Here is a 56245-nt window from a genome sequence, read left to right on the forward strand (position 1 = left end):
GCGAAGCTCGCCGCGGTGTTGCTGTGGCAGTTCGAGCACTGCAGCGTCCCGGTCGGGATGTGCGGCGGCGTCGTCATCCCCATCGCGGTCTTGCCGTTGTGGCAGGTCGCGCAGTTGGTGTCGGTGGCGGCATGCTTGAACGCCGCGCCACCGAAGCTGGCCGTGCTGGTGTGACAGGACTCGCACGGCAGATTGGTCTGGAGATGATTGCTGGACTTGCCGCGCGCCGTCGTCCCGTTGTGGCAGTTGGCGCAACCGGCGACGATGCCGGCGTGGTCCATCTTCATTCTGATGCGGAAACTCGCCGTCGACCTGTGGCACACATCGCATGGCGCCGCCGTCGTGATGTGGTTCTTCGACTTGCCCCGTGCCATCACGCCGTTGTGGCAGGTCGTACACGACGCTTTCGCCTGGGTATGATCGATCGCCCGAACGTCCTTCCATGTCGAAGTCTGATGGCAGCTCTCACAGCGCCTCGTGGTCATCGGATGGTTGACCGACATGCCGGCCGTCTGAGCGCCGTTGTGGCAACTGGCGCACTGCGTCTGCGTGCCCTTGAACCGCCCACCGACGTGGCAGGACGAGCACTCCACTCCAACGTGGCTTCCGGTCAGCGGAAACCCGGTCGAGACATGATCGAATGAACTCTGCGCAGCAGCGTGCCCTGCCAGCGCCAGAGCGAGCAGCATACCGGCAAGCAACCACCGCACTACGTAGTGCGATGCTTGCGCCAACAGCCCCCGCTTGCTGTAGCAGCTGCTCAACTCAAACTCCGATCTTCACTCTCGACTCGATCGCCATCCGAATATTCAACGGAGACCGGTCGCCCCGAATCCAGCCGAAACCCTTGAGCGGCCCGCTGCTCGCCGGTCGCCCCAACAAACCCAAGACACTCCTGCGGATTTCCTCCCCAAACGGCCCGGCAGCATGCCTTCCCTGCTACCGAACACTCGGAACGCCCCCGGCCCCTTCAATCGAAGCGCTACGTTGATCGGCGGCGACCAAGTCATCAGCCAGATCACGCAGCGTCACGCCCAACACAGGGCTTCATAGACCGGCAAAGCTGGCCCAAAACTGGGCCAAGCTGAACTCAAGCTGAATGGGCGGTAATGTTTCTGGCGTCCTTCGCTCACGAGGTTCTCGCAAGCGCATCGCGCAAACCGTTGATCTGCAGGCGAACTGATAGCTGCTGCGAGCTGATGTCAGCTCGACACGATGTCGGACGACCGATGCGCCAGCGCAGCCGTCCGAATCAGTTCCTGATCTGAACGTTGCGCCATCCCGTTGCGACATGGCAGCGCTCGCACGTCTGACCGAAGGTGCCATTGTGCACGTCCGAGCTGCGATGACAGCTGAAGCAATCCATCGGCAACTTCAGATCCGGCGGCGACTTGGCCTTGTGGCAGGCCTCGCATGTGATCTTCTGGTGGACACCAACCAGCGGGAATCGTGTCTGCCGCGCGTGATCAAAGCGCCACAGCCGCCACCCATTCGGATTGTGACAACTGGCGCACCGTCCTCCGAGCTTCCCCTGGTGGAAATCCTTGTGGCAGCTCTCACAGGCCATCGGCGTATTCTTGTAGGTCGGCGTCCGGTGGCACTCCTCGCAAGGCACCGACTTGTGCAGACCTATCAACGGAAAACGCGTAATCTCGTGATCGAAGGAGAGCCTCTTCCGCCAGCCCGCATCGCTATGGCAGGTCTCGCAACGTTCGCCGAGCTTACCCTGATGCGGGTCCTGCTTGCGGTGACAGGACACGCATGACGTCGCGAGCTTGTCCCGATAGAGATCACCCGTATGGCAGCTCTCACACTTCACCTTGGCATGCGCATTTCGCAACGGGAAGCGGGTCTTGTCGTGATTGAAGCGGACCGTCTTCCACTTCTCCTGATCGTGACACGTCTCGCACTTGTCGCCGAAGCGGCCGGCATGGACGTCCTGAAGACGGTGGCATGAGCCGCACGACGTCTGCAGATCCTTGTATTGCTGGCCGGAGTGGCACGTTGCACAAGCGACCGACTTGTGGGCGCCCACGAGGGGAAACCTGGTCTTCGTGTGATCGAATTCCTTGGTCGCGCGCCACTTCACCGCCGTGTGGCAGTTCTCGCAGCGCTCACCGAGCCGGCCGCGATGAGGATCGAGCGCCTTGTGACACTCGAAGCAGGTCGAGGGCGTGTTGCGGAACTTCACCTTCGCGACATGACATCCAGCACAAGGAACGTTCTTGTGCGCATCGACCAGCCTGTAGTTCGTCATGTCGTGGTTGAATGTTTCCTTGTCGAGCTGGACGATGTCGGTTCCACGCCCCTTGTGGTCGGTGTGACACTGCCTGCATTCCTGGGTCAGCGCCGCCTGCTCGCGTCCATGCAGGCGCTCATGCTGCCTGCGATCGACTGCAATCTCCTTGTGGCAATCGAGGCAGAGGCCCGACTGCGCCTTCCGCGTGAAGGCTTCGTGGCACTTTCCGCATTCGCTTTCGAGCTTGGCATGCTTCTCGGCCAGCGGGCCCGGCATAACCAATTTTTCAAGCAACGTCTGCGCTCGAAGCCCGGCCGACAGCAGCGCAACACCGACCATGACAGCGACAACCGCCGCTAGGCGCCACCTCATCACGAAACTCCGTCAATAGTGATGGACGGCCCAGACATGAACGAAACCCGCCAGCAGCATGAGAAAAAACAGCGGCAGATGCAGAACGTGCCACAGCGAAAATAGCCGTTCGAAAAATGTCAGTTCTGCGGCCTTCCGCACCGCAGCGGTGTACCTCCGCACGACTTCTTCGATTCGCTTCTCGCGCCGTCGCCGCTCGAACCACGACCATCGCGCACGCTTGGCTTCGGCGCGAATGAGCCGGCGCGCTTCCGCAACCACGTTGGCACGCAGCCGCCTCGTCCGCGCCGCGATGATCGCCCCCGTCCGCAGGCTCCCCAGCGCAGTTCGCGGCACCCTGTTGTCGAGCCCCTTGCTGAAGGCAGCCAACTCCCGCGACACGAATGACGCTGCCTGCATCTCCTGACCGAGCTCCATCCTCATCGCCTCGGCTTCCGCAAGCAGCTCCTTGATGCGCGCCCTTCCACCATGAAGACCCATGTGGATCTTGCCGTAGATATACCGGCCGATCACGCCGCTGATCGCAACGATCAACATGGCAAAGAATGCCACGTTGCTGTTGAGTGCTCCCAGCTTGAAGTTGGCATGAAACAGGATCAGCACGGGGCCAACGACGCCCAGCAGCATGTGCGTTTTGAACCAGAATGGCACCGAGCCGATCCCGCGGAGCGACTTGAAGCGCTTGCGCATCGAATAGGCCAGCAACGATAGCATCGCGACGCTGCCGTATATTCCGAGCCAGTAGCCGGTCCCCGATCCCGGCGTAATATATTCCTCCTCCTTCTGCAGCCATCCGATGCCGATCGCTGCGACAACGAGAAGTGTGACGATGACCGGGATGGTTCCTCGAAGAGGATCGCCGTTCGCGCGAACGACTGCTGTTCTGCTCATGTTCTCGACGCTTCCTGTGAAACCCAAATGCCGGATGGGCGAATGTCCGGCTTGCCTGCGGATCTCCGGATCTCAGTCGAGAGATTCCTTCCTGATAACCACTTGCAAATAACTGTTGCGTCCTCCGGCACTGACATCATTCGTGTGAGATCAGTGCGAGCCATATTTCCGCCGACGGCATCTGTTCAACGAATGAACTACTCCTTGTCCGCAAAACTACAAATCATTCTGGAATTTCTATGTCGGCATCTGTTGAGACGAATTTGCATCTAGCGATGCGGCCGACCTTTCCGGGCGGCCACCACAGCCGGCACCTGCTGCCGCCTACTGTCAGGACTTAAGAAGGGGAAAGAGAGGACATGGCGCTCGATCTCCTGATCGTCTACGCCGCGCCGATGCTCGGCGTCTGGGCCACCTACATGGCCGTGCGCAAGCGTAAAGAAATAAAGAGCGTCGCGAAGCTCTCGGCCGCCAAGGACGCCGGTCTTCTCGAACCGGCATCGCTCCACCCCATCATCGATCCTTCCTTGTGCATCGGCTGTGGCTCATGCGTCAGGGCGTGTCCGGAGGGCGACATTCTCGGCCTGATCGGCGGCAAGGCGGCGCTCGTCGAGCCTTCGCATTGCATCGGACACGGCGCCTGCAAGGCGGTGTGTCCCGTGAATGCCATCACGCTGGTGTTTGGCACCGAAACGCGCGGCATTGACATTCCAAACGTGGACGAGGCGTTTCAGACCAATGTGCCCGGCATCTTCATCGCGGGGGAGCTCGGCGGGATGGGGCTGGTCCGGAACGCCATCGAGCAGGGACGCCAGGCGATCGACTCCGTCCGCAAGATCAAGAACATCGGCAAGTCGGACATGCTCGACGTCGTGATCGTCGGCTGCGGTCCGGCCGGACTCTCCGCCAGTCTCGCCTGCCTGCAGCATCGGCTGCGCTTCGTCACCCTCGAACAGGACTCGCTCGGCGGCACCGTCGCGCACTTCCCCCGCGGCAAGCTGGTGATGACCGCTCCCTTCACGCTGCCGCTCGCAGGTAAATTCAACTTCAGAGAGCTCAGCAAGGAGCAGCTGATCGAGTTCTTCATGAGCATCGTGCACAAGTCCCGCCTCAAGGTGAACGTCGGCGAGCGCGTCGAAGCGGTCGCCCGCGTCGGCGATGGCTTCGACGTCAAGACGAACTGCAGCAGCTACAGAACGCATGCGGTGCTCTTGGCAATCGGACGACGCGGAACACCGCGCAAGCTGGACGTCCCAGGCGAAGAGCAGACCAAGGTCGTCTATCGACTGATCGACCCCGAACAGTATCGCGGCCAGCACGTGCTCGTCGTCGGTGGCGGCGACGCCGCGCTGGAAGCCGCCTGCTCCATCGCCGACGAGCCCGGAACGACGGTGACTCTCTCCCATCGCAGCGACTCGTTCAGTCGCGCCAAACTGAAGAACCGTCAACGGACGGAAGCAGCCGCCCAATCGGGACGGCTCCACGTCATGTACAATTCGTCAGTCAAACGAGTTGGCGGTGACGACGTCGAGATCGATGCCGATGGTAGGACGAGCACGATCCGAAACGATGCCGTCATCGTGTGCGTCGGCGGCATTCTGCCGACGGCGTTCCTGAAGAGCATGGGTATCGAGGTCGAGACGAAGTATGGCACGGCATAAATCCTCTCCTGTCATCCTCCCGCTGATCTGTCTCGTCAGCTTGACCGTACCATCGGTCGCCCTGGCCGGCGACACGGCGGTGCTGGGCGGCAATCCAGCGGGCGCGAGCTCCGAAGTCCCCGGCACGAGCCAGGCTGCGGACGCGGCAATCCGGGCCGGACGTCCCGAGGAAGCACTGAAGCTGCTCGAGCGCGCGGCCATCGCCGGGGATCCAGAGGCGCAGTACCGCCTTGCATCACTCTACCGCGCCGGCCTCGGCACCAAATCAGACGACGCGCTGGCGTTCAAATGGATGGAGGCAAGTGCAAGGAAAGGACACGTCAAGGCACAGTACAATGTCGCAGCGATGTGGCTCGCAGGACGCGGAACGCCCGCCGATCCCGACCGGGCGCGGGATTGGCTGCGTAAATCGGCTGCGGCCGGTTATCAGCCCGCCGAGCAGTTGCTGGCCGATACGGCCAATCGAAACGCGCGCCCGCGCGCCAGGGAGCCGGAGCGGGAAACTGCACGCAGGCCCGCGCCGACGCTCGATGCGCAGGCCGCCATGCGAAACGGCCATCCGGCCATCATCGACGCCGCCCTGCGCGGCCAGCTCGATCCGATGCGCCAGCTCATCGCTGCGAAGGCCGACGTCAACGCGGTCAACCAGGACGGCGATACGCCTCTGGCGATCGCCGCGGCCGCCGGGCATCTTCGGCTGGTGGAGCTCCTGCTCGCCTCGGGAGCCAACCCGAACACCGGCAACCGGCGCGGCGACACGCCGTTGATGCTGGCAGCGGACAAGGATCATGGAGACATCATCAAATTGCTGCTTACAAAGGCGGCCGACCCATCTGCAGCGCGTGCGGATGGCGCGACCGCACTACTGATGGCACTCAGCCGCTGCAATGGTGCCGCTATCGCCGCGCTCCTCGACGGCGCTTCCGGCGGTCTGCCCCCGTTGGCAGACGGCCGGACCCCACTCATGATCGCGGTCGCGTCGTGCACCAATGGCCCGCTCGATCGGCAACTCGTTCAGAGATCCGACCTCAACGCCGCCGATGGGCAGGGCCGCACCGCACTCTGGCACGCGGCCGGCAATGGCAATACGCAAGCGATCGGGCAACTGATCCGCGCAGGTGCGGACATCAACCGCGCTGACGCCGACGACAAGACGCCGTTGCTGAATGCAATCGAAGGCCGCAGCGCCGCGGCCTCGCTGCTTCTGTTGGACCACGGCGCCGATCCGAAACGCGCGACAAGAGGCGGAAACACCGCTCTCATCCTCGCTGCGCGCGCCGGCCTTGCCGATGTCGTCGGTGAACTTCTCAGGCGCAAGGCCGATCCGAACGCGCGCAACGGCCAGGGCATGAGCGCGTTGATGATGGCGGCCCATGAGGGAGACATCGGCATTGCGCAGAGCCTTCTCGCCGCCGGCGCCGAAAAGCAATTGAGGAACAAGCGGCGCGAACGTGCCACGGACATCGCCGCCGCCAGCGGTCACAGCGATATTGCCAAGCTTCTGGAATAGCAGCCGATCTCGTTTCACCTTCCTGCCCATCATGCGGTCGACGCAGCGTTCGCTGTTCCATGGCGCCGCGGACGATTCGACCGCTATTTACCAACGAACACAACGCTCCGTGCCGAGACGACCGGTGATACCGATCTCCGGCAGTGAGTGAGAATGAGTTGCAATTTCACGACGATGCGCGTCGATGGATCATCATCATTCCGTACGAATGATGCCTCATTCGGCGCATTGATTGTCGACGCATCACAGACACTTGATAGTTAGCTGCAGGAATATCCGCTGCAGTCGGAGATACTACATGACAGCGGAGGCCGGATCGTTTGCGCTCATTCTCGCGCTCATCGTGTCGCTGGTACAGTCGATCGTTCCGTTCGCAGCGCTGCGTCGCCAATCCGCGATGATCGCCGGCTTCGTTCGTCACGCTGCCCTGACTCAGTTTCTCTTCGTCGCGATCGCATTCGCGTGCCTGACGTCGCTGTTCGTCCACTCCGACTTTTCAGTCCAGGTCGTCGCAGCGAACTCGCACACGCTGAAGCCGCTGCTCTACAAGGTCTCCGGAGTCTGGGGAAACCATGAGGGATCCATGCTGCTGTGGGTCCTGATCCTCTCCTTGTTCGGCGCGGCAGTTGCATTGTTCGGAACGAACCTTCCCGAGCGGCTGCAGAGCAACGTTCTCGGCGTGCACGGCATGATCGGCCTCGGCTTTCTGGCGTTCATCGTCTCGACCTCGAATCCGTTCGCGCGGCTGGTCGATGCTCCCCTCGAAGGCAACGGACTGAATCCGATTCTGCAGGATCCCGGCCTCGCCTTTCATCCACCATTTCTGTACCTGGGTTACGTCGGCTTCTCGATGGCGTTCTCGTTCTCGGTCGCCGCGCTGATCGAGGGAAAGGTCGATGCCGGCTGGGCCCGCTGGGTTCGACCGTGGGTGCTCGCCGCCTGGTGCTTTCTCACGATTGGAATCACGCTGGGCAGCGCATGGGCGTACTACACGCTCGGCTGGGGCGGCTGGTGGTTCTGGGACCCCGTCGAGAACGCCTCCTTCATGCCGTGGCTTGCGGGGACTGCGCTGCTGCATTCCGCCCTGGTGGTCGAGCGTCGGAGCGCCCTCCAGAGCTGGACGATCCTGCTGGGGATCGTGACCTTCTCATTGAGCCTGATCGGGACTTTCCTGGTGAGGTCCGGCGTGCTCACCAGCGTTCATGCCTTCGCACAGGACCCGTCGCGTGGCGCATTCATCCTAGCGCTGATCCTGGTGGCGACCGGCGGGGCATTGACGCTGTATGCGATCCGGGCGCCAAGCCTGAAGCACGGCGCGCTGTTTGCAGCGGTCAGCCGCGAGAGCGGCCTCGTCCTCAACAATGTGCTGCTCACGGCAGCCGTGGCCACCGTGTTTCTCGGCACGTTCTACCCGCTCCTCGTCGACATGCTCGGGAACGACAAGATCTCGGTCGGCCCTCCCTACTACAACTTGACGTTCGTTCCGATCATGGTTCCGCTGCTGCTTGCCATGGTGATCGGCCCGGCTCTGAAATGGAAGCGCGATCTCCTCGTTGCGGCGCTGCAACGGCTCCGTCTGGCCGGGGGGCTTGCGGCATTCGTCGCCGTCGCAATCCTCGTCGCGACGTTCGGACAGCGTTTCCTGGTCGCATTCTTCTTCGGCATCGCCGTCTGGCTCGTGATCGGCTCGTTGATGGTGCTGGCTCATCGCGTGCGCCTGGGCACGACGACTCCCTTGGCGACCTCGCTCAACCTCGCGCGCACCACCCCGCTCGCGGTCTACGGCCTGGTGCTGGCCCATGCGGGAATGGGCGTCACCGTCGCAGGCATTACCGGAATGACCGCGTGGGCCTCCGAGAAGGTGCAGATGCTGCGGCCGGGCCAGAGCCTGCAGCTCGCGGGCTATGACATCAAGTTGCGCTCGATCGGAAAATTTCCGGGCCCCAACTACGAAGCCGAGCGTGGCTCGTTCGACATCACGCGGAACGGAAAGCCGTTCACGCAGCTTTCCAGCGAGCGCCGCTTCTATCCCGTCAGACAGCAGCAGACGACCGCCGCCGGCATTCGAACCAACCTGATCTGGAACCTCTACGTGACGCTCGGCGACCCCGACGACAAAGGCGCGTGGGCGGTGCGCTGCTACTATCACCCTCTGGTGCCGCTGGTCTGGATCGGCGCACTGATGATGGCTTGCGGCGGCTTCATCTCGCTGGCCGACCGGAGATTTCGTGTCGGTGCTCCGCGACGGGCGATGCGGGCCGTACCGACTGCCGTTCCTGCTGAATAGGACGAGATATGCCGCGCCTACCCTATCTCATACCTCTCGTGGCCTTCGCCGCACTGGCCGCTGGATTGGCTTTCAGCCTGACCAACGATCCGCGGCGAATGCCCTCGACCCTGATCGACAAGCCGACGCCGCGCTTCCAGCTCGCGTCGCTCGACGGCAAGGGCGGCGGTCTTGCCAGTACCGATCTGCAGGGCGATGTGGTCCTGCTCAACGTGTTCGCATCCTGGTGTCCCGGATGCCGCGTCGAGCACCCGATGCTGCTCAAGCTCGCGGAGAGCTCCGCCATCCCGATCTACGGACTGAACTGGAAGGACGATCGGAACGACGGCAAACGCTGGCTTGCCAAGCATGGCAGTCCCTATGCCCGTGTCGGCTCCGATGAGTCCGGCCGGGCCGGCATCGACCTCGGCGTGACCGGCGTTCCCGAAACCTTCGTGATCGATCGGGCCGGCCGCATCCGCTACCGCTATCCCGGCCCGCTGACCGAAGATGTATGGCGTGACGATTTCGAACCTCTGCTGAAGGCACTCAGGAGCGAGTCATGAGCTGCCGGCGGATGAAGGGATTAACCGGAGCGCTACTCGTCAGCTCGCTCGTGCTGACGGCGACCTTGTCGCCGTCCCGTGCGGTGCTTCCGGACGAAATGCTACGGGATGAGGGGCTGGAGGCCCGTGCGCGCGCGCTGGGCCAGGAGTTGCGCTGCGTCGTTTGTCAGAATCAAAGCATCGACGATTCGAACGCTCCATTGGCGCATGATCTGAGGGTTCTGTTGCGCGACCGCCTGCAGGCCGGCGACAGCGACCGGCAGGCGGTGGACTTCCTGGTCGCACGCTACGGCAACTTCGTCCTGCTCAAGCCTCCCTTGCAGTGGAATACGATCCCGCTGTGGATCGGCCCGCTCCTGGCGCTGCTGGCGGCCATCGTCGGCTTCGGCCGCTACGTGCGCCGCGCGACAGCCAATGCGACCGCGCTCGGAGCGGAGCACGTCGCTCCGCTCAGCGCCGACGAACTCAAAGCCATCGAGGCGATCCTCGATCGACGGAGCCTTTCATGATGCTATGGCTGATCCTGACGGCGATGATTTCCGTGGCCGCCGTGCTGATATCGACGCCCTTCATTCGCAACTACGAGCGGAGACGGTTGGCTTCGGCTCAGGGACTCGCCGTCCACCACGACCAGCTCCGCGAGATCGAGAACGAAACCGCACGGGGCCTGATCGACAAGTCGGATGGCGAGAACGCGGCCAGCGAGATCAAGCGGCGCATTCTCGCCGCAGCCGCCGCCGAACAGCCGCCGGCGCCCTCCCTCACCAGCTCCGAACGAAAGTTTGCGCTCGCCGTCGTCACGATGACGGTGGTGTTCGGCTCCGTCATCCTGTACGCGGTCATCGGAAATCCGGATGTCCCCGCAGCCGCGCCGGGCCAGACCGCCAGCAGCACGACGGCAAGGTCGGTTGGCGAGGCGCGATCCGACGCCGGCACCCGGGCCATCGCGTCATTGGAGCAGATGGCCAGCCAGGACGGTCGCGACCGACCGCAGCAGGGCAGCGGACTGCCGCCGGTCGAAGAGATGATCCAGCGCGTGCAGACCAGACTGGAGCGGAATCCCAAGGACGCCGACGGATGGCGGCTGCTGGGCTGGTCGCTGTTCAACATCGAGCGCTTTGCCGAGGCGGCGCAGGCCTATGCGCGCGCAATGGAGCTGCGGCCGGGCTCGGCCGAATACCGCAGCGCGCGCGGCGAAGCGCTGGTGCGGGCCGCGGACGGCACCGTCACGTCCGAAGCCCGCGCGGATTTCGACGAAGCACTCAAACTGGATCCCAAGGACGCGCGCGCCCGCTTCTTCATCGGCGTCGTGAAAGAGCAAGAGGGCGACAAACGGGGTGCGATGGCCGACTGGACGGCGATCGTATCGGAGGCCGATCCGAACGAGCCGTGGCTGCCCGATCTCAAGCAGCGACTCGGCGCGCTTCGTCGCGAGCTCGGGGAGGATGACGGCTCGCCATCGCCTGCCCGGCCGAACCTGTCCGCCGAGCGCATGCAGGAGCTCCTGCGCTCCGGCAAGACGGCGGCGACCGAGCCGGCGGAGCCGCGCGGCCCCCGCGCCGAGGACATCCGAAAGGCCGAAAGCATGTCCACACAGGACCGCAACCTCATGATCCGCGGCATGGTGGATGGCCTTGCGAGCCGCCTCGAACAATCACCGCGCGATGTAGAAGGCTGGATCAAGTTGATCCGCTCGCGGGTCGTGCTGGGCGAGGTCGAAGCGGCGAAACAGTCGCTGCAACGCGCACTGTCGGTCTTCGCGGAGGACGTCCCGGAGCGCACGCGCATAGCTGACGCAGCCAGAGAGCTCGGAATCAATCCATAACGTTCGAGGGCCCGATCCGCGTGTCATCATCGTCGGAACCCGTTCGGCAACCGGAGGAATGGCAATGCGCATTCTGCTCATAGAGGACGAGCCCGTCTACGCGGAGCGCATCAGGGAAAGCTTGGCCGATGCCGGTTTCGAGGCGGATCTCGCCACCGATGGCAAGCAGGGCTGGATGCTGGGCAACAGCCAGCCCTATGATGCCGCGGTCCTCGACCTCGGCCTGCCGTGCATTTCGGGCCTCGACGTGCTGCAACGCTGGCGTCATACCGGGCACACGCTGCCGGTGCTGATCCTGTCGGCCCGCAGCGGCTGGGCCGAGCGTGTCAACGGCCTGAACGCTGGCGCGGACGACTATCTCGAAAAGCCCTTCAAGGCGCAGGAGCTGGTCGCGCGGGTCAAATCGCTGCTCCGTCGGGTCTCCAGCAGACCGGAGGCCGTGCTCCGCCTCCGGCAGATCGAATTCAACGCGGCGGCTGGCCTGGTCAAGAAGGACGGGCAGATCGTCGACCTGACTGCACTCGAGTTGCGCGTCCTCGAGCTCCTCATGCGCCGCGCCGATCATATCGTGTCGCAGACCGAGCTACTGGAGCACATCTATCCGAGCAGCGACCATCGCGACTCCAATACGGTCGAAGTCTACATTGCCCGGCTCAGGAGAAAGCTGGGGCGTGATTGCATTCGCACCGTCAGAGGCATGGGATATCGCTTCGGATAGAGCAATGTTCAGCCGCAACTTCCGAGCCCGCATGATCGTGGTCGCCGCGATCTGGATTTCCATCGTCTTGTTCGCCAGCGGGCTCGGACTCTCGATCGTCATTCGCCGTGTCGTCGTGGCCCACTTCGATCATGACCTCCTGGATCACGCCCGCGAGCTCGCCGACCTCGTGGAAATCGACGCAACGCAGCGGCTATTCATCGCCCGCAATCTGAGCGATCCGCGTTTCTCCCCTGCCAGGTCCGGAATGTATTGGCAGGTCATCCTGCAGAACGGCGAAACCGCGCGTTCGCCGTCGCTACAGGATGACCTTTCTCTTTCATTCACGCCCGATCAGACTCGCGAGGGTTCCCTGCCTCCCTCCACGGCGCTTACGAATGTGGAGGGACCGACTGGGCCGATGCGCATGGTCCGAAACATCAGCGAGCCGTCTCGGCTCGGGCAACCCGTCGAAATCCGTGTCGGTGCCGACGAGCGACTGATCAGTGACGAGATGCAGCACCTCAATCTGACGCTGATCGCGACGCTGGGTATCATGGCCCTCGCCATGGTTGGCACCGCCTACGCTCAAGTCGTTTACGGCCTGCGGCCACTCCAGCGCATGAGTCGCGCCATCGTGGACGTGCGCAGCGGCAAGACCACGCGGCTGCCCGAGGACCTGCCGGAGGAAATCATGCCGCTCGTCACCGAGTTGAACGGAATGATTGCGGCAAATCTCATCATGGTCGATCGCGCTCGCGTGCTCGCAGGAAGTTTTGCACACGCGCTGAAGACGCCTCTGGCAATTCTCGACGAGGAGGCAGCACGGCTGAAAGCATCCGGCCAGGAGAGCCACGCTCAGATTCTGTCGGAGCAGTGCTCGCGAATGGCGCTGCTCATCAACTACCAGACGGCGCGCGCAAAGGCCTCCACGATCGCGAATGCAGGTGCGTTTGCGGTCGTCGCAGACGTCTTGAGGAGCGTCATCAATACCTACTCGCGATTCAGCCCGGGGCACGACCGGCGGTTCGAAGTCGAAGGAGCAGCCGACGTCGTCGTTGCCTGCGATACGAACGATCTGACCGAACTCATCGGCAACCTGCTCGACAATGCGGCAAAATGGGCACATGACCGCGTCGTGATTTCGATCGAGGATCTCGACAGCACCGTCTTGATCACGGTGGAGGACGACGGGCCCGGCATTCCAGTCGAAGAGCGAATGCGCGTATTCGACGTGGGCACGAGACTTGACGACGCGAAGCCGGGCACTGGGCTCGGTCTGGCGATTGCCCGCGACCTGACCAGTCTCTATGATGGCCGACTATGGATCGAGGATTCGAGAATTGGGGGCGTCGCCCTGAAGCTCGCACTTCGAAAGAAGGGTGATCCAAGCTCATCGTGACATGACTTGTGCCCGCAGCGCCACACGAAGCCGCCCTGGTCGATGCGTTTGGTGAACAGACGCCCCCCATTGCCGTCACAGAACCGGACCTTCAGCACCAACGCCTTCTTGCCGCGGAAAGCAAACGGGTAGCCGAAGAACGGCCCTTCGTCGGCGCGTCGTGTACCAGCATCGAGACCCCGAAATGCCGGCTCACGACATCGCCCAAGCCAACCGTGAGAAGCCTGGCATCAGCGGAATGGACGAGGTGGTCGCGTTCGACCAGAGCCTGTCATCGGAGGATTTTCTCAAGCCCGTCGCAGAAAACAGGACAGCAACGCCCCGCGGGAACGATCGGCAACATTCCCGAGCAACAGACAGAAAAAAGTTCAAGGATTTCAAGGATTAAACGAGGATTTATGGTGCGCTCGGAGGGACTCGAACCCCCACGGTGTTACCCACTGCCACCTCAAGGCAGCGCGTCTACCAATTCCGCCACGAGCGCGAAGAAGATGCCGGGGCCAGAGGAAGGGCGGCACCGGATCAGTGGCGCCCGTGTATCAAATCGATGTCGGGGGGACAAGGCCCGCCCTGCCCTAAAATACCGGATTGTGGATGGTTTTCGCGCCGCCCGGGGCTGCTATCGCGACGTCGGCGTCGGCGAGCGCGGCAGCATCTGCTTGACCTCGACCGCGATGCGGTTGCGGTCGACCAGCACGACCCCGTTGGCGATCGGCAGGTTGTTGGCGAGCACCTTGACGTCATCAGCCTCGGTGGCGTCCAGCTCGATGATGGCGCCGCGGGACAGGCGCAGAACCTGGTGGATGGGCATGGAGCAGGTGCCGAGAACGACCATCAGGTCGACTGTCACTTTATCGAGGGTTGACACTGCAGGACCACCGAAGTCACGACTGGATTTTCGTTGCCCAGACATCACCATGTTGTGGTTAGCCAATGGTTAACAGCCGCCAAACACTCGACCTGACCACCTTTGCGGGCCCCCCCGGCAACGCCGTGGCGTGGTGCATCTCCGATTCGCTGGTCGACTACGCCCAGGCCACCGAATTCATGGAGGCGCGGGCGGCGGCGATCGCCGCCAACGAGGCCGCGGAGATGGTCTGGCTGCTCGAACACCCGCCGGTCTACACCTCCGGTACGTCGGGCAAGGGGGAAGACCTGCGCGATCCGCGCTTTCCGCTGGTGCCGACCGGCCGTGGCGGCCAGGTCACCTATCATGGGCCCGGCCAGCGGGTGGCCTATGTCATGCTCGACCTGAAGCGGCGGCGCCCCGACGTACGCGCCTATGTCGCGGCGCTCGAGGAGACGATCATCCGAACCCTCGATGCCTTCAACGTGCGCGGCGAGCGGCGCGAGGATCGCGTCGGCGTCTGGGTCAAACGGCCCGACAAGGGCGAGGGCCATGAGGACAAGATCGCCGCGATCGGCGTGCGGCTGAAGCGCTGGGTCACCTTTCACGGCATCGCCATCAATGTCGAGCCGGACCTGTCGCACTTTCAGGCCATCGTGCCCTGCGGCGTGACCGATCCGCGCTACGGCGTCACCAGCCTGGTCGATCTCGGCCTGCCGGTGACGCTCGCCGATGTCGACATCGCGTTCCGGCAGGCGTTCGAGAGCGTCTTCGGCGCCGTCAGCGTCGCGCAGCCGGAGACGGCATGAGCTCACGCAGCGCCCTGCTGCGGCGGCACGCCGAGCTTCGCCGCGACATAGCGGCGCTCCTGGCTCAAGCCACCGAAGCCGTAGGCATCCGCCTTGACCTCGTCGACATGAAGGTAGGTCTCGTGATGCAGCGGTCCGATCAGCTCGGCCATGCGCGCGAACACCGCGGCGAGATAGGCGGCCTTCTCGTCCTTGGTATTGGTGCCCTCGCTGACGTGAACGTCGATCCAATAGCTTGAAAGCCCCTGCTCCGCCAGCGCGGCGCCGCCGGCGAACCAGTCCGCGGCATCCGCTTCCGAGACGATGACGGCGGTGACCTTGGGATCCTTGCGCAGGATGCGTGCGGTCAGTTCGGTGACGGCGTCCGCAATGTCCTTCTTCAGCGCGGGCGAGCGACGCTGGCTGGCATAGATGATGTTGATCAATGGCATTTTTGGCTCCCGGTCTCGAGCGCGTGACTGCGCTTCGAGAGCAAAGCTAGCCCCACGCCGCCCATTTTGGTACGTTATCGATATGGATATCAATGATAACAGACGCATATGACCGCCACGCTCGACATCGCGACCGTCCGCGCCTTTCTGCTGGTGAGCGAGCTGCACAGCTTCACGCGGGCGGCCGAGACGCTCGGCACCACCCAGGCCGCGGTCAGCCTGAAGCTGCAGCGACTGGAAGCGCTGCTCGGAAAGCGGCTGGTCGAGCGTTCGCCGCGCGCGGTCCGGCTCACCGCCGACGGCGCGGCTTTCGCCGAAAACGCCCGCGCGCTGGTTGCCGCTCATGACCTTGCGCTCACGGGAGCGCCCCGCACCCGCCCGCTTCTGTCGCTCGGGATCAGCGATCACGTCGCCGGCCCCGAGCTGGTGCCGATGCTCGAGCAGATGCATGCAGCCATGGCGGACCTCGTCCTGTCGGTCAGCATCGGCTTCTCGCGCGACCTGCTCGACCGCTACGATGCCGGCAAGCTCGACGCCGTGATCGTCCGCCAGGAGGCGAGCCGCCGCGGTGGCGAGGCGTTGATCACGGACGAGTTCGGCTGGTTCGCAGCTCCCAGATTTCGTCTGCCGGCGGGCGGCACGCTGCCGCTCGCCACGCTCGCGCCGCCCTGCGGCGTGCGCAGCATCGCGGTCCGCGCTCTCGAGCGCGCCCGAATCAGCTTCAGCGAGACGTTCGTCGGCGGCGGGGTGACGGCCGTTGCGGCGGCCGCGCGCGCCGGTCTTGCCGTTGCGCCGCTGGCCCGCCGGATCGCGCCGAGCGGACTGATCGATGTCGGACCGGATCTCGGCCTGCCCAAGCTCGGCCGTTCCAAGGTGATGCTGCATGCAAAGGCGGGAGATGCGGCCAAGCGCGCGGCCTTGCGCACGCTGGCCGCGGCCTTCCGAAGCGCCGCGATGTCGAAGTAATTGACGCCCGCGGAGCCTGATGTAGCATGGGTTGATGATCGGAGCTCAGGAGCAGCGGCTTGAACCGTCTCTTGACCGCAGCTGACCTCGTCAGCGCCCCAGCAAAGCCGAGCCCGGCCTCGACCGGCGCGACCGGCCTCGAGCCGTTACATCGCCACGCGCTGATCCGAACCTCCAACGCCGACGTGCTGCGCGACCTCGCGGGGCGCCGGCTCGGCGCCGAGCGCGTCGACTTCAGGAACGCCGAGCGCTTCGAGGCGATCGTCAACTTGATCGAACTCGAGACCATCGGCCTCGCCTTTGGCACCACGACCTGCGACATGGTCTGCGATCATCGTGCCGCCGACTTCATCAGGGTGCAGATCGCCCTGAAGGGACGTGCGGTCAGTTGCGCCCGCGGCGAGGCGACCGACGTCAACGAGCATCAGTTCGCAGTCGCGCCGGCTGGCGTGCCATGGCAGATGGCGTGCCAGGGTGGCCATCGACGCCTCACTTTGCGGCTCGATCCGCAAGCGCTGCGGCGGCGCCTGACGGCGCTGGTCGGCGTGCAGCCGCGCGCCGACTTTGCGATCGCCCCCGCCATTCCGGCCGCCGATCCGCAGGCCCGCAGCCTGATGCGGCTGCTCGATTTCCTGACGACCCAGCTGAACGAGCAGGATGCGGCGTTCCCCGCTGCGGTCTATCGCGAGCTGGAGGATGCGGTGCATGTCGCCTTCCTCTGCGCGAGCCGTCATCGTTTCCGCGACACGCTCCTGGATCCCTCTCCGATGCCGGATTTCGGCCTGGTCAAGCGGCTCGAAGATTACATCGAGGCCAACTGGCGCGAGCCGATCACGATCGAGCGCCTTGCGCGCGAAGCCGGCGTCAGCGCCCGCTCCATCTTCCGTCTGTTCGAGCGCGTGCGCGGCTATTCGCCGATGGCCTTTGCCAAGTCGGTGCGCCTGCGGCGCGCCCACGAGATGCTGCGGTCCGGCGATCCGGCCGTCACGGTTGCGGCGGCGGCCGCCGCCTGCAACTTTGCCAATGCCGGACACTTCGCCCGCTACTATCGCGCCACGTTCGGCGAGTTGCCATCGGCGACGATGACGCGCGCCGAGCAATCGTGACGCTTTCGGCCGCTCACAGGATGGCTTCGAGCGCGCTGCGCAGGCTCTGATGGCGGAACACGAAACCGCTCGACAACGCCTTGTTCGGCACCACGCGCTGGCCGCCGAGCAAAAGCTCCTCGGCGAGGTCGCCGCCGATCCGGCGCAGCAGGCCGGCGGGAACGCGCAGCAGCGCCGGTCGCCGCAGGCAGCGCGCGAGCTCGGCGGTGAAGGCGAGATTGCGCACCGGCAGCGGCGCTGTCGCATTGACCGGCCCGGTGATGGTCTCGGTCGCAATCACATGCGCGATCAGCCGGACGAGATCGTCGCGCTCGATCCAGGACATCCATTGCAGGCCGGAGCCGAATGGCCCGCCCAGGCCGAATTCGAACGGCGTCAGCATCCGCGCCAGGAAGCCGCCGTCGCGGCCGACGACGAGACCGATCCGCAGCAATGCGACGCGGACGCCATGTGCTTCGGCACCGCGAGCCGCCTGCTCCCAGGCGTCGCAGAGGTCATGACTGAAGCAGGCATGCGACTTGGCGGATTCGGTCAGCGGCTGGTCCTGCCACAGGCCGTACCAGCCGATCGCCGAGCCGTTGACCAATACATTCGGCTTGCGGTCGAGCCGAGCAATCAGAGAGACGACGGCTTCCGTCGTAGCCAGCCGCGACTGCAGGATCGTCGCGCGCTTGGCCGCCGTCCACGGTGCGTTGCCGATCGGCTCGCCGGCGAGATTGACGATCGCGTCGATGCGGATGTCGGAGGCGAGCTGATCGAGACTGGTGATCAACGTCAGCGGCGCCGGCAACATTGCGGCCTTGGCCGGGTCGCGCACCAGGGCGACGACATGATGGCCGGCCGCGGCGAGACTGGCCGCCAGCCGCGCGCCGATGAAGCCGGTCGCACCGGTGATGAGAATGGTCTGCGCCGCCGGCAGCGCCGCGACCAGCCCAGCGGCATCCGGCCGTGACATCCGCGCGAGGCGTCGCGCCGCGGCGAAGTCGCGCAGACCGCATAGGCCAGCGCCAGCCGCGGCGGCAGCCGCAATCCAGCTCAGCACGCCGGCATAGGCCGGCACGATTGCCGAAGGCCACATCGCCCAGCCGATCAGCAGCGGCACCAGCAGCATCAGGATCGCGCCGTAGTTGATGGCGAGCAGAGTGTGATTGATACGCTCGCTCGGTGGGAGCCTGCGCGTCAGATCCTCCTCGACGAAATCGGTCAAGGTGATGGCGATCTCGGCCACGAGCACCGCGAGCACGAGGATTGCGAACAATCCATGCACCTCGCACCAGCCGAGGACGGCGAACAGCAGCGCATAGAGCACGTTGCGGATACCGTGCAGCTTGAGCTCGCCCTGCTGCGACGGCCGCCACGCCAGGCGCTCGGTGAACTCATGGTGATAGAAGGTGTCGAACACGCCCATCACGATCTGCAGCGCGATCAGGGACCAGAGCAGCGGCGTCATGGTGTGGACTCCCGGAACACGGCGCTCTGGCGGATGATGCGCCCGAAGCGCGGGTGGGTGATCTCGAGCGAGAAGCGAAAGACGCCGCTGCCGAGATCGGAATGGGTGACGGTGAGGTCGCCGAGCGTGAGCCATGCCGGCAACGCCCAGCGCCGGCCGGCGAAGTCGAACGTGTAGCCGGCGCCATGGAAATGAAGCGCGCCATCGGCGACGCCGACGCGCAGGCTCATGCTGAGGCCCCAGCCGAGATACTCCTCGAGTCCCGTCGGACCGGCGAAGCGCTTGGCGGAATGGATCACCTGCGGGAAGCCATGCGGGCGCCCGCAGATGCGCGTCCAGATCTGACCGCCTCTCGCCGCGTCCTCCGTCACCGCGACGATCATCGGCACACCGATGTCCGCGCGCGTCGGCAGCGGCCCGCCGATCAGCCGTGCCAGATGCGCGAACCAGAAGCCGGCACGGCTGATCTCGGCCTGATCGACCTCGCCGACATAGACGACGGTGGCGCCGTCGGCGAGTTTCTTGGAGAAGCGGCGCCAGATCGACACCGGCAGTCGTCCCCAGTCTTCGGCGGACAGCAGCGCGCGGAACCTGTGATCATCATGGAGCCGGGCGCTGGAGGGCGTTGAAAGTCCGAGATGTCGCATGGTGACCATGACGCCCTCCACTCTCCTCAAGCGCTGCCGGACCTGGACCTTCCCGACGGCAACAGATTTGCAATCTTCTCGCCGAGCTTGATCAGCGCGACGAGACGCGGCCGCGGCACCTTCAGCATCTGCACGTACCAGCGGTCGATCAGCTCGGTGAACGCCAGCATGTCCTTCAGACGCTTGGCTGCGACCGCGCTGATCGTGGGATCGCCGGTCGCTTCCGCGACGCAGGCGCGCAGCGCCGCGATGGCCGGATCGATCTCGCGTTCCTTGCGGCCGGCCGCGATCCGCTGCGCCACCTCCCAGATGTCGGTCTCGGCCTCGAAATGATCGCGGCGGTCGCCGAGGATCGGCACGCGCCGGATCAAGCCCCAGGCGAGCAGCTCCTTCAGCGAGTTCGAGACATTGGAGCGGGCCATGCCGAGCGTGTCGGCGACGTCCTCCGCCGTCATCGGCTTCTCGGCGAGGTACAGCAGGCCGTGGATCTGGCTCACCGAGCGGTTCACACCCCACTGGTCGCCCATGTCGCCCCAGTTGAGAATGAAGCGCTCGACGGCGGGCGGAAGCTTCCGATTGCCTGGTGTTTCTGTCATGACAGAAATATCTGACCGTAGAGAGTGAATGTCAAGAGCGTCTTATTTGAACCGGGCGGGTGGCCGGCAAGACGGATGTTACAGCGCCCCTCTTGCGCGCGCCGAGACCGCCTGATCCCCGCCTGCCCCATCTGCAACAGGAGCAAGCCATGACGGCATCCGACAAGGCTTTCACCGGATCGATCCCGCAGATCTACGATCAACTGCTGGTGCCCTTGATCTTCGTGCCCTACGCGCAGGATCTTGCGCGGCGCATCGCGGCCTGCCTGCCGCGCGACGTGCTGGAGACGGCGGCAGGCACCGGCGTGGTCACGAGGGCGCTGCACGCGCAACTGCCGCCGGAGGTCCGGATCACCGCCACCGACCTCAACGAGCCGATGCTCGCACAGGCGAAGACGCATCTCGCCACCGAGAGCCGCATCGCATTTCGTCAAGCGGATGCGCTGGCCCTGCCCTTTGCCGACGCGAGCTTCGATGCCGTCGCATGTCAGTTCGGCGCGATGTTCTTCCCCGATCGCGTCAAGGGTTATGCTGAGGCCCGCCGCGTGCTCAGGCCCGGAGGACGTTTCGTCTTCAATGTCTGGGACCGGATCGAGGAGAACGAAATCCCTCACGTCGTTCACGAGACGTTGCAGCAGGTGTTCCCCGAAAACCCGCCGCAGTTCTTCACCCGGACTCCGCACGGCTACTACGACACCGGGCGGATCGAGGCCGATCTGACAGCAGCAGGCTTCACCGATATCGTGATCGAGACGGTTGCACATCGCAGCCGCGCCGCCTCGCCACATCAGTCGGCAATGGCGTTCTGCCAGGGCACGCCGATGCGCGGCGAGATCGAAGCGCGCGGCACGCCCGGCCTCGCAGCCGTCACGCAGGCGGCCGCGGACGCGCTGGCGCGCCGGTTCGGCGACGGACCGATCGAGGGCCGCATACAGGCGCTGGTGATCTCCGCGGCGTGAGCGACAGCGGCCGCTCTACGGTGCACCGCGGGTGAAATGCACCCGCAGCAGGACCAAAGCCGTCCAGAACAGGAAGCCGACAAATGTGCACGATCGGTAGTCGGCAACGGAAGACGACTACGCCGTCTGCAGCACCGAGAACGATTCGCCGGGCCGACGCAATGCGAGCTGATCGACCGTCCCGGCGACGTCGATCACGTCGTCGACACGCGCAGCCGGCGGCCCTTTGCGGCAGGCCGTGACCATCGCCGCGACGTCATCGGCGGGACCGGCGAAGACCGCCTCGACGCTGCGGTCGCTGCGGTTGCGGACCCAGCCTTCGAGCCCGTTGAGGATGGCCTGGTCCTCGACCCAGGCGCGGTAGCCGACGCCCTGGACGCGGCCGCGGACCGTGACGTGGACGATGGCGCGACCGATCATGAACCAAGCCCCAGGAACTCGCGAAGTCTCTTCTTCACGTCGCCATCGCGCATGACGCGCGCGGTCAGTTCGGCCGACGGCAGCCCCTTGAGCTGCTTCGGCGAGGCGCCGTTGCGCAGCGCCTTCAGCGTCTCATGCACCGCCTGCGTCGCGGCCGCGATCGGTGCATGGCCCTGCAGCGCGACGCGGACGCGGCGCGAGGCGAGATAGCCGAGATCGGACATCTCCTCCGGCGCGCCACCGAGCACGATCGGCAATGTGGTGACTGCCGCAATTGCATCGAGCTGATCGCGCGAGGTGATGCCGGTGAAGAACAGGCCGTCGACGCCGCAGGCCTCGTAGGCCTTGGCGCGCGCGATGGCGTCGTCGAGCGAGGCGATGGAGACGGCCCCCGTTCGTCCCAGAATGACCAGCGCGGGATCGCCCCGGCCGTCGAGCGCCGCCTTCACCTTGCCGACCCCTTCGGCAAGCGAGATCAACTGCGGCTTCGCCTCGCCAAAAGCCTGCGGCAGCAGCGTATCCTCGATGGTGAGACCCGCGGCACCGGCCGCCTCCAGCTCCTGCACCGTGCGGCGCACGTTCATCGCATTGCCATAGCCGTGATCGGCATCGACCAGCACCGGCAGCGCGGCGGCGCGCGACATCCGCCGCATCTGCTCCGCCAACTCGGTCAACGTGATCAGCGCGATGTCGGGATCGCCGAGGACGGCGAGCGAGGCAGCCGAACCGCCGAACATGCCGAGCTCAAAGCCGAGATCTTCGGCGATGCGGATCGAGATCGCGTCGTACACCGAGCCCGGATGGATGCAGCGATCGCCGGCGAGGATCGCACGGAGCGCCTCTCTGCGTGCACGGAAGGTCATCCTCGCCCCCTCTTTCCCGTCATTGCGAGGAGCGAAGCGACGAAGCATTCCAGAGCTATCTGTCGAGCTCTGGATTGCGTCGCTGCGCTCGCAATGACGATGACTGCTGCTTACGCAAACTCCAGGATCAGCGCGTCCACCGCAAGCGTAGCGCCGGCTGTCGCGTGGATCTTCTTCACCGTACCGTCCTGCTCGGCGCGCAGCACGTTCTGCATCTTCATGGCTTCGACCACGGCGAGCGTCTCGCCGGCCTTGACCTCCTGCCCTTCGGTCACGGCGATCGAGACCACGAGGCCGGGCATCGGGCACAACAGCTTCTTGCCGCTGTCGCCGGCGGCGACGACCGGCATCAGCCGCGCCGCGGTCGCCTCGGCTTCCGTGTAGACGTAGACCGGCGCTTCGACGCCCTGATGCGCAAGCCGCACACCGTTCGCAATGAGGCGCGTCTGCACCGCGATGGCCGCGCCATCGATGGTGCCGTGCCAGACCGCGTCGCCCGGTTTCCAGTCCGACACCAACTGATGCGCCGGGCCGACCTTGCCGTCGGCCCCGACGAAGCGGACCGTGATCGCGCCGTTCTCCCTGGTGATGTCGAGCAGGATCTCGTCACGCCCGAGCCACACCGCGCGGCGGCCCTGCCGCCTCACGGGCCGGCCGATCATCTGCTGCGAGATCTGCCGCTTGCGCTCGCCGAGCACGTGGTCGATCGCAGCACCCACCGCCGCCAGCCGGCGCGCGATCTCGCCTTCCGGCGCACGCGCGGCAAAGCCCTTCGGAAACTCCTCGGCGATGAAACCGGTCGACAGCCGGCCCTCGCGCCAGCGCGGATGGTTCATCAGCGCCGACAGGAACGGGATGTTGTGGCGGATGCCGTCGACATAGAAGGCGTCGAGCGCGGTCGACTGCGCCTCGATCGCGGCAGCCCGCGATGGCGCATGGGTGACCAGCTTGGCGATCATCGGATCGTAGTAGATCGAGATCTCGCCGCCCTCCTGCACGCCGGTGTCGTTGCGCACGGTGATGCCGTCCGCCTTGCTCTCGGCCGGCGGGCGATACTTCACGAGGCGCCCGATCGACGGCAGGAAGCTGCGGAACGGATCTTCCGCATAGACGCGCGACTCCACCGCCCAGCCGGTCAGCGCGACGTCCTTCTGCGCAAGTGAGAGCTTCTCGCCGGCGGCGACGCGGATCATCTGCTCGACGAGATCGATACCGGTGACGAGCTCGGTGACGGGATGCTCGACCTGCAGGCGGGTGTTCATCTCCAGGAAGTAGAAGCTCTTGTCCTGGCCGGCGACGAACTCCACGGTGCCGGCGGAGTCGTAGTTCACGGCCTTGGCGAGCGCGACCGCCTGCTCGCCCATCTTGCGCCTTGTCTCCTCGTCGAGCAGCGGCGACGGCGCCTCCTCGATGACCTTCTGGTTGCGGCGCTGGATCGAGCACTCGCGCTCGCCGAGATAGATCACGTTGCCATGCTTGTCGCCGAGCACCTGGATCTCGATGTGGCGGGGATCGACGATGAACTTCTCGATGAAGACGCGATCGTCGCCGAACGAGGCCTTGGCCTCGGCCTTGGCGAGGTTGAAGCCCTCGGCCACCTCGGCGGTCGAATGCGCGATGCGCATGCCCTTGCCGCCGCCGCCGGCGGAGGCCTTGATCATGACGGGATAGCCGATCTCGTCGGCGATGCGCACGGCATGCTTGTCGTCCTCGATGACGCCGAGGAAGCCTGGCACGGTCGAGACCTTGGCCTTGGCGGCCGCCTTCTTCGATTCGATCTTGTCGCCCATCGCGGCGATGGCGCCGGGGTTGGGGCCGATGAAGACGATGCCAGCCTCGGCCAGCGCCCGCGGAAACGCCTCGCGCTCGGACAGGAAGCCGTAGCCCGGATGCACCGCCTCGGCGCCGGTCTTGCGGCAGGCCTCGACGATGCGGTCGATCAGGAGATAGCTCTCGGCGGCGGCGGGCGGGCCGATCAGCACGGCATCATCGGCCATCTCGACATGAAGCGCATCGCGGTCGGCTTCCGAATAGACCGCAACGGTCCGGATTCCCATGCGGCGGGCGGTCTTGATGACCCGGCAGGCGATCTCGCCGCGGTTCGCGATCAGAATGGTTTTGAACATTTCTTGCTTGATACCTTTGGGCGGGCTCTCCGCTCGTGGCACAGGCGTAACACCGCGAGCTTGACCGGTTCGTCTATACCAAAATCGCCCGCGCGCAACCCGCCTCTCGTCCCGCCCCTGCCGTCCGGCGAGGCATGCCAGCCGCGTCCCTTGCCGTCAGCCGGAATAGCTGTGGAAACGTCCGCGGGCATAGGCGTGCGACACCGCCTTCATCAGCTCGCCGACCTCGGTCTCGAGAAAATCGTTCGCAACGATCAGGGCACGAATGGCCGCCCGCGGATCGCCCCCGCAGGCAGCAATGGCCTGGTCCACGGCGGCGTCCAGCGCGACGTCTTCGGTGTCCGCGGCATCGGTCTTGGATTGCGATCTGGGCATGCGCGATGGCGGTCCTCGCTCCGGTCACGCCATCATGTTCACTTTATGTTCTAAGGAGTCAAGGCGGATCACGCCGCCCCGATCTCTTCCTGCTGCGGCTCGGCCTGTGGCTTTTCGGGCGCCAGAGCGACAGACTCTTGCTGTGCGCCCTGCCGCACCAGATGGTGGACGAAGCCGAGCTTGCCGATGACCGGCGGCGTCAGGATGAATGGATAGAGATCGCGCGCGCCCATCGCCCGGGCGACGCTGTTCATGGCGAAGGTGAATGGCAGCCAGGCGTTGACGATGGTGTCGAAATCCTCCGCGACGTACGGATCGAAGGTGACGCGCGCCGTCAGCCCGCCGATCTGGTCGGCGGGCGGATCGATCTCGATGCCGAACTCGGAGGCCATCTCCAGCGTATCGACGATGTGGAGGTAGTGCGCCCAGGTCTCGGCAAAATCCTCCCACGGATGCGTGGTGGCGTAGGCCGAAACGAAATTGTCCTGCCAGTCCACCGGAGGCCCCTGATCGTAATGCCGCCTCAGCGCCTCGCCGTAGTCCTGGGTATCGTCGCCGAACACGGCCCGGTATTCCTCAAGCCTGCCGGCATCGCGCACCAGCACGTCCCAGAAATAGTGCCCGACCTCGTGGCGGAAATGACCGAGCAAGGTCCGGTACGGCTCGTCCATCTCGAGCCGGCGCCGCTCGCGCTCGAAGTCGTCGGCCTCTGCGAGGGCGATGGTGACGAGGCCGTTGTCGTGGCCGGTCATGACCTTCTGCTGGCCGGCGGGGTCATCGGCGAGGAAGTTGAAGATCAGCCCGTGATCGGGGTCCTCGATCCGTGTCTTCACAGGGAGCTTCCATCGGATCAGCGAGTAGAACAGTCGGTGCTTGGCCACCTCCAGCTCGCGCCATCCCGCGAGCTGCGCGGGATCAGACAGATTGGGAATGGTGCCGTTGTGCCGGCAGGCTCGGCAGAAGCCTGCGGTCTCGCCGGTCTCGAGCAGCCAGTTGCAGGCGTCGTGCTCGGCATTGGCGCAGAAGAAGCGCCCCGTCCCGTGGTCGGCGAGTGTCCGAAAGCCCTCCTCCGCCGGCTCGATCGCCGACAGGATCTGGCGCTCCGGCATGAAGGCGAGCTGATGGCCACAGCGCCCGCAGCTCCGATTCTCGAAGTACAGGACGTTCGTGCAGATCTGACAGACGAAGAGCTTCACGGCGTGGACCTACGTGTTGCGGTGTTCAGGGCCTGACGACGCACGACAGTAACAGTCCGTTCCGGGAGCGCGGAACTTTTTGTCTGCCCCGACGTTCTCGTCATGCCGGCGTTTGCCCGCCTTAATCTCTGGTCAGTTTGCTTTCCTTGGTCTCAATGTCGCCAAGCTTCCGAACACCCGCGATGGAATTCTCGGGCGACTGCTCGCCACATCAGTGCAGGTCAGCATGAACAGCGCGGACGCGCCCAGAGACGAAGTGAGGCCGGAGGCTGCCGCCGACGCGCTGCGCCAGCATATCGAGGAGATTGCGCGCGATCGCGACCAAGCCTATCACGCGCTGCAGGAACGCGAGGCGGAGCTCGCGCGCATCCAGCGGATCGCCCGGGTCGGCGGCGTCGAGGTCGACCTGCGCGAAGGCTACCGCAACCGCCGCTCCCCCGAATACCTGATCATTCACGGCCTGCCGCCGGAAGCCGTTCACGAGACTCACGAAGACTGGGTCAGGCGCGTCCATCCCGACGACCGCGTCAAGGCCGAGCAGGAGTTCATCGCCGCGGTCAAGAGCAAGCAGGAGGACTACACCACCGAATACCGCATCATCCGTCCCAGCGATGGCGAGATCCGGTGGGTCCGCGTCATCGCCCGCATCGAGCGCGACTGGAACGGCCGCGCCATCCGCCTGGTCGGCGCGCATATCGATGTCACCGACCAGATGCTGGCGCAGGCCAAGCTGCGCGAGAGCGAGGAGCGCTTCCGGCTGATCGCCGACAGCGCCCCGGTGCCGATCTGGGTGACGAAGCTCGACCGCACCCGCTCCTTCGTCAATCGCGCCTATGTCGATTTCCTCGGCCTGCCCCATGACGAGACGCTGGCCTTCGACTGGCGCAAGGTGCTGCATCCAGAGGATCTTCCGCGCATCCTGGAGCAGCAGCAATCGGGAGAGCGCTCGCTGAAGCCGTTCTTCCTCGAGGCGCGCTACCGCCGCGCCGACGGCGAATGGCGCTGGCTGCGCTCGGAATCGCAGCCGCGCTGGGACGCGAACGGCAAACATGTCGGATTCATCGGCGTCGCTCACGACGTCACGGCCGCCAAGCAGGCCGAGATCGAGCTACGCCGCATCAACGAGACCCTCGAAGAGCGGATCAAGGAGCGCACCGCCCAACTCGAGGCCAATGAAGCGCGCATGCGCGCGATCTTCGACACCAGCAATCAGTATCAGGCCATCCTCGACGTCGAGGGCCGCGTGCTGCATGCCAACCGCATCGCGGTCGCCGGCATGCGCGCCGGTGAAGTGAACGTCATCGGCCAGCCGCTCTGGGATGCGCCCTGGTTCACCCATACGCCGGGCGTGACCGAGATGCTGCGCAAGGCGTTCGCCCGCGTTCTCGCCGGCGAGAGCTTTCGGACCGAGATGCGGCTCGATTTCGCCAGCGGCCAGCGACATTTCGAACTTTCGATGCGGCCGCTGTTCGACCAGCATGATGTGGTCACCGGCGCGGTCGCTGAGGCGGTCGACGTCACCGAGCGCATCCAGGGCGAGGAGCTGTTGCGGCAGTCGCAGAAGATGGAGGCGATCGGCCAGCTCACCGGCGGCGTCGCGCACGATTTCAACAACCTGCTCACCATCATCCGCTCGGCCACCGACTTCCTGCGCCGCCGCGATCTCCCCGAGGAGCGGCGCCGGCGCTATGTCGACGCGATCTCCGAGACGGTGGAGCGCGCCTCGAAGCTGACCGCGCAACTTCTGGCCTTCGCGCGGCGGCAACCCTTGACGCCGCAGGTGTTCAATGTTGGCGAGCAGGTCGAGAATGTCGTGCAGCTGATCCGTCCTCTCGTCGGCGGCCGCATCCAGATCGAGCTCGCGGTCACGAACAGCGGACTGTTCACCCTCGCCGACGTCGCGCAATTCCAGACTGCGCTGATCAACCTCGCCGTCAATGCGCGCGACGCCATGAACGGTGAAGGACATCTGAAAATCGGCGTGCAGCGGACCGAGAGCATCCCGGCCTTGCGTGGCCAGGGCCCCCGGCCCGGTGCCTTCATCGCGATCTCGGTCGCCGACACCGGGGGCGGTATCGCGCCTCAACACCTCAACGCGATCTTCGAACCCTTCTTCACCACCAAGGAGGTCGGCAAGGGCACGGGTCTCGGCCTCAGCCAGGCGTTCGGCTTCGCCAAGCAGTCCGAAGGCGACATCGCGGTCGACAGCCGCATCGGCCACGGCGCGACCTTCACGATCTACCTGCCGCAGGCCACGGCTCCGCAATCCGGAACGGAAGCCGGCTCCGCGCGCATCGAGCCGGCGACCATCGGGCGCGGCTACCGCGTGCTCGTGGTCGAGGACAATGACGAGGTGGGGCAGTTCTCGACCGAGCTGCTCGAGGACCTCGGCTATGTGACGCGCCGCGTCGCCAATGCCGCCGATGCGCTGGCAATCCTGGCGAACGACGAATTCGCGGTCGACCTCGTGTTCTCCGACGTCATCATGCCCGGCATCAACGGCCTGGAGCTCGCCGGCATCATCCGCGACCGCTATCCCGGCCTGCCGGTGGTGCTGACATCCGGCTACAGCCACGTGCTCGCGGAGAACGCCCATCACGGCTTCGAGCTGATCAAGAAGCCCTATTCGGTGGAGTCGCTGTCGCGCATCCTGCGCAAGGCGATGGCCGAGAAGGCGCCGCTGCCGCGCTGAGTAGGTAGTGCGCGCTTCGCGCCCCCCGGCGCCGGCATCTTCGGCGCGATCATGCCGGTGATCGTCGCAGACCTGATGCGCGGCACCGGCCGCTTCAACATTGCTCAGGGCGCCGTGACTACAGCGCAGAGCATTGGCGCGGCGCTGTCGACCGCGCTGGCGGGCCTGGTCGTCGTCCATGGCGGCTACAGCGCCGCATTCCTGGCCCTCGGCGCGGCCGCCGCGCTCGCCGTGATCGTATGCTGGCGGCTGCTCCCCGAGACCGGTGGACCGGAGGCCGCGCATCCGGATGCGGCGCCCTCGCCCGCTATCCCCGCCGAATGATTTGCTCTATCGATCCCCGATCATGTCCTTGCACGATACCTGGCTCGCTTACGCCATCATCATTCCCGCCACCGCTGGCGTCATCATCCGCCCCTTTCGGCTGCCCGAGGCCGTGTGGGCCGTCGCCGGCGCGATCCTGCTGGTCGCGCTCGGCCTGCTGCCTGTCGCTGAAGCGCTCACCGGCATCCGCAAGGGCGTCGACGTCTATCTGTTCCTGATCGGCATGATGCTGATTGCCGAGCTGGCGCGCCGCGAGGGCCTGTTCGACTATCTCGCGGCCTATGCGGTGGAGCATGCGCGCGGCTCGCCGCAGCTCCTGTTCCTGCTGGTCTATGCGGTCGGCACCCTGGTCACCGTGGTGCTCTCCAACGATGCCACCGCGATCGTGCTGACGCCGGCCGTCTATGCTGCCACGCGCGCCGCCGGCGCTTCGCCGCTGCCCTATCTCTACGTCTGCGCCTTCATCGCCAATGCCGCGAGCTTCGTGCTGCCGATCTCCAATCCGGCCAATCTGGTCGTGTTCGGTGAACGCATGCCGCATCTCAGCGAATGGCTGCGCCAGTTCACTTTGCCCTCGATGGCCGCGATCGCCCTGACCTATGTCGCGCTGTGGCTGACCCAGCGCCGCGCGCTCCGTGAGGAGACGCTGCGGACCGATGTCGACAAGCCGCATCTGAGCCGCGAGGGTCGGCTTGCCGCGTTCGGGATCGGCGCCATCGCAGCGGTGCTGCTGACTGCCTCGGCGCTCGACGTGCAACTGGGCCTGCCGACCTTCGTCTGTGGCGTGGTCACGGCGACCGCGATCCTGCTGGTCAGCCGGCAGTCGCCATGGCCCACGATCAAAGGCGTGTCCTGGGGCGTGCTGCCGCTGGTCGGCGGCCTGTTCGTGATGGTCGAAGGCCTGAACCGCGCCGGCGCGATCGGCCAGCTCAGCGCCTGGCTGCACCAGGGCGTTACCGGCTCACCGGCTGGCGCCGCCTGGGCCGCGGGCCTGATCACGGCGGTCGCCGACAACATCGCCAACAATCTTCCCGTCGGACTGGTCGCCGGCTCGGTGGCGGCCAGCGATCACCTGCCGCATGAGGTCATCCGTGCAATTCTGATCGGCGTCGATCTCGGCCCCAACATCTCGGTGACCGGCTCGCTCGCCACCATCCTGTGGCTGACCGCCTTGCGGCGCGAAAAAATCGAGGTGTCCGCCTGGCAGTTTCTCAAGATCGGACTCGTAGCAACGCCGCCGGCGCTGATGGCGGCGCTGGCCGCAGCGATCTGACATCGATGTGATGGCGGTGGGCACGGTGACGAAGGCGGGAGCCCGCCCTACCTCTCCAGGGCACCGTTGAAGAAGTCGACGAGCCCGAATGGTGCGCTGTCGCCGAGGCAGAGCTTGAGGATTTGATGCGCGCCTGCGGCCGCCGACGAGCTGCGCGGGAATAGCGCTGCTTCGTAGATGGCGAGTGCCGCTTCGATGTCGCCGGGGTGGGCAGCGATCGCCTTGCCGAGCTCGGCGCCGTCGAACATCGCCAGGTTCGCGCCCTCGCCGGCCGGCGGCGCCAGGTGCGCGGCGTCACCGAGAAGCGTCACCCCAGGCACACGGTCCCACCGATGGTCGTTCGGAAGCGTGTGGATCATGCGCGGGACCGGCGGGGTTTCGCCGTCGGTGATCAGCGCGGTGAGCGCAGGCGCCCATCCGTCGAACTCGGCCGCAATTCGCGCCGTCGCGGCGGCAGCGTCCATGAAGTCGATGCCGGCGATCCACTCGGCGGAGCGGTTCAGCGCGACGTAGGCGTGAAGAACCTGTCCTGCCTCACGGTGCGCGCAGATCCCCTGTCCCGGAGCGAGCGCGAACAATGCGCCGCCGCCGACTGCTTCGGCCGCCGCGGTGTGCCGCTCGTCGGCGTCATGCAGGTAGGTCTCAACGAACGTCGTGCCGACATATTCTGGCTTGGCGGCCGACAGCAGGGGCCGGACCTTCGACCAGGCGCCGTCGGCGCCGACCAGTAGGCTCGTGACCACGCTCGCCCCGTCCGCGAATCTCAGCTCGTGCCTGTGGTCGCCGAGGCGCACGACGCCGGTCAGCTTCTTGCCCCACTGGATCGTCTCAGCTGGCAGGGACTCGAGAAGAATCCGCCGCAGATCACCCCGCAGCACCTCGGGGCGTCGGCCGTCATCGGGCTGCGCGAGCAGCACCGTGCCATGCCGGTCAAGCACGCGCGACGCCGCGCCGCCCTCATGGATGATCGCACGGAACCCATCGATGAGGCCGGCGTCTGCGAGGGCACGTTGCCCGTCGTGCTCGTGAATATCGAGCTGGCCGCCTTGCGCCCGGGTTTCGGCGGATGGCTCCGCCTCATAGATCGTCGCCGGGATACCGTGGACATGGAGGACGCGTGCGAGCGTAAGGCCGCCGAGGCCCGCGCCGACGATCGTGACGGGTGTCGTCATCATCTGCCTTTCAAATTGACTGGAACGTCGTTCCATGAAAGTTGATTGGAACAACGTTCCAATCATGTCAAGATGATGGTCATGGCGAGCAGAACACAACGGGCGGAACGGCGCGCGGATGCGCTCTCGAAGGAGAGAATCGTCGAGGCCGCGACCGAGATCCTCGACACCGAGGGCGAAAGCGCTCTGACCTTCCGCGCGCTCGCAGCTCGCCTGGCGACCGGCAGCGGGGCGATTTATTGGCACGTCGCCAACAAGAGCGATCTGCTCGCAGCGGCCACCGATGACGTCATTGCCCGTGTCATGACCGGCGTCGTGGGCGATGCAGAGCCGCGACAGGCGATCCGTGCCGTTGCCCTCGGGGTGTTCGACGCCATCGACGCCCACCCCTGGGTGGGTGCCCAGCTTTTCCGTGAACCGTGGCGGTCCGCGATGCTGCAGATCGTCGAAAGCGTCGGCGGACGGCTCCAGACGCTCGGTGTCCCCGAAAGCGCCCTGTTCGATTCCGCGTCCGCGCTCTTGAACTACATCCTTGGCGTGGCCGGGCAGAATGCCGCGAACGCCCGCCTCCTCCCGCGCGAGACGGACCGCGCGGCGTTCCTCCGATCGGTCGCCGCACGGTGGACACAGCTCGATCCCGCGGAGTATCCGTTCGTGCATCGGGTGGCGACGGAGCTGCGCGAGCACGACGACCGCGAGCAATTTCTTGCCGGCATCGACCTCATCCTGGCCGGGATCGGGACCATCCGATAGGCAGCGGCTGACTTGCAGCCCACCTGCCTCCTCCGAACGCAAGGAGATGCGCAACCGGCGGGAGAATATCGAGGTCGGCGCCTTGGCAGGCTCCAACCAGGCTCCGAAGGTGCGACTCGTGACGCCGCCGCCAGCGCTGGTGGCACGCTGGCGGCGTTGTGATCACGATCGGCCGATGGTCATGCCGCGGCTTCGTAGTTGACCGCAGTCTCAGCGATCTTGGTCAGCGTCTCGTCGGTCTTCCGCTCTTCATTCAGCGTCTGGTCGAGCAGCTTGGCGGCCTTCGGCAGGTTGAGCTTGAGGGCCCAGGCCTTCAGGGTGCCATAGCGCGACATCTCATAGTGCTCGACCGCCTGCGCTGCCGCAAGAAGGCCGGCGTCGAGCGCCTGCGTACCCTTGTACTCGTCCATGATTTCCTTGCCCTCGTCGATGATGCCCTCGATCGCATCGCACTTCTTGCCGCGGGCGGGCTTGCCGATCAGCTCGAAGATCTGCTCGAGCCGCTCGATCTGGCCTTCGGTCTCCTCCTGGTGCTTCTCGAACGCCGCCGCCAGCTTCTCCGACTGCGCCGCCTTGGCCATTTTCGGCAGCGTCTTCAGGATCTGCTTCTCGGCGTAGTAGATGTCCTTGAGGGTATCGAGGAAGAGCTCGTTGAGGTCTTTGTCGGCAGGCATGATGTGCTCCTGTTGATTGTGAGCCGACAACCAGAAAGCCATACCCTAGTTCCTGCCATCGACGAGCCCGCCGCAAGAAAATCCTGCCCGGAGCGCTGTCGGCGGCCTCCGAGCCTCTTGTAACAAAACTGTCACCCGGCAAAACTACAGCTCTTCCCTGCGGCGAGACGCCGCGATTCCGCCGATTGCCTTCAGGAGTTTTCAATGCGCCGCCCGCTCGTGCTGCTGTGCGCTGGACTGACCTTGCTGTCGTCCGGAGCCGCATTTGCGCAGAACGCCACCCCCCATAACCTCATCCTGTTCATTCCCGACGGCCTGCGTGCGCTCAAGGTGACGCCAGAGACCGCCCCGGCCATGGCCGCCGTCCGCGACAAGGGCGTCAACTTCAAGAATTCGCACTCGCTGTTTCCGACCTTCACGATGGCCAACGGCTCGGCCATGGCGACGGGCCACTATCTCGGCGACACCGGCACGTTCTCGAACACGATCTTCACGGGCTACACCTCGGCGCCGGCCGGCGGCACCGTCGTGCCCTTCATCGAGAACGACGCCGTGCTCGGCGATATCGACGAGCATTTCAACGGCGACTACCTCAACGAGGACACCATCCTGAAGCTCGCCCGCAAGGCCGGCTATTCGACCGCCGCGATCGGCAAAGTCGGCCCGACCTACCTGTTCGACCACACCGGCTGCCCTTGCAAGCCCGGCGCGACCTCCTCGATCGTGATCGACGATTCCACGGGCAATAAGAACGGCGTGCCTGTCACCGACGAGGTCAAGGACGCCATGACCAAGGCCGGCTTGCCGCTGGCGACGCCGTCGCGCGGCGACAACGGAAAGGCGGGCGACGCCAAGACGCCGGGCACGACCTCGGCCAACGTCGCGCAGCAGGCCTACATGGTCGACGTCGCCACCAAGGCGGTGCTGCCGATGTTCAAGGCCCGCAACAAGCCGTTCGTTCTGGTGTTCTGGTCGCGCGATCCGGACGGCAGCCAGCACAATCACGGCGACAGCCTCAACACCATCACGCCGGGCATCAATGGCCCGACGTCGATGGCCGGCATCAGGAATGCCGACGACAATCTGGCGGCGCTGCGCAAGGCGCTCGACGATCTCGGGCTTGCCGCCTCGACCAACATCATGGTCCAGGCCGACCACGGCTTCTCGACCATCTCCAAGGAGAGCAAGACCAGCCCATCGGCCAAGGTCAGCTACGACGACACGCCGAAGGACTTCCTGCCGATGGGCTTCCTGGCGATCGACCTCGCCAAGGCGCTTGACCTGCCGCTGTTCGATCCCAACGACAAGAACGCGGCGGTGCCCGACGGCAAGCACCCGAAGGCCGGCAACGGCGTGCTCGGCAAGGATCCAACCAAGCCCGATCTCGTCGTCGCCACCAATGGCGGCTCCGACCTGATCTATCTGCCCAACAACGACAGGAAGCTCGCCCGCCGCACCGTCAAGGCGCTGCTCGCGCAGGACTACGTCTCCGGCATCTTCGTCGACGACAAGCTCGGCGAGATTCCCGGCACGCTGCCGCTGTCGCGGATCAACCTGCAGGGCAAGGCGGTGACGCCGCATCCGGCGATCGTGGTCAACTTCCGCTCCTATGTCGCGCCGGGCTGCGATCAGCCGAGCAACTGCCAGGTCGAGGTCGCCGACACCGTGCTGCGCCAGGGCCAGGGCATGCACGGCTCGTTCGGCCGCGGCGACACCTACAGCTTCATGGCGGCCATCGGACCCGACTTCAAGGCGGGCTTCGTCGATCCCCTGCCCGTCAGCAATGCCGATGTCGGCATCACCGCCGCCAGGCTGCTCGACCTCAAGGTCGCGCCCAAAGGCAAATTGATCGGCCGCGTGATGACCGAAGCGATGCCGAACGGCGCGACGCCGAAGGCTTCGTCCGATGTCATCAGGTCTGATCCGGCGGCCGGCGGCCTGCGCACCGTGCTGAAGCTGCAGCGCGTCGGCACCCAGCGCTACTTCGACGCCGCCGGCTTCCCCGGCCGCACCGTCGGCCTTGACGAAGACGCGCCGAAGCAAACGGCGGCGGCGAAGTAGTCAGTCCGCCACCTCTACGCGATCAGCAGAGTGCCCCGCGAAAGTGGGGCATTTCTGTTTCGACTAGACGTGGTGCCGTAGCCCGGGTGAGCGCAGCGATACCCGGGGAGACCGTTCCCGCATGTCGCACCGCCGATTGATTCACCGGCCGGGCGGCGCCATCAAGAGCCGTCATGCGATCGCCGCCGGTCAAAACGAAAAGAGCGCGATGAGGTCATCGCGCTCGTCGAACTCGTGCCTTTGGATGAACGCGACGGGCTTACATGCCGATGTCGATCATCGACGGCAGTTGCGCCAGCGGCAGCACGGTGACGCCGACCAGCGTCGCGACCATCGCCATCAGCGCACGGTTGCCCTGGCGCTTGCCGCGCATCTGCTTGGCGACCCATTCCAGCGCATCGGTGCGGAGGCCCCGCGCATTGACCGGAGCCCAGCTCTCGATCGCCGTCTCCGGCGACAGCGCCACGCTGCGCGGCGGCACCGGCAGGCCGGAGGCGGCGGCGGCATGATGCGCCACCGCCTTGGCGAGCAGATCCTCGAACCGGCCATCGTCCTTGCGCTCGGTCGCGGCGGCATCGATCGCGAACAGCGCTTCGGCCTCGGCGCGGCTGACGGGCACGTCGTTGATCGCGGCAGCGCTCAGAATGCGTGCGCACCAGGCGGCGTCATCGGCATCGAGCACGCGGGAGAAATGCACGCGTCCCGCGGTGGTCGGACCCTCGCCTGTGATCACGCCGTCGCGCACGATGCCGAGCGCGAAAGCAGCGGTCTCACAGGAGGACGGTTCGAGACCATCGATGCCGATGGTTTTTGGTGCAGAGGTAGCCATGTTCTCTTCTCAGTTGCTGTGTTGACCCACCTTGTCGGCGCGCGTCTGAACGAGTGGTTAACGGTTCGAAACGGTGCTGTGGGTTTTTGTATCGGTTGCCGATTTGCCGCAGTGACCTCGATCACGGTTCAAAGCCAAGGGGCGTCAGGGGGCGGCGTGTTGCGACCAACAGATGGCGAAATCTGGGCAACCGGTCGTCTCATGGATGTTTCGCCGCAGCCCGGAAACTCAAAAGAAGTTGTTGGCCGCGTGAGCTTTGGAGCAATTATCTTCTCTTTTCCGTCAGCCAGTTCCCTTCCGCGGCGGCATTTCCTATAGTGTTTAGAAGATTTATTCCCGCCACCTGTACTGAAAGGGACTGCCATGGCTCTCCAGATCGGCTCCACTGCCCCGGACTTCGAGGCAGACACCACCGAAGGCAAGATCAAATTCCACGACTGGATCGGCGACAGCTGGGCCCTCTTGTTCTCGCATCCGAAGGATTTCACCCCGGTGTGCACCACCGAGCTCGGCGCGCTGGCGCGGCTGAAGCCGGAGTTCGACAAGCGCGGTGTCAAGCTGATGGGCCTGTCAGTCGACCCGGTGGACAACCACGCCAAATGGTCGGAGGACATCCGCGAGACGCAGGGCGCGGCGCCGAACTATCCGATGATCGGCGACACCGACTACAACGTCTCCAAGCTCTACGACATGCTGCCGGCGGCGATCTCCGGTGATCCGTCCAAGCGCACCGCGGCCGACAATCAGACCGTCCGCAACGTCTTCATCATCGGGCCCGACAAGAAGATCAAGCTGATCCTGGTCTACCCGATGACCACCGGCCGCAACTTCCAGGAAATTCTACGCGTCATCGACTCGCTGCAGCTCACGTCAAAGCACCGCGTCGCAACCCCCGCCGACTGGAAGCAGGGCGAGGACGTCATCATCGCCGGCTCGGTGTCCGACGACGAGGCCAAGACGATCTATCCGAACGGCTGGAAGGCGCCGAAGCCCTATCTGCGCGTGGTGCCGCAGCCGAAGTGAGTGCTCGAGCGGCCAGTTCATTCGCCCTTCTCGGATGGGAAGGGCGAATGCCGCCGCAGGTCCATACGGTCATGCAGGATGCGGCCGATCTCGATGATCCCACAGCCACCCACGCGGTAGAGCAGCAGATGGCGCCCAGCGCGGCCGTGTCGTGCGACATGAAGTGTGCGAACGCCGTGCATGATCTCATCTCGAGCCCTGGATCCCGCAACATCGGGACCATACGCTAGTTCTCCGATCGCGCGCAGCAGCGTGTCCCGGTACACTTCGGCCTGACGGCGACCGAAGTTCTCTACCGTCCATTTCAGGATATTCGCGAAGTCGAGCTCTGCGACGGCACTGAGACGAACTCTCCACGTCTCCTCCATCGTCAGATGCTCCCGTGCGGGCGCGGCGATCAATCGGCGCGGCTGATAAGCCTGTCCGAGAGGCCGTAGAGATAGGCTTGAAGCTCGTCCATGCTGGTGAACTCCTTGAACTCGCCGCGATCGAGCGCAGAAAAACCAGCCTGCGCGGCCTCGCGCAGGCCGTTCAGCCGTGCAGCATCTTCGGCCTCGCGCTGCTCGATCAAACGCAGCCCATCGCGCAGCACTTCAGTCGCGTTCTGGTACCGGCCGGACTCCACCAGACCTTGGATGATCTTTTCCTGATCGTCCGTCAGAACGACGTTTCGTACCGGCATCGCAAGGCCCATTGCGTGAGTTATAGGCTCACTATGCCACGGGCGACGGCTTCTGTCGCCAGGCTTCCAGACCCAGGAACGTGCTAGCCCCGTGGCGTCGCCCAGTCCGCGATCAGCAGCCCGAGTGTCGCCGACACCGCCGTCACGAATACACCCCAGCTGATGTCGACCGCCACCACCGCCCAGGTCCACTGCTTGAGCATCGCCAGCGACGTCAGCTCGAAGGTGGCGTAGCAGAACAGCCCGAACAGCGCGCCGTAGAGCAAGGTCGAGCGCCATGTCGCGTCGGCCGTCCCGCTGACGAAGATCAGCACGCCCACGACATAGAGCAGATAGAACAGCACCGCCGGCACGGGGCGGATCTCGCCCAGCATCTCGCCGACCTGCGACTGGAAGAAGCCCCTGGCGACGACACTCAGGAACGGGATGTCGAAGCCGAGCAGCACGGCCAGCGTCGCGAAATACAGAACGGCGTACCGGCTCATGCGCGGCTCCTCCCTGGTGGCTCAGCTGCCGATAACGCGGAGCGACGGCAGCCCCCGCCTGGGCCGGGCCAATCAGCCGCGGCGTTTGGCCTTGGCCTTCTTTCCACCCGGCGCCTTCGACCGCGAGGGTCTGTCTGAATACGTCTGTCCGCCGTGGCTGGACTTGTCGCGATGCTGCTTTTTGTTCGCGAACGCCGGCTGTTGGCCGGGTTTCGCCGGCCCCTCGCGATGCGGCTTGGCGCGCGGCTTGGCGTCCCTGCCCCCACGCGGCTCATCGCGCTGCAGCGGATGGTAGGCCGTCTCGTCCGCCTCGCGCCGCGGCGGCCGCTTGTCGGCGCGCGGCTTGTCCGGCGACGCCTGCCCCGAGGGCGCGCCCGCCAGCGGCTCGATCCGGATATTGTCCTCCTTGTCGGGACGGCGGATGTTCGCAGTGAAAGCGTCGGCGACGCGCGCGGCGATCTCGAACTCGGTCGTCGTGTCCTGGATCTTGATGGCGCCGATGTCGTGCTTGTCGATGCCGCCGCGGCGGCAGATCATCGGCAGCAGCCAGCGCGCTTCCGCATTCTTCCTGCGCCCGATCGCCGCCCGGAACCAGACGCTCGGCTCGCCCATGCCGTGGCGCGCCGACGGCTTTCCTGTCTTCGTTCGGGGCGACGGTGGCCGCTCCTCGCCGCGCGCCGGCCTGACGGTATCGCGACCGCGATCCTCGCGCGCACGGCCACGATCCTGGCCCGGATCGAGAATGTCCTCGGGCGACGGCAGCCGCGCGCGATAGAGCCGCGCCAATGCGGCGGCGATGTCCTCGGCCGACCGCTCCGCCAGCAGCGCCTGCGCGAGCGCCAGATCCTCCGCCGTCGTCTCCTCGGTGAACACCTGGTCGTGGAGCATGCGCTCCTGATCGAGCTTGCGGATCTCGTCCGCCTGCGGCGCCGCGCCCCACGCGGCCTCGATGCCGGCGAGGTTCAGCAGCGTTTCCGCCCGCCGTCGGCGGGCCGGCGGCACCAGCAGCACGCTGACGCCCTTGCGGCCGGCGCGGCCGGTGCGACCCGAGCGATGCTGCATCACCTCGGGATCATTCGGCAGCTCGGCGTGGACGACGAGGTCGAGCTTCGCGAGATCGATGCCGCGTGCTGCGACGTCGGTTGCCACGCACACCCGCGCGCGCCCGTCGCGCAGCGACTGCAGCGCCGTGGTCCGCTCGTTCTGGGTCAGCTCACCCGACAGCGCGACGACGGAAAAGCCGCGCTCCAGCAGCGCCGCCTGCAGATGGCGCACCTTCTCGCGGGTGTTGCAGAACACGATCGCGCTCGGCGACTCGTAGAAGCGCAGCACGTTGACGACCGCGTGCTCGACATCGTCGGCGGCGATGCGGATGGCGCGGTACTCGATGTCGGCATGCCCGCCTTCGTCGCCCTCGACCTCGATCCGGAAGGCGTCGTCCTGATACTGTTTGGCCAGCGCGACGATGCCGCGCGGGAAAGTCGCCGAGAACAGCAGCGTCCGGCGCGTTTCCGGCGTGGTCTCGAGGATGAACTCGAGGTCCTCGCGAAAGCCGAGATTGAGCATCTCGTCGGCCTCGTCGAGCACCACGGCCTTCAGTTCCGAGATATCGAGACGCCCGCGCCGCAGATGATCGCACAGCCGCCCGGGCGTGCCGACGACGATATGGGCCCCGGCCTCCAGCTCGCGCTGCTCGCGGCGCGGATCCATGCCGCCGACGCAGGAGACGACGCGCGCGCCCGCGTGCTGATAAAGCCATGCGAGCTCGCGCTGGACCTGCAAGGCAAGCTCGCGCGTCGGCGCCACGATCAGCGCCAGCGGCGCGGTGGCCCGCTCGAACCGCTCGGCCTCGCCCAGCAGGTTGTTCGCGAGCGCCAGCCCATAGGCCACGGTCTTGCCCGAGCCGGTCTGCGCCGAAACCAGGAGGTCACGGTCGACGGCGTCATGCGCAAGCACGGCGAGCTGTACGGGCGTCGGAGTCTCATAATTGCGCTCGGCCAGAGCGCGGGCGAGCGGCGGATTCGTCGTGGGAAAGGACAAGTGACCGGAAACCTCGTTTCGATCCGGCTGCTTTACGCCATGCCGCGCCGGAACACGAGGGCCGTGAACGGTCAAATCCTGTCCTGCTCAGTGCGCCCAGCCGGGCCGGGCGATACCGATGGTCGACGGCCGCGCGGCCCGGAAGATGCGAGACGCATGGCCACCGCTGCGCCAGATCTCGGCTACTCGTCGCTCCACGGCCAATGCCAGTGACGCCAGCCCCAGTTGCGCGGACCGCTGGCGTCCATGGCCGCCTTCTGCTTGTCATCGAGCGAGTCGTAGAGCGCCTGAAACGCCGGCCGGACGATCTTGATCGCCTGCTGCATCGTGTCGAGGCGCTGCTCCGCCAATGCGAGGCGGTCGGTCGCCTTGACCGGCGGCGTCGCCGGGCAGTCCTTCGTGATCAGCTCCGCCGCCTTGGCCGATGCCGCTTTGAGATCATCGAGCCGCGCCCGCTGCGCGTCGTTCGGCTTGATGGCGGCCTCGATCTGCGACATCCGCCATTCGGCAAATCCGGCCATGCGGGGATTGCAGAGGAAGCCGAAGCCCCGGCCGCCCATCATCCCGGGCCCCATCATCATGCCCGGGCCCCACCCTGGCCCGCCCGCGCCCGGCTGGGCAAAGCCCGGTGCGGCGGTGACGGTGACGATTGCGGCCGCGAAGACCAGCGCGCGTGGATCTAATCGCATAGCAGAACTCCTTGACGTCGTACCAATGAGTTTGCGCAAACTAAGCGAGCGGCGAGATCGCATGCTTGAGCGAGATCAACGAGCCACGGACGAGCCATGGCGAATAGAGGAGATGACAACGATCCGCAGCTATCGCTGGATATGGACGTCGGCGGTCGCATCGGGCTGCGGGACGCTGGCGCATATCGGCCTGATGGAGCTCAAGAGCCGGCTTCACCTATTGCCGCAGTTCGATCCCGCCTCGGCGCTTCTCGACACGCTCTCGCCCCTGTTCGCCCGAGCGATGCACGATGGGGCGCCGCTATGGTTGCTGTCGCAGCTCAACGGAGCCTTCCTGATCGGCCTGCTGTTCGGCCGCTTCTTCCACCGCCTGCCCGGCGGCAGCGGCGTCGCCAAAGGCTTCCTGCTCGGGCTCGCCGGCTGGGTGTTGCTCGGAATCGGTTTGTTTCCCGCCATCGGCCTTGGACCGTTCGCAACGTCGCTCGGGCTGGGCGCCGGCCCGGCGCTGTTTTCGCTGGCGATGGTCGAGGCGTACAGCGTCGTGCTGGGCGCCGTGTATGCGGCCCTGCAGAGACCGGATCCGAAGGCCGAGCTTCGCCGAGTCGGAGAAAGCGATCACGTCTGAGCGCCGCCGTCTCATCTACTTCGAAAAGACCGAAATTTTTCACTTTCGTTTTCTCGTAAACCATGTATGATCCGCGTCGTCCTGCCCCATGCAGAGGGACGTACGCGTCGTCACGAACGTCGGGTGCGGGATGCGGTGGCCGCAGTCATGCCGGACGCGCCTTCGGCGCAGACGACCGGCATGATTGCGGACGCGAAGTCGCAGCGTCCTGACACCCCGATGCTGGTGTTACGTTCGCGACGGCGCTCGAGGCGCCGCGCGGATCATGGTGGCCAACACGCTCGGCGCACCAGGGAGACTGCGTATAAGCGTGAAGACATCGCGCAGGGAATGCCGGTTGATCGGCTTTGCCTGTGGTACCTGCCGCCTGCATTTTTTTTCGCAGGCGGGCCATGGGTGAGGCCTTCACCCGGCATTCCCTGCACCCTCTCGTTTTGCAGAGGGTAAACAGGCCGCAGAACTCGGGCTGCTCATGCCGCGGGAATGCGAACGCACGTCTTCGAGATGCTCCCCACGCGCTCCGATCTCCGCTGTCGTCCCGGACAAGCCACGGCGCGCGTCAGCGCGACGCGGCGCCGATCCGGGACCCATACTCCGCGGCGGATATGATGTGGAGGGTGTCAAACGATCGGCCTGCCCCAAACCGCTCCCTGGGGTTATGGGTGCCGGCTTTCGCCGGGACGACAGCGGAGCATGTGAGCAGCACTGAACGCGGCGTCGTATTCAATGCTGCTAGCAAACAACCGCCCCACGATCAGCAAGGTTGCGCGCCCATCGCACCGCGACCTCAAATCCGCACCGCACCAAACGCAGAGCAGCAAGCTGCATCTCCGCTGGCGCAATGGCATAGGAATTGCTGAACTCGCACATCAATTCGTCGCTTGCGGAGACCATCGAATGCTTGAAGGAGCCGAAGTCCGGCTGGCCGTCGATATCGGAGGCACGTTCACCGATATCGTTCTCGACATCGGCTGTCAGCGCCGGACACGCAAGCTGCTGACCACGCCGGCGCAGCCCGAGCAGGCCGTGCTCGACGGCGTCAGCCTCATTCTCGCCGACGCGAAGGCGCGCATCAGCGACATCGACGTCTTCATTCACGGCACCACGCTCGCGACCAACGCCATCATCGAGCGCCGCGGCGCCAAGACCGCGCTGATCGCCACTTCCGGCTTTCGCGATGTTCTGGATATTGGAACCGAGAGCCGCTACGACCAGTACGATCTCTCGATCGACAAGCCGAAACCGCTGGTGCCGCGCTCCCTGCGCTTCACCGTGCCCGAGCGCGTCGATGCCCACGGAGACGTCAGGCTGCCGCTCGACGAAGCGGCGGTGCGTGCGCTGGTGCCGCAACTGCGCACGCTCGATGTCGCCAGCATCGCGATCGCCTTCCTCCACGCCTATGCCAATCCCGCGCATGAGCGCCGCGCCGCGGAGATCCTGGCCGAGGAAATGCCGGACATGTCGATCACCTTGTCCTCGGCGGTCTGTCCCGAAATCCGAGAGTACGAACGCACGTCGACCGCCGTCGCTAACGCCTATGTGCAGCCGCTGATGGACAGCTATCTCGCGCGCATGGAGCAGGCGCTAAGGATCGAGCAGTTCCGCGGCGCGATCTATCTCGTCACGTCGGGCGGCGGCGTGACCTCGATCGCGACGGCGCGGCGCTTCCCGGTGCGCCTCGTCGAATCCGGTCCCGCAGGCGGCGCCATCTTCGCCGGCCAGATTGCGGCGCGGCTCGGCGAGCGCAAGGTGCTGTCGTTCGACATGGGCGGCACCACCGCCAAGATCTGTCTGATCGAGAACTTCGAGCCGGAGAGCTCGCGCGTGTTCGAGGTCGACCGTGCTGCGCGCTTCCTGAAAGGCTCTGGCCTGCCGGTGCGCATTCCCGTCATCGAGATGGTCGAGATCGGCGCCGGCGGCGGCTCGATCGCGCGGATCGACGCGATGAAGCGCGTCACCGTCGGCCCGGAGAGCGCCTCCTCCGAGCCCGGTCCTGCTTGCTACGGCCGCGGCGGCCAGCGTTCTGCCGTGACCGATTCCGACGTCGCACTCGGCATGATCGATCCCGATGCGTTCGCCGGCGGCACCATCAAGCTCGATCCCGAGCTGTCGAGACAGGCCCTGCTCCGCGACGTCGGCGCGCCGCTCGGCCTCGATGCCGAGACCGCGGCTTATGCGGTGCATGAAGTCGTTTGCGAGAACATGGCGAGCGCGGCGCGCGTCCACGCCGTCGAGCGTGGCGCCGTGATTGGTCAGCACACGCTGATCGCGTTCGGCGGCGCCGCACCGCTGCATGCCGCCCGCGTCGCCGAGAAGATCGGCGTCGCCAGGGTGATCGTGCCGTCCAACGCCGGCGTCGGCTCGGCGGTCGGCTTCCTCGCGGCACCCATCGCCTACGAGCTGGTGCGCAGCCGCCATGCCCGGCTCGATGATTTCGATACGGCGCTCGTCTCCAGCCTGCTGCAGGAGATGGCGGACGAGGCGCGTGCGCTGGTCGAGCCGGGTGCGGCTGGAGCTGCGGTGCGCGAGCGCCGCGCCGCCTTCATGCGCTATGTCGGCCAAGGTCACGAGATCAATGTCGAGCTGCCGAACCGCCCGCTCACCGCGCACGACCTGCCAGCACTGCGCGCCTCGTTCGAGGCGGGCTATGCCGCTTTGTTCGAGCGCCCGATCCCCGGTGCAGCGATCGAGGTGCTGAGCTGGTCTGTGCTCGCGACGACGGACGCGCACCAACCGCCTGCTGTCGCCGAGGTGCAGCGCAAGCCCGCGGGGCAAGCCGCCGGCCATCGCAAATTCTTCGACGGCCGCGCCGGCCGCTTCGTCGACATCCCGCTGTATCGCCGCGAGCAGATGATGCCGGGCGCCGTCATCGCGGGACCGGCCGTGATCGCCGAGGACGAAACCTCGACCTTCATCTCCAACAGTTTTGACGCACATATCGACGGTGCCGGCAGCATCGTCATGGAACGGAAGGCGGCCTGAGATGAGCCAGTTCCAAGCGACGAGCCTGATCGACCTGCAGATCATGTGGCACCGGCTGATCGCCGTGGTCGAGGAGCAGGCCCAGGTGCTGCTGCGCACCGCCTTCAGCCCGATCGTGCGCGAATGCGGCGACCTCTCCGCCGGCGTGTTCGACCTGAAGGGCCGCATGCTGGCGCAGGCCGTCACCGGCACGCCCGGCCACGTCAACTCGATGGCCGAGTCGGTGAAGCACTTCATCACGCATTTCCCGATTGCGACGATGAAGCCGGGCGATGCCTACATCACCAACGATCCCTGGATGGGCACCGGCCATCTCAACGACTTCGTCGTCACCACGCCCTGCTTCAAGGACGGCGAGCCGGTCGCGCTGTTCTCCTGCACCAGCCATCTGATGGACATCGGCGGCATCGGCTTCGGCCCCGATGGCACCGACGTATTCATGGAAGGACTGTACATCCCGATGCTGAAGCTGATCGACCAGGGCGTCGTCAACGAGACGCTGATGGCGATGATCAGAGCGAATACACGCCTGCCGGTGGACACCGAGGGCGACACCTACTCGCTCGCCGCCTGCAACGATGTCGGCTGCCAGCGCCTGGTCGAGATGATGACCGAGTTCGGCATTGCCTCGCTCGATGAGCTCGGCGACTACATCTGCGACCGCTCGCGCGAGGCCGTCCTGGCCGAGATTGCCAAGCTGCCCAAGGGCACCTGGCGCAACGAGATGGTCGTCGACGGCTACGACGCGCCGGTGACTTTGAAGGCAGCGCTGACGATCTCGGACGACGGCATCCACGTCGATTTCGACGGCACGTCGAAGGCCTCGAAGTTCGGCATTAACGTGCCGCTGTCCTACACCACGGCCTATACCGTGTTCGGGCTCGGCTGCGTCGTGGCCTCCGCGATCCCCAACAATGCCGGCTCGCTGTCGCCGCTCACAGTGTCGGCGCCATCGGGCGCGATCCTCAATGCGCCGAAGCCCGCGCCGGTCGCCTCGCGCCATGTCATCGGCCAGATGCTGCCCGACGTGGTGTTCGGCTGCCTGCGCCAGATCATCCCGGAGCGCGTACCTGCCGAAGGCACCTCCTGCCTGTGGAATCTCAATGTGCGCGGCCAGACCCGCTCCGGCGCCGGCGGCAATTACGGATTCTCGATGGCGGTGACCTCGAACGGCGGCACCGGTGCCCGCTTCGACAAGGACGGGCTGTCGGCGACCGCCTATCCCTCGGGCGTCCGCGGCACGCCGGTCGAAATCGCCGAGACGCAGACGCCGCTGATCTTCTGGCGCAAGGAGCTGCGGCCGGATTCCGGCGGCGCCGGCCGCACCCGCGGCGGCCTCGGCCAGATCATCGAGGTCGGCAGCGGCGTCGATGCGCCGTTTGACATCCTCGCCGCCTTCGACCGCATCGATCACCCGCCGCGCGGCCGCGACGGCGGCCACAACGGCCAGGCCGGCTATGTCGGGCTCAAGTCGGGAAAGAAGCTGCGCGGCAAGGGTTTCCAGACCGTGCCGCCGGACGACCGGCTGGTGGTGCTGACACCCGGCGGTGCCGGCATCGGCGATCCCAGGGAGCGGGCCGCAGAGCTGGTGCGGAGCGATGTCGAGAGCGGACTGGTGTCGGCGGACAATGCAGCAAAGCTCTACGGACAGGCGCGGTGAGATCTCATGCCCGCCGGAACATTTATGGCCTCATGGTTCGAGACGCGTCGCAAGGGCGACGCTCCTCACCATGAGGGTTTAGTACCGCGATCGATGCTGCACATTGACCATGAGAAAAGTCCTCATGGAGAGGATCAGCATCTTGCCGCGCAACGTACCCTCATCCTGAGGAGCCCGCCGCAGGCGGGCGTCTCGAAGGATGGCCGCGAGCATAGTGCTCGCCCAACCTTTTTCGATCTCATGCAAATAGCTCAGCAACGAACCCGGAGACACTCATGATCACGCGACGGACGTTCACGGCAGGTGCAGCTACCCTGCTCGCAGCCAGCCATGTCTCAACGAGGGCACGCGCCGCAACGACGACCTGGGACATGTCCACGGTCTGGCCCGACGGCAACTTCCACACCCAGAATGCGATGGCCTTTGCCGAGGAGGTGAAGAAGCAGACGGGCGGTGCGGTCAACATCACCGTGAAGGCCGGCGGTCAGCTTGGCTTCAAAGGGCCTGAGCATTTGCGCGCCGTGCGCGACGGCCTGGTGCCGCTGGCGGACGTGCTCAACATCCAGCAGGTCGGCGACGAGCCGTTCATGGGTGTCGAGAGCATCCCGTTCCTCGCCGGCTCGATGGACGAGCTCAAGGCGCTGCACAAATATGTGCGGCCCGAGTACGACAAGATCGCCGCGCGCAACAACCAGAAGATCCTCTACATCGTGCCGTGGCCGACGCAGTATCTGCATCTCAAGGTCAAGACGAACGACGTCGCCGGGCTGAAGAACATCAAGATCCGCGTGCCCGACAAGAACGCGGTCGACATGCTCAACGCCATCGGCATGGCCGCTGTCATGATCCCCTGGGGCGAGACGATCCCGGCGCTGGCCTCGGGCGCCGTCGCCGGCGTCTCGACCTCGTCGGTATCGGGTGTCGACGGCAAGTTCTGGGAGTTCCTCAAATACGTCTACCCGACCAACCATGTGTGGTCGTCGCAGATGCTCAACGTGAACCTGGATTCCTGGAAGGCGCTGGCGCCCGAGCAGCAGACAATCATCACCGACATCGCCGCGAAGATGGAGCCGACCTTCTGGGCCAACTCGGTCAAGGCCGACGTCGACAGCCTCAACCGCCTCAAGGAAGGCGGCATGGAAGTCGTTGCGGTCTCCGACGCCATGATGACGGAAATCCGGACCAAGACCGCGCCGCTGATGGACGCCTTCCTCAAGCGCGTGCCCGCCGCCGAAGCGCCGGTGAAGGCCTATCTCGCCGAGATGAAGCGTGGCTGAGGGTCTCGTCACGCCGTCGCCGCGCGAACAGGTGAGCCTCAACGCGGCGGCGCCGGCGCCGCTGCGCATTCTGCTCGACGTCATCGACCGGCTCGGCCGGCTCGATGGCTGGATCGGCGGCGGTTGCCTGCTGACGCTGACGTTGCTGATGCTTGCCGAGGTCACGACGCGGGCGCTGTCGAACGTGCTGCCGTTCTTCCCGCCGACGATCTCGATCGCCTGGGAATACTCGTCCTACCTGATGGCGGCCTCGTTCACCTTCGGCGCCGCCATGACGCTCCGCGTCGGCGGCCACATCCGCGTCGTGCTGCTCCTGAAGAACGTGCCGGCACCGCTGCAGCGCGCGATGGAGGTGCTGGCGGCAGCCGCCGGCTTCGCCTTCATGGCATTCCTGACCTGGGCGATGACGAAGTTCGCCTTTGGCTCGTTCATGCGCGGCCAGGTCTCGACCTCGAGCGACACGCCGCTGTGGTTTCCGCAGGCCGTCGTCACCTTCGGCATGCTGCTGCTGACCCTGCAATTCCTCGCGCGTGCAATCCAGGCCGCGCTGGGGCTGCCCGTGGAGGATCACCGGATGAAGGCCTCGCCGGTCGAATGAAAACGTCCTCCCTCCGTCATGCCCGGGCTTGTCCCGGGCATCCACGTCCCTCCCCGCCCGCCCCACTCACCGCGGACTCCGTCGCCTCATGACCATCGAAGTCATCGCCCTGTTCGCCATCCTGTTCGCGCTGCTCGCCGGCGGCCTGTGGATCGGGCTGACGCTTGCCTTCACCGCAACCCTGCTGCTGGCGATGTTCCGGTCGATCCCGCTGGACAAGCTGCTTCCGCAATATGCCTGGAACATCCTGACCACCCAGGAGCTGCTGGCGCTGCCGCTGTTCATCCTGATGGGCGAGCTGCTATTCCGCACCCGGCTGTCGCGCTCGCTGTTCCAGGGCCTGGCGCCGTGGGCCGGCCTGCTGCCGGGCCGCCTGCTCCACGTCAATGTCATCGGCTGCACCATCTTCGCCGCGATCTCCGGCTCGTCGGCGGCGACGACGCAGGTGATCGGCCGGATGTCGCTCAACGAGCTGCTGCGCCGCGGCTATTCGCGCGACATCGCGATCGGCTCGCTCGCCGGCGCCGGCACGCTCGGCTTCCTGATCCCGCCGTCGAACATCATGATCATCTATGGCGTGCTCGGCGACGTCTCGATCCTCAAGCTGTTCACCGCCGGCGTGCTGCCGGGGCTGCTGCTGGCCGGCACCTTCATGGGCTGGGTGATGCTGCACACCACGCTGAAGCCTTCGATGGTGCCGAAGGCGGAGGCGCTGCTGTCGCAGGTCCCCTGGGCCGAGCGCTTCGCGGCGCTGAAGGACCTGGCGCCGGCCCTGTTCCTGATCGCCTGCGTGCTCGGCTCGATGTATGGCGGCCTCGCCACGCCGTCGGAGGCCGCCGCCGTCGGCGTGCTCGGCGCGGCGCTGGTCGCCTATTTTCAGGGGTCGATGTCGCAGCAGGTGGTGCGCGACGTGATGATCGGCTCGGTCATCACCTGCTCGATGATCGCGCTGATCGTGCTCGGCGCGTCGATCCTCGGCAATGCCGCAGCCTTTCTCGGCATCCCGCAGGCCGTGGCCGCCTTCGTGAAGGGGCTCGGCCTGTCGCCGTTCATGCTGATCGCCGTCCTGATCGTGTTCTACCTGATCCTCGGCTGCTTTCTCGACGGCTTCTCGATGATCGTGATGACCCTCCCGATCGTGCTGCCGATCGTGAAGGGCGCCGGCTTCGACGAGGTCTGGTTCGGGATCTTCCTGGTGCTTGCCGTCGAGATGGCCCAGATCACGCCGCCGGTCGGCTTCAACCTGTTCGTGATTCAGGGACTGACGGAGGACGGTCTCGGCTACATCGCCCGCGTGACCGCCCCCTACCTCGTCATCATGATCGCCTTCGTGCTGCTGCTCACGCTGTTCCCGGGCATCGTGACCATCCTGCCACGATTGCTCTACGGGTAGCGCTTGTCAGGCCGCGCGCATCCCGTCGAGGAACTTCTGCACCTCGGCCTTCAGCCGCAGGCTCTCGCTGGACAGCGCCTGGGCCGACGCGAACATCCGGTTGGAGCTTTCGCCGGTCTCGCCTGCCCCACGTGCCGCGCTGCGGATGTTCTCGACGACCTCTGCGGTGCCGGTCGCGGCCGAGCGGACGCTCTGGGTGATGTTCTGCGTGGCGGCGCGCTGCTGTTCGACGGCGGCCGAGATCGAGGCGGCGATCCCGTTGATGCGCTCGATGGTCGAGCCGATCGCCTTGATGGCGTCGACCGATTCCTGGGTCACGGTCTGCATGTTGGCGATCTGGCTGGAGATCTCCTCCGTCGCCTTGGCGGTCTGCCCGGCCAGGGTCTTGACCTCCTGAGCGACCACCGCGAAGCCGCGGCCGGCATCGCCGGCCCGGGCCGCCTCGATGGTGGCGTTGAGCGCCAGCAGGTTGGTCTGCTCGGCGATCGAGGTGATCAGCTTGACGACGTCGCCGATGCGGTTGCCGGCGTCGGAGAGCTCCTTGATGCGCTGGTCGGTCGCGGTCGCCTGGTTGACTGCCTCGGCGGCGATGGCGTTGGACTCCTGCACGCGACGGATGATCTCGGCGATCGAGCCGGACAGCTCGTCCGAGGCAACGGCCGCGCTGCGGACGTGCTCGGAGGCGGTTTCCGAAGCGCCGGCCGAATGGCCGGACAGGTCGGCGGTGGTCCGCGCGGTCTGGGTGAGCTGGCGCGCCTCGCGCTCGAACTCGCCCGACGAGGTCAAGACGTTCTCGATGATGCCGCCGATGCTGGCCTGGAACGAATCGACGAAACGCTGCAGCTCGGCCTTGCGCTGCTCGACGGCCGCGGCGGCCGCAGCCGTCTGCTCCTCGCGCATCCGGCGCCGCTCGCTCGCGGCACTGCGGAACACGACCAGGCTGCGGGCGATCTCACCGATCTCGTCGCTGCGGTCATCGGACTTGATCGCAACGTCCTCGCGGCCCTCGGCGATGGCGGTGAGCGCGTCGGTCACCGCGGCGAGAGGCTTGGTGACGCGGCGCACCGCCAGCATGGTCAGGCCGAGCACCAGCAGCGCGGCGATCGCAGCGGCGACGACCATGGTCCGCATCGCCTGCGACAGCATGGCGTCGAGCTCGGCCATGGGCACGCCGACATACAGAATGCCGATCACCTTTCCAGCCGGATTGGTGACGGGAAAATAAGCGGTCATGAACGACTTGCCGAACAGCGTCGCGGGGCCCTTGTAAGCCTCGCCGCGGCGCAGCAGCGCCTGCGCCGGATGATCCGCGGCAAGCTGGGTGCCCACGGCGCGGTCGCCATTCTCCTTCTTCACGTTGGTCGAGCGGCGGACGAACTGGCCGCTGTCATCGACCACGAACAGCGTGGCGCTGCCGCCGACATAGGACACCGCGCGATCGACGATCGCGTGATCCTTGATCTCGGGAATCGCCGTAATCTCGATGCGCGTAACGACGCCGTTCTGCACGCTGACTTTCGCGTCCTTGAACGTTTCGGTGAACGTCAGCGCAAAGGTGCGCAGATTGCCTTCGATGTCGCGCTTGGCGCGGTCGGCGAAGTCAGAGGACAGCGACCAGTACGCTGCGCCGACGACCAGGGCGGTATTCAGGGCGATCACGACAACGGCGCCGATCAGCGCCTTGGTGCCGAGCTTCAATTTGACGGACACGTCATAAACCTTCCAGGGGAACTGCAACTGAATCTCAAAGTGCCCGTAGTTCGTTTCAAAGCAGTTATTTTCCGGAGCGTAGAATACCGGAACTCTCTATAAAAACGGCAGTAAGATACCCTGATCATGTCCTCCTCCCCCATCATCGTGTGGTTTCGCGAGAGCCTGCGGCTCTCTGACCACCCCGCGTTGTATGAAGCAGCAAGGTCGGGCACTCGGATCGTTTGTAGTTACGTCCACGATCAGGAAAGCCCTGGGTTGCGTCCGCTCGGCGGCGCGACGCGCTGGTGGCTCGCGCAATCGTTGCGTGCACTCCAGGCCGATCTACATGCGCTCGGCGCCGGGCTCGTGATCCGCCGCGGAGCCGCGGCCGAGGTGCTCTGCGAACTGGCGCGTGAGACCAAGGCCGGCGCGGTGTACTGGAACGATGTCGCGCAGGCCGCTCCCCGCGCCGTGGCTGCCGATGTCGAAGCAGCACTCGCCGAGATCGGCGTCTCTTCACGCGTGCTTCCCGATGACCTTCTGGTCGATCCGGCCGAGTTGCGCGGCAAGGATGGACGCGGGCCGCGCGTGTTCACGCCGTTCTGGAAGCGCGTGCTCGCTCTGGGTGATCCGCCGAAGCCGCTGCCGCGGCCGGCCCGGCTGTCGCACGGCCCCGGCGGCGCGAGCTTGCCGATCGACGAGCTCGCGCTCGAGCCACGCAAGCCCGACTGGGCGGGCGGTCTGCGCGCGTCATGGCAAGCCGGCGAGCGCGCGGCACAGGCGCGCCTCGCCAGCTTTCTCGAAACGGCCGTTCAGACCTATGCCGCCGATCGCGACCGGCCCGACATCGAGGCGACCTCCCGGCTGTCGCCGCATCTGCGCTTCGGCGAGATCAGCCCGCGCCAGGTCTGGCATGCGGCGCGATTTGCCGCCGCCGAGCGTCCGGCTTCCGCCGCCGGCATCGACAAGTTCCTGAGCGAGCTCGGCTGGCGCGAGTTCAGCCGCCACCTGCTCTACAACAATCCCGACCTCGCAACCCGCAACCTGCAGCCGTCATTCGACGCCTTTCCCTGGGCTCAGGATGATGCAGCGCTGCAGGCCTGGCAGCGCGGGCGAACCGGATATCCGATCGTCGACGCCGGCATGCGCGAGCTCTGGCATACCGGAAGCATGCACAACCGCGTCCGTATGGTGGTCGCCTCGCTGCTCGTGAAGCACCTTCTGATCGACTGGCGGCTCGGCGAACAGTGGTTCTGGGACACGCTGGTCGACGCCGACCCGGGCAGCAATCCGGCAAGTTGGCAATGGGTTGCAGGATCGGGCGCCGACGCCGCGCCGTACTTCCGCGTCTTCAATCCCGTGCTGCAGGGCGAGAAGTTCGATTCTCACGGGACCTATGTCCGCCGCTGGGTGCCGGAGCTGGCGCGCCTGCCGGCCGCGCTGGTCCACCAGCCCTGGGCGGCAAAGCCGCTCGAGCTCGCGGAGGCCGGGGTTGCACTCGGCCGCACCTACCCGGCGCCGTTCGTGGATCACAAGCCCGGGCGGGAGCGCGCGCTGGCAGCCTACGCGAGCTTGCGCACAAGTGATTAGTTGGGGTGCGCTTTGACAGCACGGAGAATCCAGCTATCGTCGCAGGGTTTCCAACAAATCGGGGGACCCGATATGGACGACACTCCACTCTCTGACCCGACCGTGACCGAGACCAGCATGCCCGCCGAGGCGCCGAAGGATCCGGTGATCACGACGGCACCTAAGGCCCGGCGAGCGGCCAAGAAGACCGCGAAGAAGACCTCCAAGAAGGCTGCACCCAAGCGGGCCGCCGCCAAGGCCAAGAAGGTCGCGACCAAGAAGTCCGCCAAGAAGACTGTGAAGAAGACCGTGAAGAAGGCGGCCAAGAAAGCTGCGAAGAAGACGGCCAAGAAGGCCACCAAGAAAGCGGCCAAGAAGACGAAGAAGGCCAAGCGCTGATTCTGCTCGGCCCGGCCTGAAGGCAGGCGATCGGCTTGCCCGGCCGACTCGGCGAAACAATCCAGTGCCCGGTCGTGGGGGACAATCTGGCGCTGGATTGTTTCGTGAGGTGTCGTCCGGATGCCGGCCCGGAACCACGATCCGGTGTCCAGGGCATAACGCAGCAAACATGCGGCACCCGGCGCGACGATCGGAGCCGTCGGAGAGGCCGGCGTCTCGAGGAGGAACGTCGTCCTCACCAGACGTCAGGACAGGGGTCGACGATCTTCCAGAGCTCGATGCCGTTCTTGATCCGCTTCATCTCGGTGGTGAGCCCGCCGTTGCGCCGGATCCAGTCCTTCACCGAATCGGGGTAATAGGACATCAGCTCGGACGTCCCCTCCACGCTGGTGACCTTGATGCCGAACGTGAACGCCTTGTCGTAATAGGCCTGGTGGAAGCCGAGGCTGGCCCTGGGCGTGACGCAGATCCTGTTGAGCGGCACCAAGCCGAAGACGAGCGTACAGGCCGAATTGCAGATGCCGTCGATGATGACGCGCTGATGCGTTTCCCGGATGTGCTTGTACTTGGCCTTGTACTCTTCGATGTAGCCACCATGATCGCGCGTAATGTGCAAATCCGCACGCGCCGGGCTAGCGGCGACCAGCAGGAGCACGACGCTTGGGATCAGGCGATTCATGGATCGGACGGCAAACCCGGTCTTTTCTGGCGCTGTCGCGACAACGCCTCGAGCCCAATGCACGACGGCACTGCCGGACCTTGTCATGGCTCCTTAAGCATGCGGAAAAGGCCAAAATTTTGACGAACTATCGCCTTTTGCGCACCCTTTCCGCCACTTCCGCGTTAGGCTACCGGCCAGACGGCCGGCCTTGACGTCGTTTTCCGGAGAAGAGAAAAGTCATGAGCAAGCTCGCATCCCTCGCCGCCGCCTTGATCGTGTCAACTGCCGCCCTGGTGCCCGCCACGTCCGAGGCACGCAGCCATCATCGGCATCATCGCCACCACTACGGGCTGCCCTACGCCATCAGCTTCCTGCACAATTATGGCCCCGGCCCGCTGCCCGGCACCTTTGCGTTCTATGACGGTCCTTCCACCAACCACTGCTACCAGAGCTCGGCCGCCTATATCGGCCAGGACCGACGCCGGCATCCCTGCTTCTGATGCCATCCGGGGACGCTGAGCCAGCTTCGGCGAACGACCATTCATGCGCGGCGGAGGCTGGCCTTGCCCATCCAAGTCTGGTATCCCGGTGACGCGGGAGATTTGGCCCGCACCGCGCGCTCGTAGCTCAGCTGGATAGAGCATCGGATTTCGATTCCGAGGGTCGGGAGTTCGAATCTCTCCGAGCGCGCCAGCCATCACCCGACCCAGCACTCGACCCTTGAGCCCGTACCACCCGACGCTGCGGGCGGCATGTCCAGATGATCTCCGGCGACGGCCGCAGTTTCGATGCCGGTACCGCCTTCAGGCGCTCGCGACGTCGTGAGTGAGCCGGCCGACCTGGATCAACGGCTGCGTCGCATCGCCGACGCCACCGAAGACCTTCAGCTCGATCTCGACGCGGGCATGGCCCGACGTCGTTGGCTTGGTCGTCGCCCGCCACGTATCGATCATCTGCGCGAACGGGGCCACGAAGGGCGGCTTCACGCCCGGATCGACCGCTGACGGGGTCGGCGTCAGCAGGTTGATCGGCAGCCGTACGCGCGGGATCGCCGGCTGGCCGGCTACGACCTCGTAGCTGTACATGCCCTGCATCGCGACCTCGTCGCTGGTGCTGCCATTGCCGTCAGCATAGAGTCCCGCGAAGAACTTGGTCAGGCGCGCGTCGAGGTCGCCGGAGGCGCCCGACATCGCGTCGAGCGAGAACGCCGTGTAGTTCAGCTGCGGGACCACCGTGGACGCGAAACGCACCTCGGGCGTCTGAAACAGGAATGCCGGATTGGTGCTGGTGGTCTTGAGATCTGCCAGCGGGAACAGCGCGAGATTGCGCTGCACGAACACCGACGCCCAGCCGCTCTGGTACAGCAGCACATCGAGCGGAGCGATCGACACCGTCCGCGCCGGCAGCCCGCGCGCCTCCGCTTCGCGGAGATAGACCGTCTTGCCGTCGACCTGACGCGTATAGACGTAGGCGATCTCTACACCAGGGGGGAGTTCCGCCGGAGGCACGGCTTGGGCCGTATAGAGCTCGGGCGCGATGATTGCGATCACGGGCGCCGGAAGCGTGGTGGTGCCGTTCGAGATCGTATTGGCCGCCGCATTCCAGCTCGCCGCCACGCCATCGATGGTGATGTTGACGAGATTGGTGCGCGCGTGCCCGTCGCTGGTGCTGTCGAGCGTCGACATAAACTTCACGATCATATGCGCCGGTGCGACCGCCAGCCTTGCAGGCCCGACCGTCTCCCGCGCATAGGCATCCGCGATCTGCCTGGTCTCAAGGGCAAAGGCAGCGGTCGCCTTGCGCGCAGCGGCCAGCGTCGCCGGATCCGGCTCGGCGCCATCGATGCCGACCAGATACTGGTTGAGATCGCGCAGGATCGCCGGATAGTTGGTGACGAATTGCGCGAGCGCGGTGAACAGGTCGGGCTCGCCGCTCAACCTGGCCGAGCCGCGCAGCGTCGGCTCGGTCGGCCGGTTGAACTCCATCGTGCAGGACACCGCGTCGGCTGCCGCCTGCTGATAGAGATAGTCGAACGAATAACCCCAGGCGTTCAGCTTCGATGGATCGGTCGTGCCCTCGCCGGTGAGCTGCCGTGCCTGCTGCGCGGAGACCGTCGGCGGCGTCGGCAGATCGCGGTTGACCACGGGAATGTTGGTGACCTGCGTCCCCAGCGGATAGCTGAACGGCCCGTTGACGAAGGCGAGCCATCGCGAATCGACATAGCCGTCGATTCCGGGGACGGTACGCCGCTCGAATTCGAGATGAGTGAGCGAGAGCGTGAGCTCGAGCGGCACATAGGCCTGGTCGACGACGTTCTTGGTGGCGAACACGAAGGCCAGCCGCGGATCGTACCAGGTCTTGCTGGCGGGATCGTAGACCTCGCCGAGCGGAATGCGCGTCGGCGTCAGTGTGAAATTCTGATTGTCCGCGGCGCCCTTGATGCTGCCGCCCGGCTGACCATAGAAGTTCGGC

52 protein-coding genes, 2 tRNA genes and 2 pseudogenes (1 of these 56 cut by a window edge) are annotated in these 56245 nt (G+C 65.7%); 30 read left to right on the plus strand and 26 right to left on the minus strand.

All coding sequences use genetic code 11. The features are described 5' to 3' along the window. A partial coding sequence (locus QX051_RS14170) for a cytochrome c3 family protein (protein ID WP_315776554.1) occupies window positions 1–287 on the minus strand: 287 nt, incomplete at its 3' end. 965 nt (window positions 288–1252) lie between these two features. Beyond that, entirely contained in the window at window positions 1253–2257 is a 1005-nt protein-coding gene (locus QX051_RS14175) for a cytochrome c3 family protein (protein WP_315776555.1), read from the minus strand. Between QX051_RS14175 and QX051_RS14180 the strand changes: the two genes are divergently transcribed. Further along, window positions 2228–2599 (plus strand): hypothetical protein, encoded by a 372-nt coding sequence (locus QX051_RS14180; protein WP_315776556.1) that lies wholly within the window; start codon window positions 2228–2230, stop codon window positions 2597–2599. The two genes, QX051_RS14175 and QX051_RS14180, sit on opposite strands and share 30 nt — an antisense overlap. Window positions 2600–2623: 24 nt before the next feature. On the opposite strand, the gene QX051_RS14185 is transcribed toward QX051_RS14180, so the two are convergent. Continuing rightward, window positions 2624–3529 carry a pyridine nucleotide-disulfide oxidoreductase gene (locus tag QX051_RS14185; protein WP_315737700.1) on the minus strand — a complete coding sequence of 302 codons (906 nt, stop codon included), beginning with the start codon at window positions 3527–3529 and terminating at the stop codon, window positions 2624–2626. A 392-nt stretch (window positions 3530–3921) separates the two neighbouring features. Here QX051_RS14185 and QX051_RS14190 point away from each other — a divergent pair, with 392 nt between their 5' ends. From QX051_RS14190 to QX051_RS14225, 8 genes are all read left to right on the plus strand, one after another. After that, window positions 3922–5163 (plus strand): NAD(P)-binding domain-containing protein, encoded by a 1242-nt coding sequence (locus QX051_RS14190; RefSeq protein WP_315776557.1) that lies wholly within the window; start codon window positions 3922–3924, stop codon window positions 5161–5163. After that, window positions 5150–6673, plus strand: coding sequence for an ankyrin repeat domain-containing protein (locus QX051_RS14195; protein WP_315776558.1), 1524 nt, complete (start codon window positions 5150–5152; stop codon window positions 6671–6673). The genes QX051_RS14190 and QX051_RS14195 overlap by 14 nt, the downstream gene beginning before the upstream one ends. 298 nt (window positions 6674–6971) lie before the next feature. Then, entirely contained in the window at window positions 6972–8960 is a 1989-nt protein-coding gene (locus tag QX051_RS14200) for a heme lyase CcmF/NrfE family subunit (RefSeq protein ID WP_315776559.1), read from the plus strand. 8 nt (window positions 8961–8968) lie between these two features. After that, a complete protein-coding gene (locus QX051_RS14205) occupies window positions 8969–9505 on the plus strand; it encodes a DsbE family thiol:disulfide interchange protein (RefSeq protein ID WP_315737696.1) in 537 nt (178 codons plus the stop codon). Beyond that, window positions 9502–10014 carry a cytochrome c-type biogenesis protein gene (locus QX051_RS14210; protein WP_315776560.1) on the plus strand — a complete coding sequence of 171 codons (513 nt, stop codon included), beginning with the start codon at window positions 9502–9504 and terminating at the stop codon, window positions 10012–10014. Before QX051_RS14205 ends, QX051_RS14210 begins: the two co-directional genes overlap by 4 nt. Beyond that, a complete protein-coding gene (gene ccmI, locus QX051_RS14215) occupies window positions 10014–11330 on the plus strand; it encodes a c-type cytochrome biogenesis protein CcmI (protein WP_315776780.1) in 1317 nt (438 codons plus the stop codon). Before QX051_RS14210 ends, ccmI begins: the two co-directional genes overlap by 1 nt. Window positions 11331–11394: 64 nt before the next feature. Further along, window positions 11395–12048, plus strand: coding sequence for a response regulator transcription factor (locus QX051_RS14220; protein WP_315737693.1), 654 nt, complete (start codon window positions 11395–11397; stop codon window positions 12046–12048). A gap of 4 nt (window positions 12049–12052) precedes the next feature. Further along, entirely contained in the window at window positions 12053–13429 is a 1377-nt protein-coding gene (locus QX051_RS14225; RefSeq protein WP_315737692.1) for a HAMP domain-containing sensor histidine kinase, read from the plus strand. Here the strand turns inward: QX051_RS14225 and QX051_RS29485 are convergent. Then, window positions 13336–13569, minus strand: a pseudogene (locus tag QX051_RS29485) (hypothetical protein); the annotation flags it as partial. The gene QX051_RS14225 and the pseudogene QX051_RS29485 overlap by 94 nt on opposite strands. A 44-nt stretch (window positions 13570–13613) precedes the next feature. On the opposite strand from QX051_RS29485, the gene QX051_RS14230 reads away from it, so the two are divergent. Next, the gene (locus QX051_RS14230; protein WP_315776561.1) at window positions 13614–13817 is read left to right on the plus strand and encodes a hypothetical protein; all 204 of its coding nucleotides are present in this window, start codon (window positions 13614–13616) and stop codon (window positions 13815–13817) included. A gap of 11 nt (window positions 13818–13828) precedes the next feature. Here QX051_RS14230 and QX051_RS14235 read toward each other — a convergent pair. Further along, window positions 13829–13913: transfer RNA gene (locus tag QX051_RS14235), tRNA-Leu, on the minus strand. A 135-nt stretch (window positions 13914–14048) separates the two neighbouring features. Next, window positions 14049–14297, minus strand: a complete 249-nt coding sequence (locus tag QX051_RS14240; RefSeq protein WP_315717718.1) for a FliM/FliN family flagellar motor switch protein — start codon at window positions 14295–14297, stop codon at window positions 14049–14051. Window positions 14298–14362: 65 nt separating this feature from the next. Between QX051_RS14240 and lipB the strand changes: the two genes are divergently transcribed. Then, window positions 14363–15085, plus strand: coding sequence for a lipoyl(octanoyl) transferase LipB (gene lipB / locus QX051_RS14245; RefSeq protein WP_315776562.1), 723 nt, complete (start codon window positions 14363–14365; stop codon window positions 15083–15085). A 2-nt stretch (window positions 15086–15087) separates the two neighbouring features. On the opposite strand, the gene QX051_RS14250 is transcribed toward lipB, so the two are convergent. After that, the gene (locus QX051_RS14250) at window positions 15088–15516 is read right to left on the minus strand and encodes a 4-oxalocrotonate tautomerase family protein (RefSeq protein WP_315776563.1); all 429 of its coding nucleotides are present in this window, start codon (window positions 15514–15516) and stop codon (window positions 15088–15090) included. A 108-nt stretch (window positions 15517–15624) separates the two neighbouring features. Between QX051_RS14250 and QX051_RS14255 the strand changes: the two genes are divergently transcribed. After that, complete coding sequence (locus QX051_RS14255) at window positions 15625–16482, plus strand: LysR family transcriptional regulator (RefSeq protein ID WP_315737689.1); 858 nt, start codon at window positions 15625–15627, stop codon at window positions 16480–16482. A 59-nt stretch (window positions 16483–16541) separates the two neighbouring features. Then, the gene (locus QX051_RS14260; RefSeq protein ID WP_315754367.1) at window positions 16542–17588 is read left to right on the plus strand and encodes an AraC family transcriptional regulator; all 1047 of its coding nucleotides are present in this window, start codon (window positions 16542–16544) and stop codon (window positions 17586–17588) included. Window positions 17589–17601: 13 nt separating this feature from the next. Here the strand turns inward: QX051_RS14260 and QX051_RS14265 are convergent, their stop codons facing one another. From QX051_RS14265 to QX051_RS14275, 3 genes are read right to left on the minus strand one after another with little or no spacing between them, the layout of a single operon-like run. Then, a complete protein-coding gene (locus tag QX051_RS14265) occupies window positions 17602–19038 on the minus strand; it encodes a TIGR01777 family oxidoreductase (protein ID WP_315776564.1) in 1437 nt (478 codons plus the stop codon). Next, window positions 19035–19694, minus strand: coding sequence for a DUF4166 domain-containing protein (locus tag QX051_RS14270; protein WP_315776565.1), 660 nt, complete (start codon window positions 19692–19694; stop codon window positions 19035–19037). The genes QX051_RS14265 and QX051_RS14270 overlap by 4 nt, the downstream gene beginning before the upstream one ends. 17 nt (window positions 19695–19711) lie before the next feature. Then, window positions 19712–20281, minus strand: a complete 570-nt coding sequence (locus tag QX051_RS14275; protein WP_315737686.1) for a GbsR/MarR family transcriptional regulator — start codon at window positions 20279–20281, stop codon at window positions 19712–19714. 149 nt (window positions 20282–20430) lie between these two features. Between QX051_RS14275 and QX051_RS14280 the strand changes: the two genes are divergently transcribed. Then, window positions 20431–21240: a class I SAM-dependent methyltransferase gene (locus QX051_RS14280; RefSeq protein ID WP_315776566.1), complete on the plus strand. Its 810-nt coding sequence runs from the start codon at window positions 20431–20433 to the stop codon at window positions 21238–21240. Window positions 21241–21357: 117 nt separating this feature from the next. On the opposite strand, the gene QX051_RS14285 is transcribed toward QX051_RS14280, so the two are convergent. The 5 genes from QX051_RS14285 to QX051_RS14305 form a co-directional block, all read right to left on the minus strand. Beyond that, window positions 21358–21660, minus strand: coding sequence for an acylphosphatase (locus QX051_RS14285; protein ID WP_315737684.1), 303 nt, complete (start codon window positions 21658–21660; stop codon window positions 21358–21360). Further along, window positions 21657–22523: an isocitrate lyase/PEP mutase family protein gene (locus tag QX051_RS14290; protein WP_315776567.1), complete on the minus strand. Its 867-nt coding sequence runs from the start codon at window positions 22521–22523 to the stop codon at window positions 21657–21659. Before QX051_RS14290 ends, QX051_RS14285 begins: the two co-directional genes overlap by 4 nt. A gap of 110 nt (window positions 22524–22633) precedes the next feature. After that, window positions 22634–24649, minus strand: coding sequence for an acetyl/propionyl/methylcrotonyl-CoA carboxylase subunit alpha (locus tag QX051_RS14295; protein WP_315776568.1), 2016 nt, complete (start codon window positions 24647–24649; stop codon window positions 22634–22636). 156 nt (window positions 24650–24805) lie between these two features. Continuing rightward, window positions 24806–25024, minus strand: coding sequence for a hypothetical protein (locus tag QX051_RS14300; RefSeq protein ID WP_315776569.1), 219 nt, complete (start codon window positions 25022–25024; stop codon window positions 24806–24808). A 68-nt stretch (window positions 25025–25092) separates the two neighbouring features. Further along, on the minus strand, window positions 25093–26220 hold the full coding sequence (locus QX051_RS14305) for a putative zinc-binding peptidase (RefSeq protein WP_315776570.1): 1128 nt from the start codon (window positions 26218–26220) through the stop codon (window positions 25093–25095). A gap of 226 nt (window positions 26221–26446) precedes the next feature. Between QX051_RS14305 and QX051_RS14310 the strand changes: the two genes are divergently transcribed. The 3 genes and pseudogenes from QX051_RS14310 (at window position 26447) to QX051_RS14320 (ending at window position 30509) form a co-directional block, all read left to right on the plus strand. After that, window positions 26447–28912: a PAS domain-containing protein gene (locus tag QX051_RS14310; protein ID WP_315776571.1), complete on the plus strand. Its 2466-nt coding sequence runs from the start codon at window positions 26447–26449 to the stop codon at window positions 28910–28912. Between the two features lie 27 nt (window positions 28913–28939). After that, window positions 28940–29236: pseudogene (locus tag QX051_RS14315) on the plus strand (MFS transporter); the annotation flags it as partial. A 22-nt stretch (window positions 29237–29258) separates the two neighbouring features. After that, window positions 29259–30509, plus strand: coding sequence for an arsenic transporter (locus QX051_RS14320; protein WP_315776572.1), 1251 nt, complete (start codon window positions 29259–29261; stop codon window positions 30507–30509). A 47-nt stretch (window positions 30510–30556) separates the two neighbouring features. Here the strand turns inward: QX051_RS14320 and QX051_RS14325 are convergent, their stop codons facing one another. Then, window positions 30557–31681 (minus strand): NAD(P)/FAD-dependent oxidoreductase, encoded by a 1125-nt coding sequence (locus QX051_RS14325; protein ID WP_315776781.1) that lies wholly within the window; start codon window positions 31679–31681, stop codon window positions 30557–30559. A 45-nt stretch (window positions 31682–31726) separates the two neighbouring features. On the opposite strand from QX051_RS14325, the gene QX051_RS14330 reads away from it, so the two are divergent. Further along, on the plus strand, window positions 31727–32434 hold the full coding sequence (locus tag QX051_RS14330) for a TetR/AcrR family transcriptional regulator (RefSeq protein WP_315776573.1): 708 nt from the start codon (window positions 31727–31729) through the stop codon (window positions 32432–32434). A gap of 179 nt (window positions 32435–32613) precedes the next feature. Here the strand turns inward: QX051_RS14330 and QX051_RS14335 are convergent, their stop codons facing one another. Continuing rightward, window positions 32614–33108 (minus strand): ferritin-like domain-containing protein, encoded by a 495-nt coding sequence (locus QX051_RS14335; protein WP_315776574.1) that lies wholly within the window; start codon window positions 33106–33108, stop codon window positions 32614–32616. Between the two features lie 204 nt (window positions 33109–33312). Here QX051_RS14335 and QX051_RS14340 point away from each other — a divergent pair, with 204 nt between their 5' ends. Beyond that, a complete protein-coding gene (locus tag QX051_RS14340; protein ID WP_315776575.1) occupies window positions 33313–35169 on the plus strand; it encodes an alkaline phosphatase family protein in 1857 nt (618 codons plus the stop codon). 259 nt (window positions 35170–35428) lie between these two features. Here the strand turns inward: QX051_RS14340 and QX051_RS14345 are convergent, their stop codons facing one another. After that, window positions 35429–35998 carry a hypothetical protein gene (locus QX051_RS14345; protein WP_315737674.1) on the minus strand — a complete coding sequence of 190 codons (570 nt, stop codon included), beginning with the start codon at window positions 35996–35998 and terminating at the stop codon, window positions 35429–35431. A 363-nt stretch (window positions 35999–36361) separates the two neighbouring features. Here QX051_RS14345 and QX051_RS14350 point away from each other — a divergent pair, with 363 nt between their 5' ends. After that, window positions 36362–37021 (plus strand): peroxiredoxin, encoded by a 660-nt coding sequence (locus QX051_RS14350; protein WP_315737673.1) that lies wholly within the window; start codon window positions 36362–36364, stop codon window positions 37019–37021. A gap of 17 nt (window positions 37022–37038) precedes the next feature. Here QX051_RS14350 and QX051_RS14355 read toward each other — a convergent pair whose 3' ends face one another. The 5 genes from QX051_RS14355 to QX051_RS14375 all read right to left on the minus strand — a co-directional run bounded on the left by QX051_RS14355 (window position 37039) and on the right by QX051_RS14375 (window position 40917). Continuing rightward, entirely contained in the window at window positions 37039–37389 is a 351-nt protein-coding gene (locus tag QX051_RS14355) for a type II toxin-antitoxin system RelE/ParE family toxin (protein ID WP_315737672.1), read from the minus strand. Between the two features lie 29 nt (window positions 37390–37418). Beyond that, window positions 37419–37703, minus strand: a complete 285-nt coding sequence (locus QX051_RS14360) for a type II toxin-antitoxin system ParD family antitoxin (RefSeq protein WP_315737737.1) — start codon at window positions 37701–37703, stop codon at window positions 37419–37421. A gap of 83 nt (window positions 37704–37786) precedes the next feature. Continuing rightward, complete coding sequence (locus QX051_RS14365) at window positions 37787–38188, minus strand: DUF2177 family protein (protein ID WP_315717693.1); 402 nt, start codon at window positions 38186–38188, stop codon at window positions 37787–37789. A gap of 72 nt (window positions 38189–38260) precedes the next feature. Then, the gene (locus tag QX051_RS14370) at window positions 38261–40228 is read right to left on the minus strand and encodes a DEAD/DEAH box helicase (RefSeq protein ID WP_315776576.1); all 1968 of its coding nucleotides are present in this window, start codon (window positions 40226–40228) and stop codon (window positions 38261–38263) included. A 182-nt stretch (window positions 40229–40410) separates the two neighbouring features. Beyond that, the gene (locus tag QX051_RS14375; RefSeq protein WP_315737670.1) at window positions 40411–40917 is read right to left on the minus strand and encodes a Spy/CpxP family protein refolding chaperone; all 507 of its coding nucleotides are present in this window, start codon (window positions 40915–40917) and stop codon (window positions 40411–40413) included. A 112-nt stretch (window positions 40918–41029) separates the two neighbouring features. Here QX051_RS14375 and QX051_RS14380 point away from each other — a divergent pair, with 112 nt between their 5' ends. The 6 genes from QX051_RS14380 (at window position 41030) to QX051_RS14405 (ending at window position 49452) form a co-directional block, all read left to right on the plus strand. Continuing rightward, window positions 41030–41542, plus strand: coding sequence for a DUF6789 family protein (locus QX051_RS14380; protein ID WP_315776578.1), 513 nt, complete (start codon window positions 41030–41032; stop codon window positions 41540–41542). Between the two features lie 897 nt (window positions 41543–42439). Then, entirely contained in the window at window positions 42440–44524 is a 2085-nt protein-coding gene (locus QX051_RS14385) for a hydantoinase/oxoprolinase family protein (RefSeq protein WP_315776579.1), read from the plus strand. Window position 44525: 1 nt separating this feature from the next. Further along, window positions 44526–46184, plus strand: a complete 1659-nt coding sequence (locus QX051_RS14390; RefSeq protein WP_315776580.1) for a hydantoinase B/oxoprolinase family protein — start codon at window positions 44526–44528, stop codon at window positions 46182–46184. Window positions 46185–46459: 275 nt separating this feature from the next. Next, entirely contained in the window at window positions 46460–47461 is a 1002-nt protein-coding gene (locus QX051_RS14395) for a TRAP transporter substrate-binding protein (protein ID WP_315776581.1), read from the plus strand. Further along, a complete protein-coding gene (locus tag QX051_RS14400) occupies window positions 47454–48059 on the plus strand; it encodes a TRAP transporter small permease (protein ID WP_315776582.1) in 606 nt (201 codons plus the stop codon). Before QX051_RS14395 ends, QX051_RS14400 begins: the two co-directional genes overlap by 8 nt. A gap of 88 nt (window positions 48060–48147) precedes the next feature. Next, window positions 48148–49452 (plus strand): TRAP transporter large permease subunit, encoded by a 1305-nt coding sequence (locus QX051_RS14405; protein WP_315776583.1) that lies wholly within the window; start codon window positions 48148–48150, stop codon window positions 49450–49452. 6 nt (window positions 49453–49458) lie between these two features. On the opposite strand, the gene QX051_RS14410 is transcribed toward QX051_RS14405, so the two are convergent. Next, window positions 49459–51162, minus strand: a complete 1704-nt coding sequence (locus QX051_RS14410; RefSeq protein WP_315776584.1) for a methyl-accepting chemotaxis protein — start codon at window positions 51160–51162, stop codon at window positions 49459–49461. 126 nt (window positions 51163–51288) lie between these two features. Between QX051_RS14410 and QX051_RS14415 the strand changes: the two genes are divergently transcribed. Together QX051_RS14415 and QX051_RS14420 are read left to right on the plus strand one after the other, a co-directional pair. Next, on the plus strand, window positions 51289–52734 hold the full coding sequence (locus QX051_RS14415; protein WP_315776585.1) for a deoxyribodipyrimidine photo-lyase: 1446 nt from the start codon (window positions 51289–51291) through the stop codon (window positions 52732–52734). A 72-nt stretch (window positions 52735–52806) separates the two neighbouring features. Continuing rightward, window positions 52807–53112 (plus strand): histone, encoded by a 306-nt coding sequence (locus QX051_RS14420; RefSeq protein ID WP_315776586.1) that lies wholly within the window; start codon window positions 52807–52809, stop codon window positions 53110–53112. Window positions 53113–53347: 235 nt separating this feature from the next. Here QX051_RS14420 and QX051_RS14425 read toward each other — a convergent pair whose 3' ends face one another. After that, window positions 53348–53791, minus strand: a complete 444-nt coding sequence (locus QX051_RS14425; RefSeq protein WP_315776587.1) for a hypothetical protein — start codon at window positions 53789–53791, stop codon at window positions 53348–53350. A 221-nt stretch (window positions 53792–54012) separates the two neighbouring features. Between QX051_RS14425 and QX051_RS14430 the strand changes: the two genes are divergently transcribed. Continuing rightward, window positions 54013–54273, plus strand: coding sequence for a hypothetical protein (locus tag QX051_RS14430; protein WP_315737659.1), 261 nt, complete (start codon window positions 54013–54015; stop codon window positions 54271–54273). Window positions 54274–54389: 116 nt separating this feature from the next. After that, window positions 54390–54466 (plus strand) — tRNA-Arg (locus QX051_RS14435). A gap of 110 nt (window positions 54467–54576) precedes the next feature. On the opposite strand, the gene QX051_RS14440 is transcribed toward QX051_RS14435, so the two are convergent. After that, window positions 54577–56245, minus strand: partial view of a LysM domain-containing protein gene (locus QX051_RS14440; RefSeq protein WP_315776588.1) — the end only. Its footprint extends 8876 nt past the window's final position; 1669 of the gene's 10545 nt are visible here — the last part of the coding sequence; its start codon lies beyond the right edge, outside the window; the stop codon is at window positions 54577–54579.

Source organism: Bradyrhizobium sp. SZCCHNR1053, from assembly GCF_032381235.1.
GTDB lineage: Bacteria > Pseudomonadota > Alphaproteobacteria > Rhizobiales > Xanthobacteraceae > Bradyrhizobium.

What these genes read in the sequence shown, in the direction of transcription:
- QX051_RS14265 (WP_315776564.1), bottom strand. Translation starts at nt 19,038, where the DNA reads ATGACGCCGCTGCTCTGGTCCCTGATCGCGCTGCAGATCGTGATGGGC.
- QX051_RS14420 (WP_315776586.1), top strand. Translation starts at nt 52,807, where the DNA reads ATGGACGACACTCCACTCTCTGACCCGACCGTGACCGAGACCAGCATG.
- QX051_RS14290 (WP_315776567.1), bottom strand. Translation starts at nt 22,523, where the DNA reads ATGACCTTCCGTGCACGCAGAGAGGCGCTCCGTGCGATCCTCGCCGGC.
- QX051_RS14385 (WP_315776579.1), top strand. Translation starts at nt 42,440, where the DNA reads ATGCTTGAAGGAGCCGAAGTCCGGCTGGCCGTCGATATCGGAGGCACG.
- QX051_RS14255 (WP_315737689.1), top strand. Translation starts at nt 15,625, where the DNA reads ATGACCGCCACGCTCGACATCGCGACCGTCCGCGCCTTTCTGCTGGTG.
- QX051_RS14270 (WP_315776565.1), bottom strand. Translation starts at nt 19,694, where the DNA reads ATGGTCACCATGCGACATCTCGGACTTTCAACGCCCTCCAGCGCCCGG.
- QX051_RS14200 (WP_315776559.1), top strand. Translation starts at nt 6,972, where the DNA reads ATGACAGCGGAGGCCGGATCGTTTGCGCTCATTCTCGCGCTCATCGTG.
- QX051_RS14230 (WP_315776561.1), top strand. Translation starts at nt 13,614, where the DNA reads ATGCCGGCTCACGACATCGCCCAAGCCAACCGTGAGAAGCCTGGCATC.
- QX051_RS14220 (WP_315737693.1), top strand. Translation starts at nt 11,395, where the DNA reads ATGCGCATTCTGCTCATAGAGGACGAGCCCGTCTACGCGGAGCGCATC.
- lipB (WP_315776562.1), top strand. Translation starts at nt 14,363, where the DNA reads ATGGTTAACAGCCGCCAAACACTCGACCTGACCACCTTTGCGGGCCCC.
- QX051_RS14390 (WP_315776580.1), top strand. Translation starts at nt 44,526, where the DNA reads ATGAGCCAGTTCCAAGCGACGAGCCTGATCGACCTGCAGATCATGTGG.
- QX051_RS14355 (WP_315737672.1), bottom strand. Translation starts at nt 37,389, where the DNA reads ATGGAGGAGACGTGGAGAGTTCGTCTCAGTGCCGTCGCAGAGCTCGAC.
- QX051_RS14395 (WP_315776581.1), top strand. Translation starts at nt 46,460, where the DNA reads ATGATCACGCGACGGACGTTCACGGCAGGTGCAGCTACCCTGCTCGCA.
- QX051_RS14280 (WP_315776566.1), top strand. Translation starts at nt 20,431, where the DNA reads ATGACGGCATCCGACAAGGCTTTCACCGGATCGATCCCGCAGATCTAC.
- QX051_RS14430 (WP_315737659.1), top strand. Translation starts at nt 54,013, where the DNA reads ATGAGCAAGCTCGCATCCCTCGCCGCCGCCTTGATCGTGTCAACTGCC.
- QX051_RS14425 (WP_315776587.1), bottom strand. Translation starts at nt 53,791, where the DNA reads ATGAATCGCCTGATCCCAAGCGTCGTGCTCCTGCTGGTCGCCGCTAGC.
- QX051_RS14275 (WP_315737686.1), bottom strand. Translation starts at nt 20,281, where the DNA reads ATGACAGAAACACCAGGCAATCGGAAGCTTCCGCCCGCCGTCGAGCGC.
- QX051_RS14325 (WP_315776781.1), bottom strand. Translation starts at nt 31,681, where the DNA reads ATGACGACACCCGTCACGATCGTCGGCGCGGGCCTCGGCGGCCTTACG.
- QX051_RS14285 (WP_315737684.1), bottom strand. Translation starts at nt 21,660, where the DNA reads ATGATCGGTCGCGCCATCGTCCACGTCACGGTCCGCGGCCGCGTCCAG.
- QX051_RS14195 (WP_315776558.1), top strand. Translation starts at nt 5,150, where the DNA reads ATGGCACGGCATAAATCCTCTCCTGTCATCCTCCCGCTGATCTGTCTC.
- QX051_RS14205 (WP_315737696.1), top strand. Translation starts at nt 8,969, where the DNA reads ATGCCGCGCCTACCCTATCTCATACCTCTCGTGGCCTTCGCCGCACTG.
- QX051_RS14225 (WP_315737692.1), top strand. Translation starts at nt 12,053, where the DNA reads ATGTTCAGCCGCAACTTCCGAGCCCGCATGATCGTGGTCGCCGCGATC.
- QX051_RS14345 (WP_315737674.1), bottom strand. Translation starts at nt 35,998, where the DNA reads ATGGCTACCTCTGCACCAAAAACCATCGGCATCGATGGTCTCGAACCG.
- QX051_RS14320 (WP_315776572.1), top strand. Translation starts at nt 29,259, where the DNA reads ATGTCCTTGCACGATACCTGGCTCGCTTACGCCATCATCATTCCCGCC.
- QX051_RS14310 (WP_315776571.1), top strand. Translation starts at nt 26,447, where the DNA reads ATGAACAGCGCGGACGCGCCCAGAGACGAAGTGAGGCCGGAGGCTGCC.
- QX051_RS14340 (WP_315776575.1), top strand. Translation starts at nt 33,313, where the DNA reads ATGCGCCGCCCGCTCGTGCTGCTGTGCGCTGGACTGACCTTGCTGTCG.
- QX051_RS14350 (WP_315737673.1), top strand. Translation starts at nt 36,362, where the DNA reads ATGGCTCTCCAGATCGGCTCCACTGCCCCGGACTTCGAGGCAGACACC.
- QX051_RS14380 (WP_315776578.1), top strand. Translation starts at nt 41,030, where the DNA reads ATGACAACGATCCGCAGCTATCGCTGGATATGGACGTCGGCGGTCGCA.
- QX051_RS14360 (WP_315737737.1), bottom strand. Translation starts at nt 37,703, where the DNA reads ATGCCGGTACGAAACGTCGTTCTGACGGACGATCAGGAAAAGATCATC.
- QX051_RS14415 (WP_315776585.1), top strand. Translation starts at nt 51,289, where the DNA reads ATGTCCTCCTCCCCCATCATCGTGTGGTTTCGCGAGAGCCTGCGGCTC.
- ccmI (WP_315776780.1), top strand. Translation starts at nt 10,014, where the DNA reads ATGCTATGGCTGATCCTGACGGCGATGATTTCCGTGGCCGCCGTGCTG.
- QX051_RS14175 (WP_315776555.1), bottom strand. Translation starts at nt 2,257, where the DNA reads ATGACGAACTACAGGCTGGTCGATGCGCACAAGAACGTTCCTTGTGCT.
- QX051_RS14375 (WP_315737670.1), bottom strand. Translation starts at nt 40,917, where the DNA reads ATGCGATTAGATCCACGCGCGCTGGTCTTCGCGGCCGCAATCGTCACC.
- QX051_RS14365 (WP_315717693.1), bottom strand. Translation starts at nt 38,188, where the DNA reads ATGAGCCGGTACGCCGTTCTGTATTTCGCGACGCTGGCCGTGCTGCTC.
- QX051_RS14250 (WP_315776563.1), bottom strand. Translation starts at nt 15,516, where the DNA reads ATGCCATTGATCAACATCATCTATGCCAGCCAGCGTCGCTCGCCCGCG.
- QX051_RS14405 (WP_315776583.1), top strand. Translation starts at nt 48,148, where the DNA reads ATGACCATCGAAGTCATCGCCCTGTTCGCCATCCTGTTCGCGCTGCTC.
- QX051_RS14295 (WP_315776568.1), bottom strand. Translation starts at nt 24,649, where the DNA reads ATGTTCAAAACCATTCTGATCGCGAACCGCGGCGAGATCGCCTGCCGG.
- QX051_RS14190 (WP_315776557.1), top strand. Translation starts at nt 3,922, where the DNA reads ATGGCCGTGCGCAAGCGTAAAGAAATAAAGAGCGTCGCGAAGCTCTCG.
- QX051_RS14300 (WP_315776569.1), bottom strand. Translation starts at nt 25,024, where the DNA reads ATGCCCAGATCGCAATCCAAGACCGATGCCGCGGACACCGAAGACGTC.
- QX051_RS14210 (WP_315776560.1), top strand. Translation starts at nt 9,502, where the DNA reads ATGAGCTGCCGGCGGATGAAGGGATTAACCGGAGCGCTACTCGTCAGC.
- QX051_RS14335 (WP_315776574.1), bottom strand. Translation starts at nt 33,108, where the DNA reads ATGCCTGCCGACAAAGACCTCAACGAGCTCTTCCTCGATACCCTCAAG.